Origin of the sequence: Rhizobium sp. G187 (assembly GCF_051549525.1) — a bacterium.
In the GTDB taxonomy this organism is placed as follows: Bacteria; Pseudomonadota; Alphaproteobacteria; order Rhizobiales; family Rhizobiaceae; genus Allorhizobium.
Window position 1 is genome coordinate 1 of record NZ_JBPUGM010000008.1, and the last position, 57,083, is coordinate 57,083.

A 57,083-nucleotide genomic window follows, 5' to 3' on the forward strand; every position below is an offset into this window, starting at 1 on the left:
GCCCGGTAGCTCGTCAGGCTCATAACCTGAAGGCCGCAGGTTCAAATCCTGCCCCCGCAACCAAATCCAAACATAAATACGCAAAACCGCCTCCATCCAATGGGGGCGGTTTTGCGTTTGCGACAGGTCAAAAACACAAAACAAGCAAAGTGAACTGCGAAACGGGGAATCTATACCGCCACTGGCTCGCGCTCCCCGCTATCAAGAAACACAAACAACCAGAGCCACAAATAACCTGCCATCATCCCCGTCAACACACATACTAGCTCCACTCACATATGCAGCTTTTAAGGCAGGGGGCAGAGCACCGAACGACCGCAGGAATAGAGCGTTCACAGGTGACCTGCGTGAGGGTCAGAGGGCCATTGAAGCTGCAGCACATCGCTGAGCTTTCGATGGTCAACAGGTCGCGTCCATGACCTGAAAGCAGCGTGGAATGCAAGCTTTATGCTTCCACAGATGTGCTTGCCGCGCTAGGCTCAGACCTATGAAAAAGGTCTTCAATCCCCCCTCCGTCCGCCGTCCCTTTGGGCACTACAATCACGCCCTGCTCGTGCCGCCGGGCGCGAACCTTCTGGTCACCTCCGGCCAGCTCGGCATTCGCCCGGATGACACGATCCCACCGGATGTCACCGGCCAGGCTGAGCTTTGCTTCGAGGCGATCAAGGCCATTCTCGAAGAGGCTGAGATGACCTTCGCAGATGTCATTCGGATCTCGGGATTCGTGACGCGGCGCGAAGATTTTCCCGCCTACATGGCGGTACGTGACCGCTACACGCTCGATCCGAAACCTGTCTCCACGCTGCTGGTGGTCGGGGGATTCACGCGACCGGAATTCCTCGTCGAGGTTGAGGTAACGGCGGCCAAGGTCATCTGACGGCCGGCCGTTCCCTTAGAAGTTTTCCATCTCGCGGCGCACCTTGGCCATGAAGGTGGCGCGGGTTTCTTCCGTGCAATTGTTCATGTCGTAATGCGCGAGATACTTGACCGGTGCACCGATCTTGATCTGGGCGCGGATGACACGCTTGACGATCTTCTTTGGCGGATTGCCGGCGAGGAAGGCGCGCATCGGGGTCGCGCCATAGGTCATGACCGCCGCGAGCTTTCTGATGTGGCGGAGCGTGGGCGTCAGCTTGCCATCCACCAGGTCAAAGGAAACGCCGGGCAGCCAGACGCGGTCGAAATAGCCCTTCAGCATGGCCGGGAAGCCGAAGTTCCAGACGGGGGTGACGATGACGAGTGCTTCGGCGTTCTTCAGGCGGTCGACATAGGGCTGCACGAGCGAGAGGTTTTCGGGGATGTCGTGATAGACGCGGCGGTCATGAGCCGAGAGGACCGGGTCGAAGCCCTCCTCGTAGAGATTGCAGCCATCCACCTGGTGGCCGGCCTTTTCCAGGCTCTCACAGGTGAGCTTGTAGAGCGCCCGGCCAAAACTTTCTTCGACGGGGTGGGAGTGAAGGACCAGTACGCGCATGTTCAAAAGCTCCAAGTCGTTGCCCGCCGCGCCTGCGATCGGGGTTCAAGTCAAAACTTCCGCGCCGTTTGTCCCAGCATCCTGATCTCTCGCCGCCTGAAGCCGAGGGATGGGGGATGCCATGTCGTGAAGAGCATGGGCCGGAGAGGTCCGGCCGGGAGTACCTTCGGAATGAGTTCGTTCCGGCGGTTATCCATTGCGGCTCCGGAACGGGGAGCCGCAACGCATCTGATATGCCTCACGAGGCTTCGGAAAACACCTCCAGGCCTGGAAACAGGTAGTTCTTGCCGGCGGAGAAATCGAAATCCGGGTTCTCCCAGGCGATCATCTTGCCGGGGTTCAAGAGACCCTTCGGATCGGTTTCCTTCTTGAAGGCGAGCTGGACCTGGTCAGTTTGCTTCATGCCGCCTTCTTCGAGCGTGTAGCGGTGCGGGTTGAAGATCGGGCAGCCGTTTTCCTCGTGAATGCGGATGATCTCTTCCAGTCGTTCTTTCGTGGTGTAGCGCACCAGAGGCAGGCCGGCGCACTGGATCTGGCCATCGAACTTGATGAATTCGAGATGGCCGATCACCTCGTCAGGGAAGAGTTCGGTCATCACGCGGACCTTTTCGACATGGTCGGGGCCGGGATACTGGACCTGCAGATAGGTGATGTTGGTATCGAGCTTGAGCGCCCGCAGCGTCGTGTGGTTCCATGCCAGCTCATAGGCATGCGGGATGCCCTTCATGCTTTCGACTGTGTCGGAGCGGAAGCGCACATCGCCCTTCATCCGCTCGGCGAGCGCCAGGAAGGGCTCCATGGAATGCGGCGCCACCATCAGTACGACGACCGACTGGCCTTCCTTCAGCCAGGGCTTGTGGCGGGTGAAATAGTCGAAGGGAATGGGAGCTGCAATCGGGGCGACCTCCTTCAGGAGGATGCCGTTTTTGTGGGCGAGCGCATCGGCGAATTTCACTGCATCCATGAAGTTGTCATAGCCGACGATGACGTCGACCCAGTCGTAAGCAGGCGCCAGCGGCATTTCGACTTCGGTGATGATGCCGTTGGTGCCATAGGCGTGAGAGACCTTCTGCAGGTCCCAGGCGGAGAGTTCGAGCACGCGGGGCTCGGCTTCCATGGTGACGACGCGTAGGCGCAGGATATTGCCGAGATCGCGCAGGCCGCCCCAGGTGATCGAGCCGACACCGCCGGAGCCGCCGGCGATGAAGCCTGCAACGCTTGCCGTCTGCTTGGTCGAGGGATGGAAGCGCAGTTCCTGGCCGGAATGTTCCTTCGTCTGGCGGTCGAGCTCGGAGATGATGATGCCGGGCTCGCAGATGACGCGACCGGGCAGGATCTCTTTCACCTTGTTCATGTTGATGAGGTTCAGCACGATGCCACCCGAGAGCGGCATGGCCTGGCCGTAATTGCCGGTGCCGCCGCCGCGCGGGGTGACCGGAACGCCATGGGCATAGGCGACTTTCAAAACCCGGATCACCTCTTCTTCCGTGGTCGGCGAGACGATCAAGTCACCCACCACGTTGTCGAGTTCGGCCTTCAGGATCGGCGAATACCAGTAGAAGTCACGGCTCTTCTGTTTGACGAGCGCGGGATTGTCCTCGACGGCGATGCCTTCCAGCTCCTCAATGATTTTGGCGTAGTCAGCCATGTCTAAGCTCCAAGCAATGGGTCAAGTTCGCGGTAATCCGGCAGGCTGCGGTCGATGCCCATGCCATTCCGCATCACGATGCGGTCGGCCTGCGGACGGGAGAGGAATTCGCTCCAGCGGCGGGCACTGAAGAGGACGAGATCGGCGCGGCCGCCGACGGCGATGCGGCCATGGTCAGGGCGCTTCAGGATGTCGGCCGGCGTGCGGGTGACGACCCTCGCTGCGGTGTCGAGCGGATGGTCGAGATGGATGATGCGGACCGCCTCGCGGAAGACCTCGACCGGATCGAGATCCCCATAGGCATAGAAGGGGTCGCGGGTGTTGTCGGAGGACACGGCGGTCGCGACACCTGCTGCCGACAGTTCGTGGAAGAGGGTGACGCCGCGCTGGCGGGGCGTGCGGCCGGCAGTGCGATCCTGCAGATACATGTTGCACATCGGCAGCGACACGACCGAGAGACCTGCCTCCGCCACCAGATCGATGGTGCGCTTTGCCAGATCATCGTCCTGGCGGGCGAGCGAGCAGCAATGGCCGACGGTCACGGATCCTTCGAAGCCGTTGCGGATCTTGGCTTCCGCGATGGTCTTCAGCGTCAGCGTTTCCTTGTCCTGCGTCTCGTCGACATGCAGGTCGACGTCGAGGCCGTTCTCGGTCGCGGTGCGGAAGAGGATATCGAGCTTCTGGTCGAGCTCCGGCATCAGATAGGTGACGCCGCCGAGCAGGCCCTTATTGCGAACGATGACCTCGACCAGATCGCTGAAGAAGGCCTCGTCGGTGATTTGGTCGAAGGGGAAAAGGGCGGCGGCCTGAAGATCGACCTTGCCGGCCCAGGCCTCGCGGACCTCGGAAAAGACCTCGAAGGAGATGCGGTGCTGTGGCGCCAGACTGTCGAGATGGGTGCGGATCAGGCCGGTGCCATGGGCATAGGTCGTGCGCAGCGAGAATTCCATGCGGGCCTTGACGTCTTCCGCCGTCCAGCGGGCCTCGCGGTCGGCTTTCACCGCTTCCAGCGCGCCCATGAAATCGCCTGAGGGGTTCGGCCGGCGGTCCCAGATATGGCCCTTGTCGAGATGGGTGTGCATGTCGACGAAGGTCGGCCAGACCATGCCGTTCCTGAGGTCCGTGGAGGGCAGGCCCGCTGGTGCCTCGCCGGGCTTGAGGATCGCCTCGACCTTGCCGTCGGCAACGACGATGTCGGCGCTGATCAGCCCCTCGCAGGCCGGCGCCTCGACGCCATCAATGCAGATCTCCGGCAGCGTCGCATTGGCAAGCACGAAGCGTTTGGCGGCGGGAAGATTGGCAATCGGGCTCGACATCAGTTTTCTCGTTTCAGGCTGCTCTCGTGCCAGCGATGCAGCGCCAGCCAGGAAATGAAGGAGGTAATGGCAAAAATCACGACGCCCAGGCAGGAGAGCAGGAAGAGGGCGGCAAACAGGCGTGGGATGTTCAGACGGAACTGGGCCTCGAGCAGGCGGAAGGCAAGGCCCGATCCGGCGCCCGCGGAACCAGCCGCAAATTCGGCAACGACGGCGGCGATCAGCGCTAGCCCGCCACCGATGCGCAAGCCCGTCATGAAATAGGGAAGCGATGCCGGAAGTTTCAGATAGAGCAGGGTCTGCCAGCGGGAGGCGCCGTAGAGGTCGAAGAGGTTCAGGAGATTGTGGTCGACGCTCTTCAGACCCTGAACCATATTGGAGAGGATCGGGAAGAAGGCGACGAGGAAGGCGCAGATGAGAAGCGCAACTTGAGTCGAGGGTGAATAGATCAGGATCAGCGGCGCAATGGCGACGATCGGGGTCACCTGCAGGATGACGGTGATCGGGTAGAAGGCGATCTCGATCCATTTCGACTGGACCAGGGCAACGGCGATGCCGACCCCGCCGAGAAGGGCGAGGCCCAGTGACATCAGGGTGATCTTGGTGGTGACCCAGAGGGCAGGCGACAGTGTGCCCCAGTCCTTGAACAGGGCGCCGGCGACCGCAATCGGACCAGGCAGGATATATTGGGGAACGCCAGAAACCCAGACGCAAACCTGCCAGAGCACGATCAGCAGACAGACGACGAGGATGGGGATGAAGATCTTGAGCAGGGTTTCGGCCGGTCCGGTCATCAGTGATGCTCCCCGCCCATGGCTTCGATCAGTGTCTTGGACACGGTTTCACAGGCCTGCCGATACTCTTCGGACGTCCGGTAGAAGGCGTCGCGGTCGAGGCTGGTCTGCAGCGGGAAATCGGCATGCACCCGGCCGGGGCGCGCCTTCATCACCACGATGCGGCTTGAGAGATAGGCGCTTTCGAAGACCGAGTGCGTGACGAAGATAACCGTGATTCCGGTCTCCTTCCACAGGGCCAGCACGTCGTCGTTCAGCTTCTGCCGGGTGATTTCGTCGAGGGCAGCGAAGGGTTCGTCCATCAGGAGAAGCTTCGGCTTGGTAACGAGCGCCCGGGCGATCGAGACGCGCATCTTCATGCCGCCGGAGAGTTCGCGCGGATAGGCGTCGATGAAATCCTTGAGGCCGACGCGGTCGAGAGCGGCGAGGATATCCGTCTTTGCCGCCGACTTCGAGATGCCACGCAGCTTCAAGGGCAGGTAGACATTGCCGAACACGGTTGCCCAGGGCATCAGCGTTGGCTCCTGGAAGACGAAGGAGATGTCACCGTCTGGCAGGCCCTTGGAGTTAATGCGGGAGCTTGGCCAATCGATGGTGCCAGATGTCGTGTCGCCGAGGCCGGCGATGATCCGGAGTGCCGTCGACTTGCCGCAGCCGGAAGGTCCCAGAAGTGACACGAATTCACCGCCATTGACGGTGAGCGACATGCCGGTCAGCGCCACCGTGCCGCTGGAAAAGACCTTGGACACGTCCTTCATCACCACGAGCGCCCGGCGCTGTTCGGGAGGGGGAGCGAGCGTCTGGACTTCGGAAAGTGACATGGATGGCCTTGGACTATGAACGAAGAGGAGCGCTGCCCCTCACCCTAACCCTCTCCCCGCAGGCGGGGAGAGGGGATGTCATCACCGACACCGGCCCGGAAACTTCTTCTCCCCGCAAGCGTGGAGAAGGTGGCGGCAGCCGGATGAGGGGCGAAGCCCTTACTTCTTCAGTGCCATCCCGACGCCCTTGCAGACGAACTGGGTGGTGTAGGCCTTCTTGTAGTCGAGGTCAGCAGGTTGGACGCCGATCTGAACCATGGCGTCGAAGAAGGCCTTGTACTTCTCGTCGGTCATGCAGCCGATGCCCTTTTCCAGCGCTTCGCCTGACTCAACGATGCCGTATTCCTTCATCTTCTTGATCGAGTATTCGATCTGGCCATCCGTCATTTCCGGATTGTCTTTCTTGATGAGGTCGTTGGCTGCCTTGTTGTCGCCGTAGAGGTAGTTGTACCAGCCCTCGGCCGAGGCATCGACGAAGCGCTGGACGACATCCGGCTTGCTCTCGACCATGGTCGCCGTCGTGGTGATCATCGTGGAATAGGGGTTGTAGCCGTTGTCGGCGAGCAGGAAGACCTTTGGTGCCCAGCCGGCCTGCTTCTCGATTTCATAGGGTTCTGAGGTCAGGTAGCCCTGCTGGGCGGACTTGGGATCGGCGATGAAGGGGGCAGGGTTGAAGGTGTAAGGCTTGTACTTCTCGTCGGTGAAGCCCTCGAAATTCTTCTTCATCCACTCGTAATAGGTGACGTAGCCGTCCTTGCCCATGAAGATGCTGTCAAGCTTGGCGAGGTCGGCAAACTTCTCGATACCCTGGTCTGGATGGGCGAGCAGGACCTGCGGATCCTTCTGGAAGATCGCGGCCACATCGATCAGCGGGATGCCTTCCTTGACGGCGTCCATTTCGCCAAGCGGGCTGCCCATGTAGAAGTCGACCTTGCCGGCGATCAGGAGCGCGCGGTTGGCGGCCTGCGGGCCACCCTGCACGACGGTGACCTTGAGGCCATACTTTTCATAAGTGCCGTCGGCCACAGCTTGGTAGAAACCACCATGTTCAGCCTGGGCGAGCCAGTTGGTGCCGTAAGTGACCTCATCCAGTGCGAAGGCCGTCGTGGTCGAGGCCAGCGCAGCGCTGAGGCCGAAAAGGGCGAGAAGGCTTGTCCTGGTGAGCGTGTCGCGCATTGATCGTTCCCCTGTTCCGTTCCAGGGCCCGTTTTCGGGCTCCCTTTTCCGGCATTTGATCGGCTGACATGCGTCTTGAAAAGCATCAAAATTCGTCCGCATCGATGCTTTTTTTGCACTGGTCGCGGAAATGCTGCACAGTGATGCGCCATGATTAAAATTTGCGCAGCGGAGGTCTCGTGCTTCACTCTCGAAAGCTCGTCTATATCAATGAAATCGTTCGATGCGGCTCGATCCGTAAGGCCGCCGCGCGGCTGAATGTCGCCTCATCTGCGGTCAATCGCCAGATCCTGGCGCTGGAGGAGGAACTCGGGGCGCCAATCTTCGAGCGGCTGCCGAAGGGATTGCGTTTGACCGCTGCCGGCGAGCTCTGTGTTGAACATATCCGTGACGTTTTGAAGAATTACGAGCGGCTGGAAGGGCGGTTGCGTGGACTGAAGACACCGCAGATCGGCAAGGTGTCGCTGGTAACGACGGTCGGACTCGCCTCGGGACCGCTGCCGGCAATCCTGTCAGGCTTCATTGCCAAACATCCGCGGGTGCAGATCAAGCTACGCAGCGATGGCGGGGTGACAACGATCAATCCGGTGCTGACCGGGGAGGTGGATGTCGGTCTCGGCTTCAACATCCCTGCAACGCCCGGTATCCGGACACTCGCTAACTTCGACGTGCCCGTCGGCGTCGTGCTGCCGCCCGGTCATCGACTGGCGCTGGAGGATGGGCCAGTCGATTTGGTGGAGGTGGTGCAAGAGCCATTGATCCTGGCGCAATCCGGGACTAGTCTGCGCAACATCATCGATCTCGCGCTTGCGCCCTTGCCGCTGCTGGTCGATCCGGTGGTCGAGACGAATTCTTCCGAGCTGATGAAGCAGTTGGTGAAGGCGGGCACGGGACTGACGCTCCTCAACCCGCTCGATGCACTTGCCGAATGCCGGCGTGGGGAGCTCATATTCCGACCGCTCACCGATGCGCATGTCCGGCATCAGCCGATGAAGTTGTTTGCCCGGGCCCGGGCGCCGCTCGATTCGGCGACCAGCCTGTTCATCGAATACCTTATGCAGGAACTGCTCGTCCTGGTTCAGGATCTCAAAGACCGGGGCCACATTCCTGAGAGCATTCGTGGAACGATGTAAGGGGCCGCGGCCTCAGTCGGGTACGTAGAGGTTGGATAAAGGATAGGCGGCGACGTCGCGCAAAAGTTCGATGAAGCCCGCCACCTGATGCTTGCAGATCGCCTCGCCCTTTTCCGCCGTACCCTTCGAGGCATCGCCGACCACGCCATGCGGATTGAGGTCATGGGCAATCCAGGCCAGTGAATGGGGCGGCAGCGGAGTCAGGAACCGCGAATTGGCGCGGATTTCTTCTGCCTTGGAGACAAAGTTCTGCGCCTTCTCCATCCGGACAAGCTCGGGGCGGAAATGCAGCATCAGCGAGGTCTCGACCTCGCCGCCATGAATGCCATAGCGGCTTTCGTGCTCGGAGATCATGCCATCTGGATTGCCGAAGCGACCCCATTGGGTAGAAACGACCGCCATCTGGTGGCGGACGCGCAGTTCGCGGGCAACGATGCTCATGACATCGACATTGCCGCCATGGGAGTTGACGATGACGAGTTTGCGAAGGCCGGCTTCAGCGACTTTTGTGCCAATTGCCGTCCAGGCGGGGATGAGGATTTCTGGGCCGAGGGACAGGCTGCCTGGGCCATAGACATGCTCGTTGGCCTTGCCGATTTCCTGGGTCGGCAGGACGAGGAAATCGAGATCGTCAGGGCGCTGGACCTTGAGTTCTGCCAGCATCCCGTTAGCGATAGCCACGTCGGTTGCAATCGGCAGATGAGGTCCGTGCTGCTCCGTCGAGGCGATCGGCAGGATGGCGACCGTTGTCTCGGGCGAAAGCGAGGCGAAATCGTAGGTCGTCAGTTCGTTCCAGAAGAATGGTCTGGCCATGGCTTTGCCCCGCTTTCGTTTTCTTTCTCGTTCGATAAGGCAAAAGTGCTGGCCGCGAAAAGCACCATATTTCGCTCGCGGCGATGCTAATTTGCGCTCGCCAAAGGCTTTGGCACTTGCGTTTCGGACATGCTGGGAAATGACCTCGATATTTGGCGGGAGCTTAAAGAGGTGAGGGGCAATCGAATGTTACGCGCATCCATACCGACTGTGCGCTCGAGATGAGAAGCAGGTCGCCAATGCCTTTGATACACGCCCAACCCGATGTTAGACGAAAATTAGTTCGTCATGGTGACGAATAAGAATTAGGCTGCTATGATGACGCCACGGACAAGAGACTCAAGGTGACGGCATGAAAACATCCTCTTCGGTTACAAATGAGGAGAAGCAGACCCGGATTCAGCCGCCTGCGACCACGCGCATGGACGACAAGGCCAAAGGCGCAATCCTGATGCTGATTGCGGTCTCGCTGTTTGCCTGTCTCGACAGTACCGCCAAACTTGGCAGCCAGGCGGTGCCAGCAATTCAAACCGTCTGGTTCCGCTTCACCGTGCACTTCATTCTCGTGGCGATCGTCATGAACCCTTGGCGGAGGCCTGATGCCTGGCGGACGTCTGCTCCTAGGCTTCAAGCAGCCCGGGCTGCGATCCAGATCGTCTGCACGGGACTGAACTTCCTCGCACTCAGTTACCTACAGATTGCCCAGACACTGTCCATCCAGTTCATGGGGCCGATCTTCGTAACAATCCTATCGGTCATTTTTCTCGGCGAGGTTGTCGGTCGCTACCGTTGGACGGCAATCTTCATCAGCTTCGTTGGCGTGCTTATCATAACCCGACCGGGTGTCGGTACGCTGGAACCTGCTTTTGGCCTGATCATCCTCTCGGTCCTCATTGGTGCAGGCTATAGCATTCTGACGCGGCGCCTCTCGGCAACAGAGTCATCCGGCAGCATGTTGCTGATTATGGCCGCCTTTCCAGCGGTCATTCTGACGCCGCTGATGCCCTTTGTCTGGGTTTGGCCAAAGAGCTTTGCAGAATGGTTGCCACTGATTGGCACGGGCGTATTCGGAGCCATCAGCCACTACTTTTACATTGAGGCGCATCGCCACGCGCAATCGTCTTTTCTTGCGCCACTGCAGTATTTCCAGTTCCTAGCCGTGCTCATCCTTGGCTTCGTCGTCTTCGGTGACATCCCGACGATCTGGACCCTCGTCGGAAGTCTGGTCCTGATCGGATCGGGGCTGTTCATCTGGTATCGCGAACGAACCATTGCGCGCGCCGAACGTGCCCGCGAAGCCGCAACGCATGCAGGCTCCGCTTGACACTCCGAAGACCAGTCAATAATAAATTCGTCAACACACCGAACAAATAAAAGGATTGCGCCGTGGCAGCTTCTGAAGCTCTCTTGGTCAACGCACCATCTTCAGTCCGTCGCGGCGATCAGGGCGACCGTTCAATGGCTGAGCTCGTGGTCGGCATTGACCTCGGTGGGACAAAAATCCTGGCTGGACTCGCCGACAAAGATGGAAACGCTCGATTCACGGTTGAAGAGCCGACAAGTCACGGCGCAGATGCGCCCGTGCTTAAGCAAATGGTTTCTCTGGTTACGCGACTCCTAGCGTTGGCAGATGCTCAACTACACGATCTGAACAATGTGGTGATCGGGATACCCAGTGCAGTCGATCCGTCGACCGGCCTTGCCTCGCTCTCGCCGAACTTGGCACTCCCGTCGGATATCCCTCTGGCCGAATTGATGAGAGAAATGCTCCATTGCCCCGTCACGGTCGAAAACGACGTGAATTTGGCGGCCTATGCCGAAGCCATGGCGGGAGCCGGCATGGGCGAACGGTCTCTGGCTTTCCTGTCCTATGGCACAGGCGTCGGTATGGGACTGGTCGTAAACGGTGAATTGTGGCGCGGTGCCTTTGGCAGAGCCGGCGAAATCGCCTACCTGCCGATCGGAGCTGAACCGCATGCGCGCGCACCAAGCTCGGAAAACGGCCTCTATGAGGACGAAGTGGGAACGCGCGGCATCCGCAAACGCTTTGCACCCGCACACGGATCGGTCAGCGATCTGTTCGCCGCTGCGCGCTCGGGAAATGTCGAGGCCACCATGGCCCTCGATGAGATTGCCAGATCCGCCTCGATCGGTGTTGCGGCCATTCATGCAGTATTCGACCCTGCACTTACGGTGATCGGTGGCGGGATAGGCAGTCAAGTCGAATTCATGAAGCTGTTGAAGGCGCATCTGGCACCTCTACTGCCTTTCGATTGCCGGCTCGAACCGAGCCTCTTCGACACAAATGCGGGCATGGTCGGGGCAGTCATGCTGGCCGCAAGGCACGCACGGGGCGCGTCGCCACGACAAGCGAACGTTGGCTGACCTGTCCCAATCATATTCCTTGACCCAACATCCGGACGAGCCGAAAGGCGATGACAGGAGCGTGAAATGGTACAAATGAAGTCCCTCGCCAAGGCGCGTCCTGACGGGCAGGTCGAAAGTGAAAGCCCTCTTCAACTCGCCTTCATGGCGCCCCGCCTCCAGGGAGATCTCTATCCCGAAGGCCGCCTAGAACTGGCGCTTTGGGGCTGTGGCAACATGGCGAATGTCTTCTTCGAACCTTGGTCTGGTCCCTTCGTCTATGGACCCAACCGTCTGACGACAGAAGCCCATGGGCTCTATGTCGCGCAGTCCGCTCCCGTTCTCGCACTGACCGGCACCGTATTGAAGTCGGTGCGTCCGGCAACACGCTGCGCCTGGTGGGGAACTTTGACCCAGCCGGAGCCGGTGAAGCGCAGTGGCACGCGTCGCATTGCAAGCACCGCTTGGGGTCTGACCATCATTGAAGACCGTGGGGACGGAGTGATCGTGATTTCAGCGGGCGCCAGCCAAGCTGAAGTCGAACGCGGGTTGGCCCTGTCGACTGAAGCGATCATTGCAGAAGCGCAGGCGCATGCGCTGCGTTGTGATCTCTTGCCAAAGGCGCCACCGCTACTGCGAAGCATGGCAATTCAGAGCGCCCATGCCTCGCTGTCGAGCATCAGGCGTGCTGAGGATGGATCCTTTCTGGGACTCGCTGCAGGCCAGGCCTATAGCGCTCCGACACGAACCTACTACCGTGATGGCTATTGGACCCTCCAAGCACTACTGCATCTGGACCTTGATGCAGTGCGCGACCAGATCGATCTTCTCGCCACCGGCATTCAGCCCGATGGTGAGGCGCCAAGCGGCGTCATTCTGACGGGTCCCCAGCAGGGGCTGGAATGGGAGAAGTTTCGCACCACCTCGCCGGACTACCGGACGGAGCATTTGCGACCGACAGACTGGTGGAGCGATCACTTCGATAGCCCGCTGTTCTTTATCCTCACGATCGGGGACTATGTGCGAGTGACGGGCGACGAAACTGTGCTCGTTCGGCACTGGAAGACGGTTGAAGCGATCTACCGGCGTTATCTCTCGTTCGACAAGGCCGGAAACGGACTGCCGCAGAAGCCGCGCCATGACCGTGATTGGGCGGACAATGTTTTTCGTCATGGCTATGTCGCCTATGATCTCGGTCTCTGGGTGGGGGCACTCGATGTCATAGCAAAGTTCGGCAAAGCGATCGACGCATACGTCGCCGATGAAGCGCAGACGACGTCGATCAAGGCGAGAGCATCGCTTGACGGTGTACTGCTGACGCCAGGTGGATGGTATGCAGATTACGGGACCCGTGAAGATTTCGTCGAAGATCACCTGACCCTGGACAGCCTCACTCTGCTCCGCTTCGAGGCCGTTTCGCCGGAACGGGCAAAAATCGTTCTCGGTCATGTCGCGAACCTGCTGGAAACACGGAACAACGATAAGCAGCCCTACGGCGACTGGGGCGTCATGTGCGCCTGGCCGCCATTCAAGCGACCTGCTGATACCCGTGCAAAATCCGCCTTTGCCTATCGATATCACAATGGTTCCGATTGGCCCTATTTGTCTGGCCTTTATGCGGAACAACGGCTGAAATATGGACTGGAGGGCTGGGACTATCCCATGCTGCGCTGGTGGCAGACGAGTCTCGACAATGGATGGATCGGCTCTGTCGAATATTTTGCACCGCCGTTTGGGCGCGGCTCCCTGCTCCAGGGCTGGACGGGCATGTCCGCTGCCGCAATCCTTCAGTACCGGCAGAAGATTGAGGCAGCGATAGCTGCCGGCAACGTGCGATGAAACAAAGAATGGCCGGCTTCAAGCCGGCCATTTTCATTTCAGAGGAGTGGTTTTCCGGTAGCAGCCTGTCAGGCCGCTCTTTGAAGGCCGGCTGCCGCGGTATCGAGAAACCAAGTGACCTGGCCGTGATCCTGGAGCGCCGAAGCCGGGCAATCGGCCTGAAAGCCGCCTTGGGTGGCGCGATGAATGGCGTCTGTTTTTGATGCTCCCGTCGCTACAAGGGCGATCTTGCGGGCAGACATAATGGTCCCGATACCCATGGTCATGGCGGATCGCGGCACTGGACGATCGGCAAAGAAGCGAGCGTTGGCCTCTAGAGTGTCGGTGTGGAGATTGACAAGCCGCGTACGGCTGTCTCTGGCCGAGCCCGGTTCGTTGAAGCCGATATGACCATTGCGACCAATGCCAAGCAACTGAAGGTCAATTCCGCCTGCCGCCGCTATCATGTCCTCATAGCGCGCGCCGGATTTGTCGGGCTCGCTGCCGTTCGCTTCTGGCAGGAAGGTCCGACTCTTGTCGATATCAACATGGTCGAACAGCAGCGCGTTCATGGTGCTGCGATAGGAGCCGGGATGTTCGGGCGGCAGTTCGGCATATTCGTCGAGGTTAAAGCTGGTGACGGCGGAAAAGCTGATTTCCCCGTGTTTGAACGCGGTGACTAACCGCGCATAAACCGGTTCCATCGTGCCGCCGGTTGCAAGTCCGAGCGTGGCGGACGGTTTTTCCTGCACCACCTTGATGATCAGATCTGCAACTGCATTCGCGACAGCCTCTGGTGTCGAAAAAATCAGTCTCTGAGAAGAGGAAACAAGCATGGCTCGAGACGTCATCACTTTTTACGCGGAGCGATGACGCTACCATCCGACCGCCGTCTGGCGAATGACTGCCCGCTTTCGCCGTGGAAAAGATGAAGACATGCCGGCTCGATACCGAATTCGATGACGTCGTTCTCGGCCACGGGCACATGGTCGGGCAGATGAACAACCGTCGCCGTGTCGTTCCCATCGATCGTGCCGTAAACATAGGTCTCGGTACCGACACTTTCCGCGTAATTTGCACGGAAACGTACGACGCTGTGGCCATCATATCCCTGCGGTCGCAGGTGGAAATGGTTCGGCCTGATTCCGAGTGTCACCTTGTCACCAAGGTTGCCGGTGCTGCCGTCGACGGGTACAGACACGAGCCCGAAACCCTCGACGTGAACACTGACCTTCTCGGCCTCAACGGCTCTGACGCTGCCCTCGTAGAAGTTCATCTGTGGAGAGCCGATAAAGCCGGCAACGAATTTGTTTGCTGGAAACTCGAAGAGTTCAAGCGGGGCGCCAAACTGTTCCAGGCGTCCACCATTGAGGACGGCGATGCGGTCCGCCATTGTCATCGCCTCGATCTGGTCATGGGTGACATAGATCATCGTTGCGCCGAGGCGCTTGTGCAGACGGCTGATTTCGCCGCGGGTCTGGACCCGGAGTGCCGCATCAAGATTGGACAGTGGCTCATCGAACAGGAAAATCTTCGGATCCCGGACAATCGCACGGCCGATAGCAACGCGTTGGCGTTGTCCGCCTGAGAGTTGCTTTGGGTGCCGGTCCAACAGCGGTTCGATCGCCAGCATCCGTGCGGCCTCGGCCACCTTGGCGTCAATCACCTGTTTGTCCAGCGAGAGATTTTCCAGGCCGAACGACAGGTTCTTGCGGACCGTCATATGAGGATAGAGTGCGTATGACTGGAAGACCATTGCAATCCCCCGATCGCCCGGCTGAAGACGCGTTACGTCTTCTTCGCCAATCAGGATCTGCCCTCCGCTCGTCGCTTCGAGACCGGCGATAATCCGCAGCAGTGTCGATTTCCCGCAACCAGATGGGCCAACCAAGACAACGAATTCGCCATCTTCAACGGCAAGGTCGATCCCATGGAGGATGGTCTGTGCCCCGAATTGCTTGACTACGCCCTGGAGTGCCAATCCTGCCATCTGTCGTTCCCTTTGTTTTATTCTATAAGGGACGCAAGCGCTGCGCCAACGCCCCAATCTCGCGTTACCTTGCGTAGTTTTTTATAGTTCGTCAAGGTGCCGAACATAATTTGCCGTTTGCTATTGCGCAGAAGACGCAGGTTGTGCTCCCGGGCAGCTGAGTGTGGCAAGAAGCGCTTGACACGATGAAACTCCCGTATTTAATTCGTCTTGGTCACGAACAAATTCGGACTAGCAACGAATCCACCGGGCTCGGTGCCCGTGATGTGTGAGTGGAACGTTATCAAGCCGGGCGAAAGCATCGGGAAAAAGGGGAACGCGATGAAACTCTTGAAATGGATAAGCGGTGTAGCACTGGCTACGACCATGTTGACGCAGCCTCTGTCTGCCGCCGAGCTGAAACTGCTTTGGTACGTGGAAGATGATGCACAGGAAGCGATCATTCGCAGCGTGTTGGATAAATACACGGCGGAGCATCCAGAGACGACGTTCGACCTGCAGATCACGCCCTACAGCGGCATGATTCAGAAATTCCAGCAATTCGCTGCGTCTGGGATTATGCCCGACGTTTCCCTGACCTCTTCGATGGAACCGGTCATCAGGCCGTTTCTCGCCGATCTCAATACCGAAATCGGCCCCGAATGGATCAATGACTTCGTCAAGGGCTGGGCCGATGGCGCTCGCTACGAAGGCAAGGTTATTGCAGCACCGCTCAATGTGACCTCTACAGGCATCTTCTACAATGTTGATGCCTTCAAGAAGGCCGGCATCGAGCTGCCCGCCCAGGACAAGAGCTGGACTTGGGAAGAGTTTGTTCCAAAACTCAAGGAAGTCGCTGAAAAATCCGGCACTCGCTATCCGCTGGTCTGGGACGTTTCGGCAAGCCGCTGGATCGTTCACCAGTTCCAATACGGCAATCATATCTTCTCCGAGCAGGCTCCGATCAAGGTCGTCATGGACGAGGCCAAGTGGCAGAAGTCGCTGGACGATTTCATCGCGATCACCAAGGACGCGATGCCGCCTGGCCTGTGGAGTGGGGCAAGTTCCGACAATCCGAAAGAATTGTTCATGGGCGGCCAGGCCGTCGCCTACATGTCTGGCAGCTGGCAGATCCCGACGCTCGCCAACAACGGTGCCTTCGCCTGGCAAGCTGGACCGACACCTTACGGAACGACCCGCTCGTCCATTTATGGCGGTGACTATCTCGTCGCCTTCAACACGAGCCCGAACCTCAAGGAATCGGTGGAATTCATCAAGTGGATGACGAGCCCGAAAGTCCAGGCAGAGTATGCGAAGCTTCTTGGGGTCATCCCGGCCAATATGAAGGCCGAAACGGTCGACTACGGCAATGCGATGGCCTCCGATGCCGTCAAAATTATGCAGGCGGAGCTGGATGGAAGCCCTGTCTATGCGGCAACTGACCAGGCCTGGCCTGAAATGCAGGCTGTCTGGGGCCCCATCAAAACCGCCGTTACTCAGGCCGTTGCCGGTCAGATCACCTCGGCAGAAGCTGTGGCCGAGATAAAGAAGGCGGCCGATGCGGCCGTTGAGGCGGCGCAGTGAGCACGACCAGCACCATCAGCACAGAGACGACGGCCGAAAGGCCGTCGTCTACCAAGCCGCTGGCCGAAGCGAAGCGACAGCTCTGGCCGTATTTCCTGATGCTGCCCACAATGGCGCTGATTGTTGCATTCACGCTCTATCCGCTCGTCCAGGGGCTCTACATGTCGCTCTTCAAGCGCGGCGTGGTCGTCCTGCCCCAAGTGCCGCAGACGCTTCCGCAATTTGTCGGGTTGGACAATTTCATCGGCCTGATCGACAACGCTGATTTTCGCACTTCACTGCTGAAAACAATCATATTTGTCGTGATTGCCGTACCGCTCAACGTCATCGTGTCATTGGCACTAGCTCTGCTGCTTCAGCCGCAGACGAAACTGTTCGCCTTTGTGCGCACCGTGGTGTTTTTTCCCTCGATGATCAGCCTGTTGATCATCGGCATCACCTGGCGCTGGCTCTTCGGGCTCAACAACGGCCTGGTAAACTACGCCCTGTCATTGGCGCATATAGCGCCGGTTCCATGGCTGGAACAGGACACGATGGCCCAGATAGCCGTTGTCGTTGCCTGGGTCTGGTGGCAGTCGGGCGTCAACATGATGATCTTTCTTTCGGGACTGACCGCTATCTCGACCGACTATTACGAAGCAGCGTCGATCGACGGCACGAGCAAGTGGCGGCAGTTTACCCATATAACGCTACCGCTTTTGCGCCCGACCATGGCTGTGGTCGTTGTGCTGTCGTCGATCGAAGCCTTCAAGGTTTACGAACTTGTGGTCTCGCTGACTGGCGGCGGCCCGGGCAAGGCCACTGTCTACCTGATCCAGACCATTTATGACACGGCGTTTCAGCTGCCAATGCAGGCAGGCATGGCGGCGGCCCAATCCGCCGTTCTCTTTGTCGTCCTGATGGTTCTCGCAATCGTGCAATTGCGGCTTTCAAGGAGCAGAGCATGACAACTGCCCATTCGCCCGCGCGTCTCGCACTCGTCGCTCTTGTGCTCGCAGTGTTCCTGTTGCCGCCGGTATGGCTGTTTCTTTCCGCCTTGAAACCGCAGGCGGAGATATTCCAGTGGCCGCCAACGCTCTGGCCGGCGAACCCGACGCTGGAAAACTTCGTTAACACCCTGTCGCGAGCCCGTTTCCTGTTGTTCTTCAAGAACTCGGCTATCGTCTCGATCCTGTCGGCTCTTCTGTCGGTGACGATCAGCGTGATGGCCGGTTATGCCTTGGCAAAGTTCCGCTTCAAGGGCGACACGGTCTTCTTCCTGCTGATCATGTCGTCGCTGATGGTGCCACTACAGATCATCATGATTCCCGTCTTCCTCGTTCTGCGCGATCTTGGCCTGCTTGAGACCCTGGCGGGTGTCATCATCGCGCCTGCGGCAACGCCAACAGGCGTTTTCCTAATGCGTCAGTACATTGTGAACATTCCCGACAGCCTGCTCGAGGCAGCGCGTCTCGACAAGACGCCGGAATGGCGGATCCTGTGGCGGATCATTGTGCCTCTTTCTGTCCCGGCCATCGGTACGCTTCTCGCGTTCAATCTCGTATGGCGGTGGAACGACTATCTCTGGCCCTTCCTGATCATCACCGACCAGGACCAGTGGACTGTGCAGCTCGCCATCGCGAATTCGATCGGTCGATTCGGCATCGACTGGCCGAAATTGCTCTCGATGTCCGTACTGTCCGTGCTGCCGGTGTTGGTCGTCTTCACCGCGCTTCAGCGGCTGATGATGGGTGGCATCATGGCCGGAGCAACGAAGGAATAAGGTCCTCCCAAGACCCAGAGGAAACACCCGCCGGTCATCTCGATCGGCGGGTGTTTCTGTTTGTGGGAAGACCAGGATTAAGCGGTCGCCGTCGGCAGGCGCATTTCGGTGGGCAAATCCTGAGGCGAAAACAGCGCGTTGTGCAGCTGATTGAGAGCAATCGCAACGGCGCCCATCAATGTGGCACGGGATCCGAGAGTGCTGGCTTCCACAGAGATCGTCCTCTTCGTGCAGGCTGGCAGAGCCTGCTGGATAAGCCGCTCCATCAGGGGATGACGGCCCACATTGCCCCCTAGGATGATCTTTTGCGGATCAAGCATGGCGTCGACCGAAACGACAAGGAGTGCAGCCAGTCGGGCTGTCTCCTTAATTGTGGCAAGCGCACCGGCTTCGCCACCTTCTGCTTTCTCGAGCACATCGCGCGCCGTCAGTCCACCGTCGCCCGATCCGTAGCGATTGACGATCCCCCGGGCGCCAATCGCGCATTCGAGCGCTCCCCGCTCCAGGCTTTCGGCGGCGTAAGGGTCAGAACCGAAAGGAAGATAGGAAATTTCACCTGCCGCGCCCTTTGCGCCCCGCATGAGCTTTCCGTTCACCAGGGTGCCGAGACCAATGCCCGTCCCAAGAGAAATAAATGCAACGCAGTCGAGGCCGATGCCGTTACCCTTCCAGCTTTCGCCGATAACGGCCGCATTGACGTCATTCTCAATGATCACGTCGCAGCCGAGCACATCCTGCAGCGTGCGCCGCATATCCATGCTGGCGACGTCGGACATATTGGGGGCGAGCGACAGCATCCCGGTTTCCGGATCCACCACGCCTGGCGTTGCGACGGCGGCCAGCAACACTTTGCTGCGCGGAATCTTTGCCTTCGTCAGGCTCTGTTCGATCAGGTTGTTGACGTGGTCGAGCAGTTTCTTCCCTGTGTGCCCTTCTACTGGCGCCTCGATCTCCTCTGATATGCCGCCCGCAATGTCGACGATGGCCGCGCGGATCGTCGTGGCCCCGAGGTCGATGCCGATCACGCATCCAGCGTCCGGCGCAACTTCATAGGAAACAGCACTGCGCCCGACTTTGCCCGACACAACACCTTTAACTCGGACCCAGCCGGATTCCTCCAGGGTACGGATCACCTCGGACATGGTTTGTTTCGAAAGACCGGTTTTCTTGGCAAGATCGGCGCGTGAGGTTGGACCTTCGTGCAGCAGGATTTCCATTGCGGCACGCACGGAGATTTGGCGTAGCATCGGTGGTGTACTGGTCCAGATGTTCATCCGCTTGCGCCTCCCTCAATTCTGCCCGTGTCAAGCTGCGGGCGAAAATCATCGCATGCACCATGATCGAATGCAAATAGTTCGTTCTAGTGACGAATTATTTCATGTTTGGTTGTCTGACTGAAGTTCGAAAATTCGAAGTTGTCTAGCGCCTCGTGGTCAGTGGCAGCAGCAATGCACAGCAGATCGCTTAATCAAGGTGGGATGGCTTGCAAAGGCCAGATTCCGTGAACAAGCTTCAGCCTATCATATCGCATGGTTCGGTCACGCCTACATAGAACCAAATGGCCTGGTTCTTGCTTTTGAAGTTTCATGAAAATCTCACAGCTTCTTCTTCCCATAGATACGGTATGGCCTCGTGTTTTCGACGCTGTCGATCGCGGCGGCGCGCCATTGAACATCCAGATCCGCCGCATGATCGTCAGGGCGACAGAGACGGGGATGCTGGCGGCCGAAACCCGTCTGCCCTCTTCACGCCAACTTGCATCCATGTTGGGCGTGGGGCGCAACACGGTGACGGCTGCCTATCAGCAGCTGATGGATGAGGGCTTCCTGATCTCACGTCATCGTAGCGGTATTTTCGTGTCTCCCGGCATCAGGCCGGCGCAGATCAGAACGAGCCCGAAGCGAACAGCAGACTGGTCGGCGAAATTCGTTGTTAGACCATCACGCCTGAACCATATCACCAAGCCAAGGGACTGGCGTTCCTATCCCTATCCCTTTCTGTCGGGCCAGTATGACCCGGGCCTATTTCCGACCAATAACTGGCGGGAAGCCGTCCGTGCGACCTCAAGTGTCCAGGAAATACAGGGCTGGGCAGCCGACATGATTGATGACGATGATCCCGATTTGATCGAGCAATTGCGGGTGCAGGTGCTGCCGCGACGCGGGATCTTTGTCCAGCCTGAAGAGATCATCATCACGTTGGGCTCGCAACAGGCGCTTGCGATGATCGTCCAGCTATTCATCGATCGCGAGACCCCAGTCGGTCTGGAAAACCCCGGTTATCCGGATCTGCGAAACATGGTAAGTCTTTCCACACAGAACACCCGCTTTTTGTCCAGTGACGAAGATGGCGTGGTTCCAGACCAGATTTTCTCCGGCTGCCATATTGTCTTCGTGACGGCTGGCCATCAATGCCCAACCACGACCGTGATGTCGGCAGAGCGGCGCAAGCTCTTAGTCAAGGCGGCAAGCCGTAGCGATCTTCTGCTGGTAGAGGACGATTACGATGCTGATCTGTCGGTGGAGACTGACCGGGACATACCTTCGTTGAAGAGCATGGATACGGCGGGACGTGTCCTCTATGTCGGCAGTTTCTCCAAGGTTCTGGCTCCCGGATTGCGCATTGGATATGTGGTCGCGCCGAAACCGGTGATCGACGAATTGCGGGTGTTGCGACGTCTGATGCTGCGTCATCCACCCACCAACAACCAGCGGTCACTGGCCACATTCATTGCACTCGGTCACTACCGACAGCATCTTGCTCAAGCAGGTTCCGTGATCGCCGAGCGGGCGCGTCTGATCGCCAAACAGCTGCCTGAGGTTATGCCTTCCTGTAAATTCGTGCGCGGCGAAGGTGCCACGAGTTTCTGGATAGAAGGACCTCCCCAGCTTGATGTGCGGTTTGTGGCGAGTGTTGCGAAGGCGCAAGGTATTCTGATCGAGGCCGGAGATATCTTCTATTCCGATGCCGCGGATGGCAAAAACCACTTTCGGATCGGGTTCAGTTCGATCGCCTCAAACCGCATCGCTGGTGGGCTCGCGAAGCTCGGCGCGATCGTGGAGGAGCAGTGTAGATGAGCGCTGGCTCATGGTTTGGGGCAGGATCCAGACAGGAGTTTTGGGGGTGCCAGGGAGCCGGACGAGGGCAAGGGCAGCGGTTCGCATGCTAGAGCTTGCAGACACCAAACGCTTCGCAAAGACCTATCGGTGTTTGCGAGCAAGCCCCGTTATCCCAGGAAGACGTTCCAGCCATGAACATGATCCAGCAGCCCAACGACATCCGCGACATCATCGAGGCAGACCGTGCTCATGTCTGGCACCACCTCCTGCAGCACAAGCCTCTGGAGACCAATGATCCGCGCATCTTCGTTGAAGGCCGCGGCATGCGGCTTTGGGACGCGAACGGACGCGAATTCCTGGATGGCCTATCAGGCGGCGTGTGGACAGTTAATGTCGGCTTCGGCCGGGTCAGCATCGCAAATGCCGTGCGGGACCAACTGGTCAAGCTTAACTACTTCGCAAATTCGGCCGGCTCAATTGCCGGGGCAGAGTTCGCCCAGAAGCTGATTTCCAAAATGCCCGGACTGACCCGCGTCTATTATTCGAACTCCGGCTCGGAAGCGAATGAAAAGGTGTTCAAGATGGTGCGCCAGATCGCCCATCGCCACCATGGTGGACGCAAGTACAAGATTCTCTACCGCGAACGCGATTACCACGGCACCACGATCGGAACGCTGGCCGCTGCCGGCCAGCCGCAGCGGCGCGAGCAGTATGGTCCGATGCCCCCGGGCTTCGTCGAAGTGCCGCATTGCCTGGAATATCGCAGCCAGTACGGCGCAATCGAAAACTACGGTGAGCGAGCTGCCGAAGCGATCGAGGAGGTCATTCTGCGCGAGGGACCGGATACGATCGGCCTTCTGTGCCTGGAACCGGTCACCGCCGGTGGCGGCGTGATCGTCCCTCCCGCAGGCTACTGGCAGAAGGTCGGTGAGATCTGCCGGAAATACGACATCCTGCTCCATATTGACGAAGTGGTCTGCGGCGTCGGGCGAACCGGCCTGTGGTTCGGCTACCAGAATTTCGGCATTGAGCCGGATTTCGTCACCATGGCCAAGGGCGTGGCATCGGGTTACGCGGCGATTTCCTGCACAGTCACCACCGAAAAGATATTCGACATGTTCAAGGACGACCCTGAAGATCCGATGTCGCATTTCCGCGATATCTCAACGTTCGGCGGCTGCGTGGCAGGGCCCGCTGCCGCGCTTGAAAACATGCGGATCATCGAGGACGAGGGTCTTCTCGACAACACGCTGAAGATGGGATCAAGGCTGATTGCCAATCTTCAAGCGCTGTCGGAGCGTCACGCTGTCATCGGCCATGTTCGCGGTGCTGGCCTCTTCTGCGGCGCAGAGCTGGTGGCGGATCGGCAGACCAAGGAGCCGGCACCGGAGAGGCAGGTTCAGGCGGTCATCGCAAACTGCGCCGCTCAGGGCGTGCTGATCGGCGCGACCAACCGCTCGCTGCCCGGCCTCAACAACACGCTGTGCCTTGCGCCCGCCCTCATCGCAACCGAACAGGATATCGATCAGATCACCGACGCCATCGATACCGCCCTGACGACCGTCTTCGGCTGACGGTCACTGCTGGTCAGCGGGGATTTTGGGAGAGACTGCACAAGTCTCTCCCTCTCATCCTCGATGGATCTGGAACGGCGCCCAGGACTGGCTGACCGGCATCACTTCCAGGCTGTTGATGTTGACGTGGGAGGGCAGTGACGCCACCCAAGCGACCGTCTCGGCAATGTCTTCGGGCTGCAGCGGATTGGCGCCGGCATAGAGGCGATCATAGGCCTCGCGGTCACCGCCAGTGCGCACCAGTGTGAATTCGCTCTCCGACAGACCGGGTTCGATAGAGGTCACGCGCACCCCCTTGGCGGACAGATCGCTGCGAAGCCCCAGCGAAAACTGTCTGACAAAGGCCTTGGTGCCTGCGTATACATTGCCCCCCGGATAAGGCCAGCTGGATGCGATGGAGGCCAGATTGACGATCAGCCCGCGCCGTTCGATCAGTTGGTCGAGCAGCAGGCGCGTGATGGTCACGAGCCCCGTCACATTTGTGTCGATCATTGTTTTCCACTGGTCGAGATCGCACTCCTGGGCGGGGCCGGTCCCTAGCGCCAATCCGGCATTGTTCACAAGAACGTCGATCTTAGAAAAGGGGTCTGCAAGAGTGGCCATGGCCGCCGCTGTCGCTTTCTCGTCCCGAATATCGAAGCAGAGGGAGGTGACGTACTGTTCACCGCCGAGTTCTTCAACCAAGGCGTCCAATCGATCCTGACGTCGACCTGTCACCACCACCCGGTTGCCCTCACGTGCAAACCGTTGGGCGATGGCTTTCCCGAAGCCGGATGTGGCCCCGGTCACAAGAACGGTTTTGGACATGGTTGGCGTCTCCTTACTGGATGTCATGGGTCAGGCGGTTGCGATGGCATAAATTGTTTGGAGCAGGCCGGCTACAGCGATGAGGACAAGGCCGATTCCAGCCACGCGGTCCCAAACATGCTGCGGCAGCCGGTGTGAGAGAACATAGCCTGCAGCGAAACCGGCCACGGTCAGCGGACAATAGATTGCCAGCAATCCAAGAAGTTCGGCATCGATATCACCCATGGAGGCGCGGGCCGCCAGCGTGAACATATCGACCACGCCGAAGAAGATCGCGAGCGTTCCGCGTACGCAATCCCGCTTGACGCCACCCGCCAGAAGCCAGGCGGCGATGAGCGGGCCACCGACCGCAAATGCCGAGAGAAGAAGGCCCGTAACAAATCCGATGCCGATGCCAAGCGCCTTGTGCGCCAGCCAGGAAGGCGGATGGGCAATCAATGCGACACACGCAGCAACGACAATCGTTGCGGACACCAGAATGCGTGCAATCTCTCCTTCCAGGTAGGGAACGAGAAGGCTTCCGCACAATGCCCCGATCAAGCCGCTCGTCATCAACATGCGCGTCACACGCCAGTCGATCGGACTGCGTCCCCGGTCGACCACGGTAAATGCAGTCAACATAAGATCGTTGATGAGGATAAACGGCACCATACCGGTCGGTGAAAACATCCCTGCCAGGCCAAGGGCTGCCACCAGTGCATAGCCGAAGCCGGTGACACCCCGGAAAACACCTGCGCCGATTGTAACTGCGCCGATGATCAGAGCGTCCATACGAATCTCCCAATGCCGCCGAACAGCCGAGTGTCGGGCTATGTTAAGCAGTCATACGGGCAGGTCCTGCGACCCGGCAGATCCAGCTGTGTGCAAGCATGGAGCCAGGCATTCCCCATGAAGTTTTGTAGATTATGATTTTCTTACAAGGAGCTTAAATTCAACTTTTCTGGCACTTCTGTATGATTTTAGTGGTGACGTGCGTCGATAGGCTGTAAATAATCCGCCTAAAAAATAGGCAATTTGCGGTAATTTTGTACGCATCTCAGGCTTATATTTGAACAAGTAAACACAAAAAATCGAAACATGTGATAATATACGTCGACATGTTTCGTGTTGCTGTTGATGCATTGTTGTCAGGCGATCTCTTCGTGCTAGCTTAGCCCCTCAATAACAGCAGGCAAAGCTGCATGAGGACTGCATGAATTCTGGCGATTTCCAACCTGTTTCCGGTTTCGACTTACCCCGTTTTGCGGGCATCGCCACCTTCATGCGTCTGCCATATGTCACGTTCGAAGACCCCCGCATTTCCGAAGTTGAGATCGGATTGATTGGCGTTCCCTGGGATGGAGGGACGACGAACAGGCCCGGACCGCGTCATGCACCCCGCCAGCTTCGTGACTACTCCACCATGATCCGCAGTCGGAACGGGGTAACGAGATCCAAGCCTTTCGAGCTGGCGCGCTGCGCCGATCTCGGCGATGTCGGTCCAAATCCCGCCGATGTCCAGGATTCGATGGATCGCATCACCGCTTTTTATTCCAAGGTGGTCGATGCCGGCATCCTCCCCTTGAGCGCTGGCGGCGACCATTTGTGCACGCTGCCGATCCTGCGGGCACTGGCGAAGGATCGCCCTCTCGGCATGGTACATTTCGACAGCCATACGGACCTCTTCCACTCCTATTTCGGTGGCTTCAAATATACCCATGGCACCCCCTTCCGCCGTGCGGTGGAGGAAGGCCTGCTCGATCCCAAGCGTGTCTGCATGATCGGCATCCGAGGCCCTGCCTATGATTTCGAGGACCGCGATTTCGCCGATGCCGTTGGCATCCGGGTCATCCCGATCGAAGAGTTTCACGCCCGCGGCGTCGAGGACGTCATGGCCGAGGCCCGCGAGATCGCAGGCTCTGGCGAAACCTATGTCAGCTACGACATCGACTTCATCGACCCCGCCTTTGCGCCTGGCACCGGTACGCCGGAGATCGGCGGCCCGAACAGTTTCCAGGCGCTGGAAGTCGTGCGGGGCCTGAAAGGTCTCAACATCATCGGCGCCGATCTGGTCGAGGTCTCGCCCCCGTTCGATACGAGCGGTGCGACGGCCTTTCTCGGCGTCACCATCATGTTTGAACTTTTGTGCGTGCTAGCCGAATGCAAGGCACGCAAGCACAGAGCCTGAGACATTCAAAAGAACAAGGACCGGATAACCGGCTGATCGATCGCCATGGGAACCTGACAAAACTGGGAGCATACCAATGACTTTGTTTTCTGCGCCACTGACACGCCGTACCCTCCTGAAAACCTCCGCAGCCGGCGCCGGTCTTTTGGCCGCGCCTGCGCTCATTTCCTCCAGTGCGCTCGCCTCCTCCGGCGAGCTGAACTTCACCGGCTGGGCCGGTTATCCCGGCATGGCGGAAAAAGTCTTCCCCGCCTTCGAGAAGGCGACCGGCATCAAGGTCAACTTCACCGAACAACCTGACCAGGACACGATGTTCGCCCAAGCCAAGATCTCGCTTGAGACGGGCACGTCTGACGTTGTCGAGCCGACGCTCGACCGTGTCTCCGCCTGGAACGCCAATGGCCTGCTGCAGGGCTGGGATACCAGCAAGCTCGCACTCGACAACTACGCTCCGGGTCTGGCCGACGGCTCTGCTGATGAGCTTGCAACAATCGATGGCCAGAAGCTGATCGTGCCCTCCGTCTGGGGTACGGAAGCACTCGTCTACAACACCACCGACTTCCCGACTGAATATGGCAAGGCAAGCCTCGCCGACCTGTTCAACCCGGACAACCAGATCACGGTCCGCGGCCATTCGGCGCTTGCCGCCATAGGCCGCTGGCTCGATGCCGAAGGCAAATTGCCCAAGCCGTGGATCGATGGCTACAAGGACGAAGCCACCATGGTTGAGCTCTGGGACATTGTCCTGGCTGAAGCGATCAAGGCCAAGGGCAACATCGTCCAGTTCTGGGGTGGTGAGAATGATGCCCAGGCTGCCTTCCGCACCAATGGTGCCGTACTCGGCCTCTGCTGGGATTCTACTGGCTTCAATCTGAAGAAGGAAGGCGGCTACAGCTACGTCGCTCCGAAGGAAGGCGCGTTTGCCTGGAACCAGGGCCTTGTGCTTCTGAAGAATGCAAAGAACGTCGAGCAGGCGCATGAATTCGCCAAATGGGCGTCGACCGCTGAAGGCTCCGCCCTTTGGGCCACCGCCTTCTCCGCCAATCCCGTCGGCAAGGGCGGTATCGACCTCATGGATCCGGCCGTTTCCGAATTCTACAAGGCCAGCTTCCCCGGCGATGCCGTGAGCAAGCTTTACTGGTGGCCGAGCCAGGCCGCCTGGTTCCTCGCCAAGCGCGGCGAGTATGCCGACAAGTACAAGGCTGCTTGAGCGTTTTGAAAGATCATGCCGGCCGCCTTGGCGGCCGGCATAGGAGCCAGATGAGGCCCGCGCCGGGCCAAGGGGAATGAACCAGACGCAATGAGTGCCAGTGTCGAACTTCAAGATGTATGTGCCGATTTCGGCCCGTTCCGCGCCGTCGACAACGTGTCGCTGTCGATCAGGGCCGGTGAATTCTTCTCCTTTCTCGGTCCGTCCGGATGCGGCAAGACAACCATTCTGCGCATGGTCTCGGGTTTCATATCGCCGACTTCAGGCACGATCCGCATCGGCGGCAAGGACATGCAGGGGCAGCGCCCTAATCAGCGCCCGACGGCGCTGATCTTCCAGAACCTCGCTCTCTTTCCGCTGATGCCGATCTGGGAAAACATCGCCTTTGGCTTGGAAGCGAGAGGCGTCGACAAGAAGGCGCGGCGGCAGAAGGCCGAGGAACTTCTGGCACTGGTCGATCTGCCGAATGCAGCCGACAAATCTGTGAGCCAGCTTTCCGGCGGCCAGAAGCAGCGCGTGGCGATAGCCCGCGCGCTTGCCGTCGAACCATCCGTCATGCTGCTCGACGAGCCGCTGTCGGCGCTCGATCTGAAGCTGCGCCAGCATATGCGGGCTGAATTGCGTGCGATCCAGAAGCGCACCAATGTCACCTTCATCTACATCACCCATGACCAGGGTGAGGCGCTTGCCATGTCCGACCGGGTCGCGGTCATGTCTCATGGCAAGCTGCAGCAGGTCGCAGTTCCCCGCGAAATCTACAACAATCCCGCAAATGGCTTCGTCGCGACCTTCGTCGGCGAAACCAACTGTTTTACCGGTACGCTCTCTGCCCGCTCCGGTGCCGTCGGCGACTTCCAGACCGAGAACGGTGTTTTCCGCGGCAAGCTGGGGGTCGACATCGATAACGGCGCCAAGCTCTATGTCCGACCGGAGCATGTGCGCCTGGATGCACGCGCCACGGATGGCAACACGATTGCGGTAGAGGTCACGGATATTGCCTTTGAAGGCAATTTCATCTCGATCAAGACCGCGGATGCCTCTGGCCGGACAATCGTCTCCGAAATCCGCAATGACGGCTCAGTCGCCATACCGGACCCCGGCGCCCGGCTGTTTGCCAATTTCGAGATGGACCACGCCTTCATTCTCGCCGATGAAACCACCACGAGCGCGGCGGAACCGGCATGAAGGATCTTGTCGAACGCTACGGTGCTGGCCTGACGCTCATCATGTGCCTGCTGGTCGCCTTCTGGCTCCTGCTGCTCGTCATCGTGCCAAACCTCTATCTGTTCGAAAACTCCTTCAGACCCTATCTGCCGGTACAGGAAATGGGCGGCCCGAAGGATGTCTATACACTCAAGAACTACCTGACCTTCTTTCAGAGCCCGATCCACATCTCGGTCTTTATCTGGACGGTCCTCTATTCCTCGATCGTGACCGCGATCTGTTTCGCCATTGCCTATCCGCTCGCCTACTACCTGTCGAAAAAGGCATCGCTCAAGAGCCTGCCGACCATCTTCCTGCTGCTCACCATTCCGCTCTGGGTCAGCGAAATCATGCGCTCCTTCGCCTGGTTCATCATCCTGTCGCTGAAGGGACCGCTCAACTACATCCTGCTCGATATCGGTCTCATCGAACGCCCGATCCGCTGGATGACTGGTTTCCGCAGCGTGATGATCGGCCTCGTCTACACCTATGTCCTGTTCATGCTGTTCCCGGTCTACAATGCGATCCAGTCGCTCGATACGAGCCAGATCGAGGCGGCGGACGATCTGGGTGCATCCTGGTGGCGCATCCACTGGCGCGTGATCCTCCCCCATGCCAAACCGGGCATCGCTTCTGGATCCGTGATGGTCTTCATGCTCTCGGCCGGGTCTATCCTCGTGCCGACGCTGCTCGCGTCGACCAATTCGCGCTGGTTCACGGAAATCATCCAGCAATGGATGTTCGAATCGCTCGACTGGAATACGGGCGCGGCCTACGCATTCCTGCTTCTGATCCTGTGCACGCTCTTCGTCACCGCCGTGATGCGGATCTTCCGCGTCAAACTGTCCGACATTGCGAAGTGAGGCCGGCATGACCCAGAAATCCGACTGGCTGTTTCGCGTCTATCTCGTAATCTTCCTTGCCTATCTCTTGCTGCCACTGGTGGTCATGGGCGGCGCCGCCTTTAACGACACGCGGTTTCCCTCCGTGTTTCCCTGGCAGGGATTTACCCTGCAGTGGTTTGTCGAATTGTGGAACGATGCTCGCCTGCTGAACGCCTTCAAGAACACCTTGCTGGTTGCGCTCGCTGTCGTCGCGATCTCTGTCCCGATCGGCACCGCCGCTGCCATCCTCGTCAACAATCTCGGCGGCACGCTCCGATCCACACTCTATGGAATGATGGTCGCGCCCGTGCTCACGCCCGGCGCCGTCATCGGCATATCGACCCTGCTGTTCTGGAATTCGCTCGGCGTGGCCCCCGGCCTGCATCTCGCGGTCCTCGGCCAGGCCTCCTATATCTCGGCCTTCGTGATGTTGTTGGTCCTTGCGCGCCTTCAGAGTTTCGACCGCTCGCTGGAGGAAGCAGCCCTTGATCTCGGTGCAAGCCATATGATGGTTCTGCGCCGCATTCTTCTGCCGCATCTCTACCCGGCACTGGGTGCTGGCGCCGTTATCGCTTTCTTCCAGTCGATCGAGAACTTCAACGTAACGCTCTTCACACGCGGCCCCTACGATACCTTGACCGTCTACGTTTTCTCGAAGGTCCGAAGTGGGATTACGCCAACGATCAACGCGCTCTGTGTCATCCTGATCGCCGCGACCCTGCTCGGCGTCCTGATTATCGAGATCCGCCGTCGCAGCGTGGGCCGTCCTCAGGCTTGACCTCCAATCGACCTCCGGCACAGGTAGGAACGGCGCCTGATCTCCGGCTGGCTTGCTGAGCTGGCCCGGAGATGCCACTTCCGCAGGCGGCGGATTGGCGACTGTCTCTTACTGGGGGGATCGGACTGCACTACCCGCGTTTGCCCGGTGTTTCTCCAGGCTTTCATCGTCTGAGACGGCACGCGCCTAAGCACGGGAATTTCCTTGCACTCGCATTGTAATGATATTACAGAACGCAGGAATTGATTGATGCGCAGGTGAGGGGCTTGACCAGCAGAGCTTTGGCACCCTATTCAGAAGGGGACGGTTCCCTCATCGGATGACTTCGAGGGGATTAATAGGGAACACGGTGAGGACGACCCATACAGGGACCAAGACCGTGGCTGCCCCCGCAACTGTAAGCGGATTGCCGTTCATCCTGGTGGCGTGAGAGCGCCAAGCCACTGCGAAGTTTCGCGGGAAGGTTGATGATCTGCACATATCCGTGAGCCAGGAGACCTGCCGTCAAGAGAAATGTAACTGCAGCGGACGGGGTGTTCCGATGGATCTGAATGGAAAATTGCGCTGGTCGCCAGCGCATGAAAAATTTGCCATTTCGCCTCCCGGTCAGTCCTTGGGGGGAAAGTCGTGGCAAGTCTCACATATCACCAGCTAATCCATTGCCCGGGATGCTGTGGCATCGGCATGGCTGACATGGTTCGCGCGCGGATGCCTTGGACCCCGCTGCCCCCTGACACCAAGCAGGGGCGTCTCTAATGAGCTGTGACACGCAAGGAGTTGGTATCCAGGTCTCAGATCTCGGCTGGGGGCCGGATGCCGCACGCTTTCTCATCCGTGACGTCAGCTTCGCTCTGAAAGCCGGCGATCGATTGGCTATTATTGGTCCGAATGGAGCAGGCAAGACCACCCTGCTTCGCTGCCTCTACCGTGGCCTTATGCCCCGAGAAGGTCGGGTTCATATTGAAGGCGAAGACATCTGGCAGATGCAGGCCCGGCGCGTTGCCCAGAAAGTTGGCGTTGTTCTGCAGGAGATGCCGGCCGACTTTCCATTCAACGTCCGCGATGTCGTGATGATGGGCCGAATTCCGTGGCGTACCGGGCTATCCGGCTGGACGGCCGAGGATCGCGACCAGGTTGATCACGCGCTCGAACACTTGAGCCTGGCGGATATGGGCAAGCGGCAGTTCTCGACATTGTCGGGTGGTGAGAAGCAGCGGGTGCTCGTCGCCCGCGCGCTGGCGCAGCAGCCGCAGATCATGATCCTCGATGAGCCGACAAATCATCTCGACATCCGACACCAGCTCGAGATTCTCGACCTCCTGGGACGGCTGAAGCTGACCATTATCACCACCTTGCACGACATCAATCTGGCAACCGATTTTGCCACCCATGTGGGCTTGATGAATGCCGGGTCCCTGACGGCTTTCGGCGATCCTAAATCGGTTCTGACCGAAAAACTTCTGTCTCGTACCTTCGGTGTGACGGCCAATCACAGAGCCGATGATCACGGCCGATTGTCCGGCTTCTCATTTTCCCTTGCCGCTTCCTGATTTTGAAAGGGTCTCTCATGCCTGCCGCCTTGTTCTCCCGATTGGTCTTCGGTGTTGTCGCCACGTTCCTCGCAACCAGCGCACTGGCGGCTCCGGTGACGGTGAAGAGCTGCAATCGAGAAGTCACCTTCGACGCGCCGCCAAAGCGTGCCGTTTCAAACGACGTCAATCTGACCGAGATGATGCTCGCCTTGAAGCTACAGGATCACATGGTCGGCTATACGGGTGTCTCGGGATGGAAGACGCTGGATGAGACCTTGCGTGAAGGCGTGAAGGAACTCCCGGAGCTTTCGCCGAAGTACCCGACCAAGGAAGTGCTGCTCGACGTGGACGCTGACCTTTACTTTGCTGGATGGAACTACGGCATGAAGGTTGGCGGCGAGGTCACCCCCGAAACGCTCGAACCGTTCGGCATCAAGGTCTACGAATTGACCGAATCCTGCATCCACATCATGGCGAAGAACAAGCCGACGATGGAGGACATGTTCACCGATATCATCAATCTTGGCCGGATTTTCGCGGTCGAAGATAGAGCAGAGGCGCTGGTTGCCGGTTATCGTGCGGGCCTTGATCAGATTACCACCCGCATCGGTGCGATCGAAAAGCCGACGCGTGTCTTCGTCTATGATTCCGGCACGGAGAAGCCCTTCACGTCAGGTCGTTTCGGTATCCCGACAGCCATGATCGAAGCCGCCGGCGGGGTGAACATCATGGATGATGTCGAAAAAAGCTGGACGGAAGTCTCCTGGGAGCCGGTTATCGAGCGCAATCCGGAAGTCGTGGTGATCGTCAATTATGGCGATGTGACCGCCGAGCAGAAGATTGCTTTCATGAAGGAGAACCCCGCCTTCAAGGCCATGGACGCCGTGAAGCAAGACCGCTTTGTCATACTCGAATATGTTGAAGCCACGCCCGGTCCGCGCAACATTGACGCTATCGGCCGACTTGCCGATGCCTTCCATCCGCGCAACATGTAAACCGCTCTGCCGGGGCCGCTGTCGCGGCCCTCTCTGCGTGCGAACGGAATTTCCATGCCCCATACCAAGATCATCGGCTGGACAGGGATTGCCTGCCTGGTCATCATTCTCTGCATCACGGCAGGCGTTTCCTTTGGCTCGTCGCCCATCCCGGCGAAAACCGTGTGGCAGATCGTCGGCAATCAGTTCGTGCCTGACTGGTTTGAGCCGACCTGGTCGCCCGGGCGCGAGAGCATTGTGTGGGATGTTCGTTTTCCCCGAGTCGTTCTTGCCGCCCTGGTCGGCGCTGGACTTGCCGTTGTGGGAGCGGTTCTTCAAGCAGTCACCCGCAATCCGCTGGCCGATCCGCACCTGCTGGGCGTGTCTTCCGGCGGCGCGCTTGGCGCAATTATCGCATTGCTCCATTCCGGCCTGATCTTCGGGCTGGTCACAGTGCCGCTTTTCGCTTTCGCCGGTGCCTTGCTTGCAACGTTCGCCGTTATGGGTGTGTCTCGCTATGCCGGTGCCGCAGCAGACCGGCTGGTCCTGTCCGGCGTGGCGATCGCCTTTGTCGCGACGGCACTCGGCAATCTGGCGATCTTCCTTGCGGATCCGCGTGCCGCTCATACAGTCATATTCTGGATGCTCGGTGGGCTTGGCCTCGCCCAATGGTCACATTTGCTCTATCCGGCGATCGCTCTTTTCGGTTCGCTTGCCTTCCTGATCGTCCGGTCCCGTGAGATCAATGCGCTTGCGATGGGTGATGAGACGGCTGCGACCTTCGGCATTTCGGTGGTGCGCTTCCGCGCCACCCTCTTCGTGGTGACTGCCTTGTTGACCGGGGTCATGGTCGCTTTTTCCGGAGCGATCGGATTTGTCGGCCTGTTGGTGCCACACTTCGTGCGCCTCGTTTTTGGCAGCGACAATGTCCGGGTCATCCCGATCTCTGCCGTCTTCGGCGCGGTCATCCTGGTGTTGGCCGATATTGTCGCACGAACCATTATGGCGCCAGAGGACATGCCGATTGGCGTCGTGACGGGACTTGTCGGTGGGGTAACCTTCATCCTCCTTTTGCGCCGGCGATAGCGCCCCCAGCCCTATTGCCCAAGTTTCGTTTTCCCATAAACTGAAATCAAACGAAGTAGGGGAGGCGAAACATGTTGTTGTCTGCACGCCAGGCCGAGATCATTGCCTTGGCTAAGGAACATGGTCGAGTGCTTGTCGAGGAACTCGCGGCACGCTTTGCTGTGACGCCGCAAACCATCCGCAAGGACCTCAACGATCTCTGCGATGCCCGCGCCTTGAACCGTATTCATGGCGGTGCGGTCTTCCCCAGCAGCAACGAGAATGTGAAATACGAGGCCCGTCGCTCGATGGCGGCCCAGGAAAAGCAGGCGATCGGCCGTGCGGCCGCCGCAATGATCCCGGACAATGCCTCGCTCTTCATCAACATCGGCACTACAACGGAAGCTGTCGGCGAAGCTCTTGTTGACCACCGTGAATTGATGGTGATTACAAATAACATCAATGTTGCCAATCGCTTGAGAGTTTACCCCTCGATTGAGGTCGTCATCGCCGGTGGGGTTGTGCGCGGAGCTGATGGCGGTATCGTCGGCGAAGCGGCGGTCGATTTCATCCGGCAATTCAAGGTGGACTACGCCGTGATCGGGGTTTCGGCGATCGATGAGGACGGCGCACTTCTCGATTTCGACTTCCGTGAAGTGAAGGTGGCCCAGGCGATCATCGCCAATGCCCGACACGTAATTCTAGTCTCCGATGCGTCGAAATTCGAAAGAACCGCACCGGTGCGGATCGGCCATATCTCGCAGGTTCAGACCTTTATCACCGATCACTGCCCTTCCGCCGCTTTGCGGGCGATCTGCGCAGAACAGGAAGTGAGCCTCGTCGAAACGGACGCGCTGCCGGTGAATCGAACCGAAAATTAAGTTTCGTTTGACACTCGTTTGATTTTCAAATTAGATATACGGGCTTTCGCAATTGCAATATATGCTGCATTGCGAAATAATTGGAGGTCCCATGTCTGAGCATCCCATATACGATCTTTTCGTCATCGGCGGCGGGATCAATGGGTGTGGCATTGCTCGGGATGCTGCGGGACGGGGGTATAGCGTCGCGCTCGCGGAAATGAATGATTTCGCCTCCGGTACGTCATCGGGCGCCACCAAGCTTATTCACGGCGGTCTTCGCTACCTTGAGCATTACGAGTTTCGTCTCGTTCGCGAGGCGCTGATGGAGCGCGAGGTTCTCTGGCAGATGGCCCCACATGTGATCTGGCCGCTGCGTTTCGTCTTGCCGTTCCAGAAGGGTGGCATCCGGCCAGCCTGGCTGATCCGCCTCGGGCTTTTCCTTTACGACCATCTGGGTGGCCGCAAACTCTTGCCGGCGACGAAGACCCTGGATCTTCGGCGCGACGTTGCCGGGCGTCCGCTCAAGCCGATTTTCTCCAAGGCCTTCGAATACTCCGATGGTTGGGTCGATGATGCGCGTATGGTCGTCTTGAATGCCCGGGACGCCGAAATCCGGGGCGCCAGGATTTTGAGCCGAGCGCGGGTGACGTCGGCTCGCCGCGAAGATGGTCATTGGCTGATCACGACAAAATCCCAGCGCAATGGATCCGTAGAGACGCATCGGGCTCGGATGTTGGTCAACGCGGCTGGACCGTGGGTCGATCAGGTTCTTGCTGGCGCCTTCGGCCGCAACAACGTGCACAATGTTCGCCTCGTGCAGGGCAGCCATATCGTCGTCCGGAAGAAGTTTTCAGATCCGCGGGCCTATTTCTTCCAGAATCCGGACAACCGCATCATCTTTGCCATCCCCTATGAGGGCGATTTTACCCTGATCGGCACGACCGATCAGGATTATACTGGCGATCCCAAGGATGTTCGTATCAGCGCGCAGGAGGTCGATTACCTCTGCAATGCCGCGAGCGAATATTTTCAGGAGCCGGTTCGAAGCGAAGACATTGTCTGGAGCTATTCGGGCGTGCGCCCGCTTTATGATGATGGCGCATCCAAGGCCCAGGAAGCGACGCGTGACTACGTCTTGAAGGTCGAGGGGCAAGACGGCGAGCCGCCACTCCTGAACGTGTTCGGCGGCAAGCTCACGACCTACCGGCGTTTGGCCGAGCATGCTGTCGAGAAGATCGCTGACGCAATCGGAGAAAAGGGGAAATCCTGGACGGCTGGAAGCCGTTTGCCCGGTGGTGATTTCGATGCGACAGCTGCCGCATCTGTGGTTGTAGATCTCATCAAAGCCTACCCCTTCATTCAGCGTCACCATGCCGAGCGGCTTGTCCGCTGCTATGGGACAGACGCAAAGCAGATTCTTGGTGCGGCCCAAAGGATCGAGGATCTTGGCCGTTATTTTGGTGGTACGCTCTACGAGGCTGAGGTTCGCTGGCTGGTTGAGCGGGAGTGGGCGGTCAGCGCGGAAGACGTGCTGTGGCGCCGGACAAAGCAAGGATTATTCCTGACGCCGGAGGAGGCGAAGGGACTGGACATCTATCTGAGGATGGGTGCCGCCGCATAGTGCAGACGTGAATGACCGACGGTTTGGAGGAGGCCCGAGGAAAAATGCTTGAACTGCGAAATATCTCGAAAATGGTCGCGGGGGGATATCACATCCATCCGACCGATCTGACGTTGCAGCGGGGAACGCTCAACGTCCTGCTCGGCCCGACCCTGTCGGGAAAGACGTCATTGATGCGACTTATGGCGGGGCTCGATAAGCCGACGTCCGGCAGCATTGTCGTGGATGGCGCGGACGTTACGGCGGTTCCCGTCCAGAAGCGCAACGTCGCGATGGTCTATCAGCAGTTCATCAATTATCCGGCGCTGACGGTTTACGAAAACATCGCCTCGCCGATGCGCGTTGCCGGCAAGGACGCGGCCACTATTGACCGCGAGGTCCGCAAGGCAGCCGACCTGCTGCGCCTGACACCTTATCTCGACCGTACGCCGCTCAGCCTCTCTGGAGGACAGCAGCAACGCACGGCGCTCGCCCGCGCCATCGTCAAGAAGGCCAATCTCGTCCTGCTCGACGAGCCGCTCGCCAATCTCGACTACAAACTGCGCGAGGAATTGCGCGAAGAACTGCCGAAGATCTTCGCCGAATCCGGCGCGATCTTCGTCTACGCAACGACCGAACCGTCCGAAGCCCTGCTTCTTGGCGGCAATACCGCAACCTTGAGCGAAGGCCGCATCACGCAGTTCGGCAGCACCATCTCGGTCTACCGCAAGCCGGCGGATCTCGCTTCCGCCCGCATCTTCGCCGATCCGCCGCTCAATACGCTTGAGGTCGTGAAGAGCGGCACCCAGTTTCAGCGTGATGGACAGACCGTGCTTGCTGTCCCCGCCCATCTGACCGCCATCCCGGACGGCCCCGTCACCGTTGCCTTCCACCCGCACCATCTCTCCTTGTCGGCTCCGTCAGGATCGGTTGCTCTGAGAGCACGAACCCTCGTCTCGGAAATCGCCGGCTCGGAAAGTTTCATCCACGTCGAATATGGCAATGCCCGCTGGGTCAGCCTGGAGCATGGCATCCACGACATCGAGCCCGACCGGGAAATCGACGTGTATGTCGACACCCGACACCTGATGGCTTTCGGTGCCGAGGGCCGCGCCCTCGGCGTCTCGCCCGAACTGGCAGCGTGAGGGAGGACCGACATGGCGCGCATCAATCTCGACCATATCCGCCACGCCTACACCCCGGCCGCCCGTGCTGCCGGCGATTATGCCCTCAAGGAAGTTCATCACGAATGGGATGACGGCGGCGCCTATGCGCTTCTCGGCCCCTCCGGTTGCGGCAAGACGACCCTTTTGAATATCATCTCGGGCCTGCTGCATCCCTCGGACGGTCGTATCGAATTCGATGGCGTGGACGTTACCAACCTGCCGACCCAGGCTCGCAACATTGCACAGGTCTTTCAGTTCCCGGTCGTCTACGACACGATGAGCGTCTACGACAATCTGGCCTTCCCCTTGCGCAATCGCCATGTGCCAGAAGATCAGGTAAGTCGTCGAGTGAATGAGATCCTCGACATGATCGACCTCCAGCCCATGGCCCGCAAACAGGCGCAAGGGTTGACGGCCGACCAGAAGCAGAAGATCTCGCTTGGCCGCGGCCTCGTCCGCTCCGACGTCAACGCCATTCTCTTCGATGAGCCTCTGACGGTTATTGATCCGCACATGAAATGGGTGCTGCGCTCGCAGCTGAAGCGGCTGCACCGCCAGTCCGGCTTCACCATGGTTTATGTCACCCACGACCAGACCGAGGCGCTCACCTTCGCCGACAAGGTCGTCGTCATGTATGACGGCCAGATCGTCCAGATCGGCACGCCTGCCGAACTCTTCGAGCGCCCGAGCCACACCTTCGTCGGCTATTTCATCGGCTCACCGGGCATGAATGTGATGCCGGCCAAGATCAATGGCGCAACGGCAACCGTTGGCGACCAGGCGATCGCCCTGGCCGGTGCGCCAAAGCTCGGCAATCCGTCGAAGATCGAACTGGGCATCCGCCCCGAATTCGTGCGCCTCGGCCGCGAAGGCATGGCCGTCACGGTCTCCAAGGTCGAGGACATCGGTCGCCAGAAGATCGTGCGCGCCCGCTTCGGCGACCAGCCGCTGTCAATCGTTATCTCGGAAAATGCCGAGGTCCCGACCGATCCGAAAATCACGTTCGACCCCGCAGGTATCGGCATCTTCGCCGATTCCTGGCGCGTAGGTTTGGAGGGCTGACGATGGAAAAGACCTGGAACAATAGGGCCTGGTTCATGGTCATTCCGGTCCTGCTGCTGGTGGCCTTCTCGGCCGTCATCCCGCTGATGACTGTGGTGAACTATTCGGTTCAGGATACCTTCGGAAACAACGAGTTCTTCTGGGCCGGCACCGACTGGTTCACCGAGATCCTCTCCTCCGACCGCTTCTGGAACGCGCTCGCCCGTAACCTGATTTTCTCGATGATCATCCTCGCGATCGAAGTGCCGCTCGGCATCCTGATCGCGCTCAACATGCCGAAAAAAGGCTTGGGCGTGCCGGTCTGCCTCGTCCTGATGGCCTTGCCGCTGCTCATCCCGTGGAACGTCGTCGGCACCATCTGGCAGGTCTTCGGGCGCGTTGACATCGGCCTTCTCGGCTACACGCTGAATGCCATGGGCATCGATTACAATCTGACCCAGGATCCGGTCGACGCCTGGATCACGGTGATCGCCATGGATGTCTGGCACTGGACCAGCCTCGTTGTGCTGCTCTGCTATGCCGGCCTCGTCTCCATCCCGGATGCCTATTACCAGGCAGCCAAGATCGACGGCGCTTCGCGCTTCTCCGTCTTCCGCTACATCCAGCTGCCGAAGATGAAGCGCGTACTCCTGATCGCCGTGCTGCTCCGCTTCATGGACAGTTTCATGATCTACACCGAGCCTTTCGTTGTCACCGGGGGCGGCCCCGGCAATTCCACCACCTTCCTGTCGATTGACCTCGTCAAGATGGCCGTCGGCCAGTTCGACCTCGGTCCGGCAGCCGCCATGTCCATCATCTACTTCTTGATCATCCTGCTGATGTCATGGGTCTTCTACACCGTGATGACCGTCAGCGACGCAAAGAGCCAGTAAGGAGGCGCACTCGATGAGCAGTTCCGACGATCGTTCGCGCTTCGGCTTCCTGATCCCGACGATTTACATCGTCTTCCTGATCCTGCCGATCTATTGGCTGGTCAACATGAGCTTCAAGACCAATTCGGAAATCACGGGCGCCTTGTCGCTCTGGCCCGTCAATCCGACGCTCGCCAACTATGCCGTGATCTTCACCGATCCGTCCTGGTACAAGGGCTATATCAACTCGATCATCTATGTCTGCCTGAACACGGTGATCTCGGTGGCGGCAGCGCTGCCGGCGGCCTATGCCTTCTCCCGCTACCGCTTCCTCGGCGACAAGCACCTGTTCTTTTGGCTTTTGACCAACCGCATGGCGCCGCCCGCCGTCTTCGCGCTGCCCTTCTTCCAGCTCTATTCGGCCTTCGGCCTCATCGACACGCATATCGCGGTGGCGCTTGCACACTGCCTGTTCAATGTGCCGCTGGCGGTCTGGATCCTCGAAGGCTTCATGTCCGGCGTGCCGAAGGAAATCGACGAGACCGCCTATATCGATGGTTATTCCTTCCCGCGCTTCTTCGTGAAGATCTACATACCCTTGATCGCCTCGGGCATCGGTGTCGCCGCCTTCTTCTGCTTCATGTTCTCCTGGGTCGAGCTCCTCATCGCGCGGACCCTCACCACTACCGATGCCAAGCCGATTGCGGCCATCATGACTCGCACGGTCTCGGCCTCGGGCATGGACTGGGGCGTGCTGGCCGCTGCCGGTGTGCTCACCATCATCCCGGGGGCGCTCGTGATCTATTTCGTCCGCAACTACATCGCCAAGGGCTTTGCCCTGGGCCGCGTCTGAGGAGGCTTCAATGGACTTCACATGGATGGCCTGGACGCTGCCGACGGCGCTCTTCTTCATCGCGATCCTGACGCTCATCGTGTCGATGGCGATCTGGGAATATGTCTCGCCCGGCGGCAATCCGCGGGTCGGGGTGCTGCGCTTCGAAACCACGCGCGGCGACCGGCTCTTCGTCTCGCTACTCGGATCAGCCTTCATTCATCTCGCTTGGCTCGGCCTCGTTGGGCCGAACCTGTGGTGGGCTCTCGCTCTCTCCGTGGTCTACGCCATCGGCGTATTTCGCTACGTATAGAGCAAGACAACGGCGGATGGCGGCGGGAGGCTGCCATCCAGACGACTGGTGAATCTGCAATCGCAACCTTAGGGAGGATACTATGCGAAAGCACCTTTTAACGACGACGGCGACGATGCTTCTCGCCATGACCGGCGTTGCATTCGCCGACATGGAAGCGGCGAAGAAATTCCTGGACACGGAGATCGGCGACCTGTCGACGCTCGACCGTGCGGCCCAGGAAGCCGAACTGCAGTGGTTCATTGATGCGGCGAAGCCCTTCGCCGGCATGGAAATCAAGGTCGTCTCTGAAACCATCGCCACCCACGAATATGAATCCAAGGTCCTGGCGCCGGCGTTTGAAGCCATCACCGGCATCAAGATCACCCATGACCTGATCGGCGAAGGCGACGTCGTCGAAAAGCTGCAGACCCAGATGCAGTCGGGCGAGAACATCTATGACGCCTATGTCAACGACTCGGACCTCATCGGCACCCACTGGCGCTATCAGCAGGCCCGCTCGCTGACCAAGTGGATGGCCAATGAAGGCAAGGACGTCACCAATCCCGGTCTCGACCTCGACGACTTCATCGGCACCAAGTTCACCACCGCTCCGGATGGCGACCTCTACCAGCTGCCCGACCAGCAGTTCGCCAACCTCTACTGGTTCCGCTACGATTGGTTCAATGACGACAAGAACAAGGCCGACTTCAAGGCGAAATACGGCTACGACCTCGGCGTTCCCGTCAACTGGTCTGCTTACGAAGACATCGCGGAATTCTTCACCGGTCGCGAAATCGACGGCAAGAAGGTCTTCGGCCACATGGACTACGGCAAGAAGGACCCGTCGCTTGGCTGGCGCTTCACCGATGCCTGGCTCTCCATGGCCGGCAACGGCGACAAGGGCCTGCCGAACGGTCTGCCCGTCGACGAATGGGGCATCAAGGTCAACGAAAAGTCCCAGCCGGTCGGCTCTTGCGTTGCCCGTGGCGGTGATACCAATGGTCCTGCCTCGGTGTATGCCATTCAGAAGTATCTCGATTGGTTGAAGGCTTATGCTCCGCCGGAAGCCCAGGGCATGACCTTCGGTGAAGCTGGTCCGGTGCCTGCCCAGGGCAACGTCGCCCAGCAGATGTTCACCTACACCGCCTTCACGGCCGATTTCGTCAAGGAAGGCCTCGCCGTGGTCAACGCCGACGGCACGCCGAAGTGGCGCTTCGCGCCGAGCCCGCACGGCGTCTACTGGAAGGACGGCATGAAGCTCGGTTATCAGGACGTCGGCTCCTGGACACTGATGAAGTCGACCCCCGATGACCGCGCCAAGGCCGCATGGCTCTATGCGCAGTTCGTCACCTCAAAGACCGTGGACGTGAAGAAGAGCCAGGTTGGCCTGACGCTCATCCGCGAATCGACGATCCAGCACAAGTCGTTCACCGACCGTGCGCCGAAGCTCGGTGGTCTGATCGAGTTCTACCGTTCGCCGGCCCGCGTCCAGTGGTCGCCGACCGGCACGAACATCCCGGACTATCCGAAGCTGGCACAGCTGTGGTGGCAGGCGATCGGCGATGCATCCTCGGGTGCAAAGACCGCGCAGGAAGCCATGGACTCGCTTTGCGCCGAGCAGGAAAAGGTCCTGCAGCGTCTTGAGCGTGCAGGCGTTCAGGGTGACATCGGTCCGGCACTTGCCGAGGAAAAGACCCTCGAAGAGTGGAATGCCGATGCCGTTGCCAAGGGCAACCTGGCACCGCAGCTGAAGATCGCCGAGGAAAAAGAAAAGCCGATCACCGTCAACTACGACGAACTGGTCAAGAGCTGGCAGAAGTAAGCGAGCCCGCTCTGTTGAATTGACAACTGCCGGGGCGGGATCTACGCCCCGGCTTCTTCTATAAGGGAGTTTCAAACGAATGAGCGGCTACATTCTGGCCATCGACCAGGGCACCACCTCCACCCGGACGATGATCTTCGATCACGAGATGCATATCGTGGGCGTCGCACAGCAGGAGTTCACCCAGCATTTCCCCGATTCCGGCTGGGTCGAGCATGATGCTGATGAGATCTGGCAAAGTGTTCTCTCGACCATCGAAAAAGCGCTCGCCGCTGCCAGGATTGCCATCACAGACATCACTGCCATTGGCATCACCAATCAACGTGAAACTGTCGCGGTTTGGGATAGAGCCACAGGAACTCCGGTTCATCGCGCCATTGTCTGGCAGGATCGCCGCACCGCACGCTTCTGCGATGAGCTTAAGCACAAAGGGCTGGAGCCGCTCTTCACGCAGAAGACAGGGCTGCTGCTCGATCCGTATTTTTCCGGGACCAAGCTGTCCTGGCTGCTTAAGAATATTGATGGCCTGAAGTCGCGAGCCGAGCAGGGTGAGATCTGCTTCGGAACAATAGATAGCTGGCTAATTTTCAAATTGACCGGCGGTAAGGTCCATGCCACCGACGCGACCAATGCCTCGCGCACTCTGATCTATGACATCGGCGAAAACCGCTTCGACGACGAGCTTCTATCCATCCTCGACATTCCGCGCGCCATGTTGCCGGAGGTCAAGGACTGCGCCGACGACTTCGGCATCACCGATGTCGCAGTTCTCGGAGCTGCAATCCCGATCCTCGGCGTTGCCGGTGACCAGCAGGCCGCCGTTATCGGCAATGCCTGCTTCGAACCGGGCATGATGAAATCCACCTATGGCACCGGCTGCTTCGCCTTGCTCAATACCGGCACAGACCGTGTTGCCTCATCGAACCGGTTGCTCACCACCATCGCCTATCGCCTGAATGGCGAGACGACCTATGCCCTCGAAGGCTCGATCTTCATTGCCGGCGCCGCCGTCCAATGGCTGCGCGACCAAATGGGCTTCGTCAAGGTCGCCTCCGAAACGGACGCGCTGGCCAGTAAGGCTGATCCGCTTCAGCGCGTCTATCTGGTCCCGGCCTTCACCGGGCTTGGCGCGCCCCATTGGGATGCCGATGCTCGGGGCGCGATCTTCGGACTGACGCGAGGCACGGGTCCGGCCGAATTCGCTCGTGCTGTGCTCGAAAGCGTCGCTTACCAAACCCATGATCTCCTGGAGGCAATGAAGAAGGATTGGAATGGCAGTGCGTCAAAGACGGTGCTGCGCGTCGATGGCGGCATGGTCGCCTCCGACTGGACGATGCAGCGTCTCGCCGACATCCTGGCTGCCCCCGTCGATCGTCCTGTCGTGCTGGAAACCACAGTCCTCGGTGCCGCCTGGCTCGCGGGCTCCCGCGCCGGCCTTTGGCCCGACCAGAAGGGCTTTGCCGCGACCTGGAAGCGCGATCGCCGCTTCGAGCCGGGCATGGATGTCAGCGAACGGGAGGCCGCGATCGCTGGCTGGCAGGACAGCGTCTCACGCTGCCTGACCAACCGCTGACGTTACTTGTCGATCAGCGAGACCAGCGTCTCAAGCCGGTCGGCCTCTTTCGGCAATTTGTCCTGACGAAGTCGTGCGATGCGAGGAAAGCGCATCGCCACCCCTGACTTATGCCGGGTCGAACGTGCCAATCCTTCAAAGGCCACTTCTACAACAAAGCCATACTCCGGCTCCGCCCGGAGCGCTCGAACTGGACCAAAGCGGTCAGTGGTGTTGTTGCGAACGAAGCGGTCGAGCACTTCCAGTTCCTCGTCGGTGAAGCCGAAGTAGGCCTTGCCAACGGGGACCAGAACATCCCCTTCGCCGGGAATTGCCGTCCAGACCCCGAAGGTGAAATCCGAATAGTAGCTGGAGCGCTTGCCGTGACCGCGCTGCGCATACATCAGCACGGCATCGGCATTCATCGGATCCCGCTTCCACTTGAACCACGGACCCTTCGCACGTCCCGCCTGATAATTGCTGTCCAGCCGCTTCAGCATCACACCTTCGATAACGGGATCTGGTGGCGCTGCGCGCAACTGTTCCAGTTCCTCCCAGGTCGAGAAGGAAACGAGCGGCGACAGGTCGAAGCGACGCGGCTCCTGCCGCTCGACCAGTGCGCTAAGCCGATCGCGGCGCGTGAGGAAGATCTCCGGTCGAACGTCTGCGTCACCGTCGAACAGGATGTCATAAGCGCGGATGAAGACCGGATAGTCCTCCAGCATCTTAGTCGTCACCGTCTTGCGATTGAGCCGCTGCTGCAGGTCCGAAAAGGTTCGCGTCGGTGCATTGGTGCGTGACGTGCCGCCGACGAGAAGTTCCCCATCGATCACGCCTTCAAACCGTGCTGCCTCGACAATATCCGGAAAGGCAGCGGAGATATCGTCGCCCGAGCGCGAATAGAGCCGGTTGCGACCGCCAGAACAGGACAGCTGCACCCGGATGCCATCCCATTTCCATTCGGCAGCGAAATCCTTCGGATCGAGATTGGGAAGATCTTTGTCTTCGATCGGTGTCGAGAGCATCACCGAATGGAAGATCGCGGGCGTCGACAAGACAGGTTTCTCGACCCGGTTTTCCAGCCAGGCGAAGAGCTCGGTATAAGGCGGCTTCAGCCCATGCCACAGGCTCTCGATGTCAACGACATCCTTGTCGCCATAGAGCGCCAGCGCCTGTTTGGTGAGGCGCGCCGAGACGCCAATCCGAAGGCCTCCAGTCACGAGCTTGATCAGCGCGAACCGTTCTGACGTATCGAGCCTGTCAAAGAGGTCGCGCATGACGGAGCGCGTCTCGTTGCGCCCCAGACGCTGCAGGCGCTCGACGATCTTTGATAGGCTTTCGAGATCTTCCTCGCCTGCGGCCTCCAGCGCCTGCGGCTCCCAGACGAGCGAGATGGTCTCGGCAAGGTCGCCGACATAATCATAGGAATACTGGAACAGGATTGGGTCCATCCTCTCCAGCACCAATTCCTTCAGCAGCGCCGGCTTCACGCCCTTAATGTCGAGACCGTCGGTGAGCGCGGCCAGCGCATAGCCACGATCAGGATCACGCGTCTCACGGAAATAGTCCACCAGCAGCGTCAGCTTACCGTTGCGGCTTGGTGTCAGCACGAGGCGGTCGAGCAGGCGGGCGAAGGCCTTCATCTCAGTCTCCCTCGTCTTCGTAACCGACGAGATGTAGCGGCCGTGCCTTGATGCCCTCAAGTTCGCACCAGCGCACCAGCGCTTCCTCCCGCCCATGGGTGACCCAAACCTCCTGCGGACCGACCTCGCGGATCGTGTCCAACAGTTCCGGCCAGTCGCAGTGATCGGAAATCACCAGTGGCAGCTCGACACCGCGCTGCTTGGCTCTCTGCCGCACCATCATCCAGCCGGAGGCGAAGATGGCGAGCGGATCGTCGAAACGCCGCGCCCAGCGGTCGTTGAAGGCCGAAGGCGGACCGATCACCACGGCACCCTTGAAGGCGCCAGACTTTTTGTCCTCGGTCGTAGCGGGGCGAAGCTCGCCAAGCTCCACGCCTTGTTCGGTGTAATAGTCGCAGAGCCGCGTCATCGAGCCGTGAATGTAGATCGGCTTTTCATAGCCGCCGCGCCGAATGAGAGAGATTACCCGCTGAGCCTTTCCCAGCGCATAGGCCCCGATCAAGTGGCTACGTTCGGGAAACTGCTGCAGCGAGGTCAGCAGCTTCTGGATCTCCAGTTTTGGCTCCGGATGGTGAAAAACGGGAAGACCGAAGGTCGCCTCGGTGATGAAGACATCGCAGGGCACCGGCTCAAAGCTCGCACAGGTCGGATCAGCCCCGCGTTTGTAGTCGCCGGAATTCACAATCCGGGTTCCCTGCGCCTCGATCTCGATTTGTGCCGAACCCAGAACATGGCCCGCTGGATGAAAGCGCACCGCCACGCCGTTGACGGAGATGGTCTCGCCGAAAGCGGCACGCTGTGAGGTGCCACAGAAATCCGATCCATAGCGGATCGCCATAATGTCGAGCGTTTGTTGGGTGGCGAGCACATGGGCGTGGCCGGCGCGGGCGTGGTCGGAGTGCCCATGGGTGATGAGCGCCCGTTCAACGGGACGGACCGGATCGACATAAAAATCACCCAGCGGGCAATAAAGCCCGCTGGGTGTCGGATGGAGAAGGTGGTCCGGCTTTATCATATGAAAGAGATAGGGCAGCCAAGGCCTGCCTGCCAGCGCTTAAGAGGCAAAGCGCGAGACAACCCAATACCCGGCCGCAGATGCCGTGGCGGAGAGAAAAGCACCCCAGGCCATGTCAACAATGCTGACCGAGAGCGACCAACCCTTGAGGGTCGCCAGATTTGTCATGTCATATGTGCCATAGGCGAGGAGGCCAAGCAGCGCACCATTGACCACAGCAGTGACAATGCTCTGAGCTGTTACGGCGGGCAGGACGGCAAAGTAGACAAGCCCTACAACGTAGAACAGGTAGAAAATGCCGGCAGCTGCGAAGTTGGGCGTCGCCAATAGCAAATCGCCGATGTTCTGTCGGTAGAATCCGATGGCGAGGCGCGTGAGCCAGATATAGTCGAGTGCAAAGAAAACGGCAGCCGTAGAGGCATAGGCGATCACATAGGTCATGCCGTTTCTCCGTTATGTTTACCGCTGCGATGCGGCATTATATGCCAAGCACTGGTTGCACCAGGCGCACCAGTAGGCTTTTGAACTTCAGCGGGGCATCCGTCACGGCGAGACAGATGCAGTCTTCGTCCGGTGTCGCCACCGGCTGATGTGTCAGCGTTTCGTCGGCTTCCTCGATGTCTCCACGACGGAATACCGTTGCACCATCGCTGAAGGCACCCTTGAGGACTACAGTCAACTCACGTCCACCATGTGAGTGCTCAGGCACGGGTTTCCCGGCGGGAATCTTCAGCAGCCTGACCTGGCTATCCTTATCAGCCGTTTCGACCGGAATATGATATGCGCCCCGTCCCAGTGCGCGCCATTTCAGCTTGTCGACGTCACCGCCGAGATAAGAGCGAAGAGGTTCAGGCAACACGGGTGAGGCCGCCGCAGGGGACGCCACAACCGTCTGAGAAGGCACCGATGCCGGGTTTGACAGACGAGCCTTCATCTGGGCCCAACTCTCGTCGGTTGAAGTTTCTGTCGACGCAGGCTCCGCCTCGCATGCCTCCAGAAAGCCGCCGCCCATATGCTCCATTAGCTTGAGCCTGCCGCGCGATGCTGGGCTCAGGGCGAGATGCGTGGCAACAGCAATGCTCCATCCTTCAGACAGGTTGCCCGACGCATAGTCGAGCAACAATTCGTCGCTGATATGGTGGCTTACTTGGATCATCATGCCCGCTCCTCCAGGGCTGCGCGGAGTTTGGCGAAGGCCAGGCGAATGCGGGATTTCACAGTTCCCATGGGCAGGCCAAGTTCATCCGCGATCGCACTGTGCGAGACTTCCTTGTAGAATGACATCTTCAACAGTTCATATTGCTCCGGTGGGAGGGTTTCCATCGCACGCCGCAGCCGGTCAGCCTCTTGGCGTTCTTCATATTCGACATCGGCGGGCATCACGTCGTCTGGCACGAAAGCCGGGTCAGTTGGATCAAAAGTCGGCCTCTTTTCCCGCCGGAACGCGTCAATCCTGAGATTTCTGGCAATTGTAAAGATCCAGCTTGAGACGTTTCCTCGCGCTGGATCGAACTGCTCAGCCTTGTTCCACACCGCCAACATCGTTTCCTGCATCAACTCTTCGGCAGCCTGCCCATCCCGAGCAAGCTTCGCCATGTAGGCGCGGACCTTCGGGCTGTAGTGCTTGAAAATGGTCTCGAACGCCTGAACGTCCCGTTCCTGACCGACAGATGCGAGGAGCTTGGAAAAATTCACCTGCTCGGATTCGTCGATCCTTATTGTCTTCAAGACGCTTTTCTTCCTTCTTTGGCGACTCGCGGTCACATCTGTCGGAGCCCTGGGCCGGACATCATTGTGGCACGCCTCTGCCGAGATGGAAATTGCATCAAACATGCAAAGCTCTACGTCGGCTCACTTAAGCCAGATCACCGTCAGCGAAAAATTCCTGGGATTCCGATCCACTCGCGATGGGACTTCGTAGAGAGCTATGAGATTGTCTGAAACATTGCTTTATGAAGGACTTGAGATGGACGCCGGCGTATCAAAGACAGCATCTGGTTCAAGTCCGAGAATTGCGGTTGTAGGATCAGGCATTTCTGGTTTGTCCTCGGCCTGGCTGCTCTCCAAGAATGCGCAGGTCGTGCTTTACGAAACCGAAGGCCGTCCAGGGGGGCATTCGAACACGGTTCGTGTCGATGCTGGCCCGAAGGGTCTGCCGGTCGATACCGGCTTCATTGTCTACAATGACCGGAATTATCCAAACCTGGTCAAGCTTTTCGAACACCTCAATGTCCCAACGCTTCCGTCCAGCATGTCATTTGCTGCTTCTTTGGAACGTGGACGCTTCGAGTACTCGGGATCAGGCTTGTCTGGTTTGCTCGGGCAAAGATCCAATCTTTTGCGTCCGCGCTTCTGGAAAATGATCCGCGACATTCTTCGCTTTTATAAGGAGGCTCCGGCGCTTCTTGATCGCGTCGATCTGGAAGCTGTTTCCCTCGGTGATTATTTGGATAGAGCTAAGTATGCGCCATCCTTCATCGAGGATCATCTTCTCCCAATGGGAGCCGCGATCTGGTCCACAACGGCCAGGGAAATGCGCCTTTATCCTTTGCACGCCTTTATCCGTTTCTTCGCCAATCATGGGCTCTTGTCCCTGAAGGACAGGCCGCAATGGCGAACGGTCAAGGGTGGCAGCCGGGAATATGTGGCGCGCATACTGGCCGATTTTTCGGGCGAGGTCCGACTCTCGACGGCAGTTTCACGGATTCGTCGGAGTGGTGCGGGTGTCGAAATTCTCGACGTCCATGGTGGGGTCGATCGCTTCGATCATGTGGTTCTGGCCACTCATGCGACCCAAAGCCTTGATATGCTTGAAGATGCCGATGAGCGCGAACGGACGCTGCTGGGTGCATTTCAGTACACACCAAATGTCGCAGTTCTGCATAGCGATGAAAACCTGATGCCAAAGCGGAAGGCGGTCTGGTCGAGTTGGAATTATGTGGCCGACGAAACGGACCAGGGAACAGAAACACTCTGCGTGACCTACTGGATGAACCTGCTGCAATCGCTTGAGACGGACCGCCCCGTTTTCGTCACGCTCAATCCTTGCAGGCCAGTCGATCCAGCGAAGGTGTTCGGAACCTTCCAGTATGAACATCCCCTGTTCGATACAGGGGCAATCATGGCCCAGAAGAAACTCTGGAGCCTTCAGGGCCAGCGCAATACCTGGTTCTGCGGTGCCTACTTCGGAAGTGGCTTCCATGAGGATGGCCTTCAATCGGGACTGGCCGTCGCGGAGGCCCTCGGAGGTGTGCGACGTCCCTGGAATGTTGAAAATGAATCCGGTCGCATTGTCGTTGAGCGCCAGCTCGAGGCGGCCGAATGAGCATATCGTCAGCAATCTATGCTGGTCAGGTTCTGCATGTCAGAAAACGACCCAAGCAGCATAAGCTCAGCTACAGCGTCTTCTCGCTGTTGATCGACTTGGATGAACTGGATCAACTCGATCGCTCGCTTCGCCTGTTCGGACATAATCGCCGGGCTATCTATTCGGTGCATGATGCTGATCATGGCGATGGCGTTCCCGGTGGGCTGCGCGCCTGGATTGGCGCGCGCCTGCAGGAGGCGGGCATAAATCCCGCGGGCATGACCATTCGCATGCTCTGCTATCCAAGGATTTTCGGATATGTTTTCAATCCTCTGACGGTCTACTTCTGCCAGACTTCCGAGGGGGAAATGAAAGCGATGCTCTACGAAGTCAGCAATACTTTCCACGAGCGCCACACCTACGTCATTCCGGTCGATAGCGGCGAGCCTGTGCTGCGCCATCAATGCGCGAAGGAAATGTATGTGTCGCCCTTCATGCCGATGAACTGCCGCTATGATTTCCGGATCAAGCCGCCGGCTGAAGCAATCGATATCCATATCGGGGAATCCGATGAGGCGGGCCCGCTTCTCTTTGCCCGCTTTTCCGGCAACCGTATCGTATTGTCCGACCGGAGCCTGTTCTGGATGCTTGTGACCTACCCACTGATGACCCTCAAGGTAACCGCTGGAATTCACTGGGAAGCCTTCAAGCTCTGGGGCAAAGGCGTGCCGCTGCATCGTCACAAGCCTGCCAGTGAGCCAATTGCGTCCACGATTGTCATGCAGAACGGAATGAGCAAGCCATGAGTCATGCAGAACGTGAAATTGCCGCTGCCCAGCTCGGGCGCCCCCTCTGGCAGCGCGTGCTGTGCGCCTGGGCGGATCGGATCGCCATAGGGCGCCTGACGCTGCGGTTCGAAGGGCATGCTGATCACGACGCCACGGGCAAACAGCCGGGGCCTCATGCCATCCTGCAGGTGCGCAGTGCAAAGGCCATGTTCCGCATTCTGACCGGCGGGACACTTGGATTTGCGCAGGCTTACATTGATGAAGAGCTGGAGACGCCCAACCTTGGCGATCTCCTCGAACTGGCGGTGATGAATGAAGCGCATCTGGGCAGTGTCCTGAAGTCTTCGGCGATCTTCGGACGCCTGGCACGGCTCCGGCATCTGTTACGCCGAAACTCGAAGAAAGGCAGCCGCCGGAATATTGCCTTCCACTATGACCTGGGCAATGAATTCTACCGTCTCTGGCTCGACAGGACGATGACTTATTCATCGGCTCTGTATACCGCACCGGGAATGTCGCTTGCCGAAGCACAGGAGGCCAAATACGCGCGCATCCTGCGCGAACTGGCGATCGGTCCCGGCGACCATGTGCTGGAAGTGGGCTGCGGCTGGGGTGGCTTTGCGGAATATGCAATTAGGACGACCGGTTGCCGGGTAACAGGTCTGACGCTCTCGACCGAACAGGCGCAATTCGCCCGGGAACGCCTGGCGCGCGCTGGTCTCGGCGATCGTGCAGACATTCGGCTCGAGGACTACCGTGATTGTTATGGCCAGTTTGACAAGATCGTGTCGATCGAAATGTTTGAGGCGGTCGGCGAAGAGAATTGGCCGACCTATTTCGACACCCTGCGGTCACGTTTGGTCAAGGGTGGTGCGGCGCTTGTTCAAACGATTACCATCGATGAACAAAGGTTTGAGCACTACCGCCGGAGTGCCGACTTCATCCAGACCTACATTTTCCCTGGCGGCATGCTGCCGTCTGTCGAAGTTTTCGGCAAGCAAGCGGTCAGCTCAGGTCTTGCCGTGACGGACGCTTTCCGTTTTGGCGCGGACTATGATCGGACGCTGGTTGAATGGGACGGCGCCTTCATGGCGAACTGGCAGAAGATCGAGCCACAGGGCTTTGATCGCCGCTTCTACCGCATGTGGCGCCTGTATCTGCAATATTGTGCCGTCGGCTTCCGCCACGGCCGCATCGACGTGGTCCAGTTCAAGCTCGAAACTCCGGCTTGAACTGGTACGCCTTCACCTGAGCATCCGACGCGTGAGCGCGAATCGTAACGCGTGCGGCAACGCGTGAAGAAAGCGGACAGCCAAAGCCATCTTCCACGGAAAGATGATCTCGAACCGACCGCTGCCGAGACCTGCAACGATGATTTCTGCCGCTTCCTCAGCCGAAATCAGGAAAGGCATCGGGAAATCGTTCTTCTTCGTCAGCGGGGTATCGATAAAGCCAGGGTTGATGATCGTGATCTTCACGCCGTGCTGGTCAAGTTCCGGATAGAGCGATTCGCACAATGCGTTGAGTGCAGCCTTCGTGGCACCGTAACTCGCAGCACCTGGCAGCCCAACATAGCCGGAGACCGACGCGATGACGGCGATGTGGCCGGCTTTGCGGGCGATCATTGATGGCATGATGGTCTCAAGGCAGGATGCCGTGCCAATCACGTTCAGGTCGAACATCTGCTTTGTCCGCGCGGCACTGAAGTCGGATGCGTAATCTCGCGTGTACGAGCCTGCCGCGAAAACCGCGAGATCAATCTGTCCGAGCTGGGCCTCAATCTCCAAGCGAACACGATCGACAGACGGCGGATCGGTGACATCGAGCGGAAAAGCATGGATCTTACCGGGAAAAGACCCGGCGATCTCATCAAGGGCTTCCGCACTTCTTGCACTAACGGCGACCTTGTAGCCGCCGCGGGCAAGTCGTTCGGCAAGGGCCTTGCCAATCCCGGAACTTGCGCCGGTTATCCAGGCGATCTTCGTCATGAAATCCTCATCCGTTGTTTCATGACAGATACGTGTTTTTCGCTCGGGTGGTTCAACCCTTCCACGATGCGATCAGGGCGAGGCCGCGTTCTAAAAGGTCTCTCGCGGAATTCTGGTCCGCAGCTTCTACATAGCAGCGCATCTCCGGGGCATTGCCCGAAGGCCGCAAGTGGATCACGCGATCGTCCGTCAGTGTAAGTCGCAGACCATCAACTTCGTTGATGGAGCGCACATTCCCCAAAGGCGATAGAAAGTCATCAAGCGCCGCCCGCGACGTCGTGAGGGTCTGCATCAGCGCCTGACTACGTTCGGTTGGGTAATTCTCCAGCCGGTCACTAAGGGCGACCGGCAGCTTGAAGTCATCAACGAGTCGCGAGAGCGGCAAGCCTCGGCTCGCAGCCGTTCCGAGTGCTGCCAGCGCCGGCAGGAAACTGTCGCGTGTCGGCAGCGCCTTCAAATTTTTTGTGCCAAGGGAAAAGTCTGTTCCCAGCATAAGGCCCCCATTGGCCTCGAAACCGAGCACCCGATCCCGTCCGGCGGCAATCGCTTCATTCATCGCGGCAATGACATAGGGCGAACCTACCCGTGTCCTGCTGATCTCGAAACGCTTGTCACGTTCCAGTCCGGAGTTTGAGGTCACAGGTGTCGCCACCACTCGCGCATCGAGGAAGCCCGCAGAAAGCAAGCCAAGGAAATCTCCGCGCAGGGGAAGGCCATGCTCGTCAGTCACCAATGGACGATCGCCATCTCCGTCTGTTGAGAGGATCGAGTCGAGGCCGAGTTCATCCGCCCATCCTGCTAGAAGCAGGATCGTATCATCCGAGACCGCTTCGGTATCGACCGGAATGAATCGGTCGGAACGACCGAGAGGAAAGACGGTCGCGCCATAAGCCTCTAGCATGCTGACCAGCATGTCTCGTGCAACAGAGCTGTGTTGGTAAACGCCAATGCGCTTGCCGGCTAAAGCCTCCGGAGCAAGGACGCCTAAATTCCGCTTCAGGAAAAGTCCGGTTGCTTCTGTCTCTGCCTGCTCACCGCTGCCGGTTTCGACGAGATTGGCGCTAGCATCAGTGGCGAGCTCGCGTGCTAGCCTGGTAATGGCGTCTTCGTCTTGCTTGTCGATTTCGCCGTCAGGGCGATAGAATTTGATTCCGTTTCGATCAGCTGGAATATGCGAGCCCGTGATCATCAGGCCTGCCGCGCCGATAGACGTGCCATAAAGCGCGAGCGCGGGTGTCGGGATGGTGCCGCAATCCACCGGCTTGAATCCCATCCGTGCCACGGCTGCCATTACGGTGGAGGCAATCTCTGGGCTTGAAGGGCGGAAATCCTGACCGATGACGATCGGGGATCCGGAAGAAAGACCAAGATCAACAAGATGGCGGCAGAAGGCGGTTGCGTGAAGAGCCGATACCGAGCCAACCAGATCGACAGACAGGCCTCTGAGCCCACTTGTTCCGAATTTGACAGCCATCCGAACCCCTCCCATTTGCTGATTTCAACCGCGTGTACATTGGCAGTCTTGCTTTCTCAAGCAAGGAGCGCAACGGCATAACACCAGAATAGTTTCGTGGAGGCTGAAACGAAAAGAGCCTGGCGCGGGAGGAGGATGCGCCAGGCTCTTAAACTCGATCGGCAATTGGGAGGAGGAGGAGTATTGCCGATCCTCTCGAGCGACGCTGGGAGGAGGAGTGCGTCGCTTCGATGCTTAATTCTTAAGGCGAGTCGTATGGTATGCCAACTATCTTTGTTGCAACGCACCAGTGCGCGTAGTGCATAGCTGTGTTTAGGGCAAACATCGCTTATGTTCAGTTATGCGATGAAACGAGCATCATCGCCTTTGGTTCCCTCATTTTCGCGCGAAATCGAAAGCTACATCTGATCATTCCGACACTGCCGACGGTTTGGAGTTCCCGTCATCATGCATTTTGAGCAATGCTCAACCAATGGTCGTCTTCTCCTTGGGGCCGATTGGCTTGTGTCTTGTATCGATGGCGGCGACGGGCTCTTTGGGCTATAGGCTTCCAGCAATGCCGAAGGACTGGAGACGGACATGCCTGCGACGATCCGCTATCACGAATGTGACATTTCTGCCGAGGATGCGGCGCGATACACGGATGCGATTGCAATCGACACAGAGACCCTCGGCCTGGTCCCGCGTCGAGATCGTCTGTGCGTTGTCCAGCTGTCTCCAGGCGACGGGAGCGCCGATGTCATCCGGATTGCAGCCGGTCAGACGGAAGCGCCAAACCTCGTCGCCATGTTGGCTGATCCCATGCGTCAGAAGATCTTTCACTATGGTCGGTTTGACATTGCGGTGCTCTTTCACACCTTCGGTGTGACATCGGCTCCAGTCTTTTGCACCAAGATCGCATCCCGTCTGTCGCGGACCTATACAGACCGCCATGGGTTGAAAGATAATCTCAAGGAAATGCTCGAGGTAGACATATCCAAGGCCCAGCAATCTTCGGATTGGGCAGCCGAAGTGCTTTCGCAGGCACAGATGGAATACGCAGCATCTGATGTGCTCTATCTCCATGCGCTGCGGGACAAACTTCATGCGCGGCTGATCCGAGATGGTCGCCTTGAACATGCTGAGGCCTGCTTTCAATTCCTGCCGACAAGAGCGAAACTTGATCTGCTCGGCTGGAACGAGACAGATATTTTTGCCCATAGTTGACGGGTTTAAGTTTTTCTTCAGGTTGCATCGGAAAGATGGAAAAACCCTTTCCGTGTAATCTGAGGTGTGCCTCATGCTTTTTCCGACTGACAAAGCCCAAGGCCTTGTGGCGACGGACATACTCCGGTCGATCGCAGAGCAGTGGAATGCGCGTCACAAGGAAGAGAACGAAAAAGCGGGCATCGCGCAAAAGGCCGATCCGCTGGTCGAAGCGCGTATGACGGTAAGCGAGGAAGCCCGCCGTTCCCGGGCAAAAATCGTCTCCTCCATGTTCAATCATGAGAATGTCAGTGTCAACGAATTGAAGATGAAGGTCGCCGACAAGCTGGCCGAGAAACTTGGTCTCGATGTTGATCGATCCCGCTCCTACTTCAGTTTGGGAAAACTCATCGAAGACATTGTCTCCAAAATGGATGCCATGGCTCGCAGTGAACTGGAGCGGGCTGTCGGTCTCGACAAACTGGGAATCTCGCTCACGACTTTCGTTTCCGCACTCAGTGACCCCACTGGCGATGGCACGGAGCGCTTGAATGCCGCTCTGGAAAAATCGGCAGGGCGCGGTGGTGTCACAGATGCCGCCGACCGTGTGTTCACGCGATTGAAGGATGCGGCTGACCCGAAGTCGGCAAGTGAAGTCGCCGTTCAGGAAGAGATAGCCGACCCGGCGCGCGTGGATGACGAGAAAGGCCGTCAGGAGCGACTTGCATCCCGGCAAGCGGCCTTGGCTTCCGAACGCCTCGAGCAGGTCGACGAGATTCAAAAGGTGTTGTCGGATAGCGAGGCGGCCGGAGGCGCGATGCGTGCTCCGGCCTCGGCAGAGAAACTACTCTCCATGCTTGCTTACATGGCGGATCAGCAGTCTGGCACCCAATCCAGCGAGACAAGTGGTGTTGCGGCGCGTCCGCCTGCGGACCAGACACAGTCCATTCTGGCCATCGGCGATGAGGCTGAAGTGCTTTCTGCGACGTCCACCGACACTCTTGATAAGGTTGTCTCGATTTATATCGAAGATGGTCTCTATGGGCGACTTAGAACACTGGTCGCATGAAATGCAGGCGCTAACCCGCCACTCTGTCAGAATTCTCCGATGATTAATAAGGTGGACTGTTTGATCTGGGCAAAGACTTCGTTAACTTTGGCTGACGATCATGCAGGCCGGACTAGAGCAGTGAGTGGTGCGTCATAGGCGCACTGGAAACAGGTATTGTTGAGACAGGCCACCATGACGGTAGCGACCAATGCGCTTCTGACGGCAATGATCGGGGCAACAAGCCTTCTCGATCTTGGAATAGACGATTTTGATCCGCCGGTTGGTGAAATCACCGCGAACGAAGTTCTCCGGGACCACGCACCGGCCACATGGCTGGATGCCGTGAGTGTCGATGATCGGTGCAGGGCAGGGCAGACCCTGCCACCACGAGCTCCGGCACCCTGTGACGAAGCAGGTCTCTATCCGGGTTTCCTACGCATAGCTGATTGATCTCAGGCGGCACGGCTGGCCTCGGTAGCCCGAGCGCGGATTTCATCCATCGTCCAATCGACCAGCAACTGGCCATTCTCCCAGACCGGCTGAAGCAGGTTCTGGCGGCCTCCGAGTTCCGTCAGTGGGATCGAAACAATGTCGATGCCATCGGCGATGGCCGCGACACGCCCTTGGATCGTGAGCTTTTCCTGAGCATGCGGCGCACGACGTC

General features: G+C 58.8%; 53 protein-coding genes and 1 riboswitch (1 of these 54 running past the window's edge). Of the genes, 33 read left to right on the forward strand and 20 right to left on the reverse strand.

Annotation, left to right across the window (positions count from 1 at the left end; genetic code table 11):
• Positions 1–487: 487 nt before the first annotated feature.
• A complete protein-coding gene (locus tag ACSV9I_RS19285) occupies positions 488–877 on the forward strand; it encodes a RidA family protein (RefSeq protein ID WP_438330421.1) in 390 nt (129 codons plus the stop codon).
• Between the two features lie 15 nt (positions 878–892).
• On the opposite strand, the gene ACSV9I_RS19290 is transcribed toward ACSV9I_RS19285, so the two are convergent.
• From ACSV9I_RS19290 to ACSV9I_RS19315, 6 genes are all read right to left on the reverse strand, one after another.
• Positions 893–1,474, reverse strand: a complete 582-nt coding sequence (locus ACSV9I_RS19290) for an NAD(P)H-dependent oxidoreductase (RefSeq protein WP_438330422.1) — start codon at positions 1,472–1,474, stop codon at positions 893–895.
• A gap of 238 nt (positions 1,475–1,712) precedes the next feature.
• The gene (locus tag ACSV9I_RS19295; protein WP_438330423.1) at positions 1,713–3,122 is read right to left on the reverse strand and encodes an FAD-binding oxidoreductase; all 1,410 of its coding nucleotides are present in this window, start codon (positions 3,120–3,122) and stop codon (positions 1,713–1,715) included.
• A 2-nt stretch (positions 3,123–3,124) separates the two neighbouring features.
• Positions 3,125–4,438, reverse strand: a complete 1,314-nt coding sequence (locus ACSV9I_RS19300; protein WP_438330424.1) for a cytosine deaminase — start codon at positions 4,436–4,438, stop codon at positions 3,125–3,127.
• Positions 4,438–5,232 (reverse strand): ABC transporter permease, encoded by a 795-nt coding sequence (locus tag ACSV9I_RS19305; protein ID WP_438330425.1) that lies wholly within the window; start codon positions 5,230–5,232, stop codon positions 4,438–4,440. The genes ACSV9I_RS19300 and ACSV9I_RS19305 overlap by 1 nt, the downstream gene beginning before the upstream one ends.
• Positions 5,232–6,053 carry an ABC transporter ATP-binding protein gene (locus ACSV9I_RS19310; RefSeq protein WP_438330426.1) on the reverse strand — a complete coding sequence of 274 codons (822 nt, stop codon included), beginning with the start codon at positions 6,051–6,053 and terminating at the stop codon, positions 5,232–5,234. Before ACSV9I_RS19310 ends, ACSV9I_RS19305 begins: the two co-directional genes overlap by 1 nt.
• A 159-nt stretch (positions 6,054–6,212) precedes the next feature.
• The gene (locus ACSV9I_RS19315) at positions 6,213–7,229 is read right to left on the reverse strand and encodes an ABC transporter substrate-binding protein (RefSeq protein ID WP_054158313.1); all 1,017 of its coding nucleotides are present in this window, start codon (positions 7,227–7,229) and stop codon (positions 6,213–6,215) included.
• 179 nt (positions 7,230–7,408) lie between these two features.
• Between ACSV9I_RS19315 and ACSV9I_RS19320 the strand changes: the two genes are divergently transcribed.
• Positions 7,409–8,362 (forward strand): LysR family transcriptional regulator, encoded by a 954-nt coding sequence (locus tag ACSV9I_RS19320; protein WP_438330427.1) that lies wholly within the window; start codon positions 7,409–7,411, stop codon positions 8,360–8,362.
• A 12-nt stretch (positions 8,363–8,374) separates the two neighbouring features.
• On the opposite strand, the gene ACSV9I_RS19325 is transcribed toward ACSV9I_RS19320, so the two are convergent.
• Positions 8,375–9,175, reverse strand: a complete 801-nt coding sequence (locus ACSV9I_RS19325) for a creatininase family protein (protein ID WP_438330428.1) — start codon at positions 9,173–9,175, stop codon at positions 8,375–8,377.
• Between the two features lie 352 nt (positions 9,176–9,527).
• Between ACSV9I_RS19325 and ACSV9I_RS19330 the strand changes: the two genes are divergently transcribed.
• The 3 genes from ACSV9I_RS19330 (at position 9,528) to ACSV9I_RS19340 (ending at position 13,378) form a co-directional block, all read left to right on the forward strand.
• On the forward strand, positions 9,528–10,499 hold the full coding sequence (locus ACSV9I_RS19330; protein WP_438330429.1) for a DMT family transporter: 972 nt from the start codon (positions 9,528–9,530) through the stop codon (positions 10,497–10,499).
• A gap of 134 nt (positions 10,500–10,633) precedes the next feature.
• The gene (locus ACSV9I_RS19335; protein ID WP_438330547.1) at positions 10,634–11,560 is read left to right on the forward strand and encodes an ROK family protein; all 927 of its coding nucleotides are present in this window, start codon (positions 10,634–10,636) and stop codon (positions 11,558–11,560) included.
• 66 nt (positions 11,561–11,626) lie between these two features.
• Entirely contained in the window at positions 11,627–13,378 is a 1,752-nt protein-coding gene (locus ACSV9I_RS19340; RefSeq protein WP_438330430.1) for an amylo-alpha-1,6-glucosidase, read from the forward strand.
• Between the two features lie 68 nt (positions 13,379–13,446).
• Here ACSV9I_RS19340 and nagB read toward each other — a convergent pair whose 3' ends face one another.
• Complete coding sequence (gene nagB / locus ACSV9I_RS19345; protein ID WP_438330431.1) at positions 13,447–14,193, reverse strand: glucosamine-6-phosphate deaminase; 747 nt, start codon at positions 14,191–14,193, stop codon at positions 13,447–13,449.
• Between the two features lie 14 nt (positions 14,194–14,207).
• On the reverse strand, positions 14,208–15,347 hold the full coding sequence (locus ACSV9I_RS19350; RefSeq protein ID WP_054158307.1) for an ABC transporter ATP-binding protein: 1,140 nt from the start codon (positions 15,345–15,347) through the stop codon (positions 14,208–14,210).
• 321 nt (positions 15,348–15,668) lie between these two features.
• Here ACSV9I_RS19350 and ACSV9I_RS19355 point away from each other — a divergent pair, with 321 nt between their 5' ends.
• From ACSV9I_RS19355 to ACSV9I_RS19365, 3 genes are read left to right on the forward strand one after another with little or no spacing between them, the layout of a single operon-like run.
• Entirely contained in the window at positions 15,669–16,910 is a 1,242-nt protein-coding gene (locus tag ACSV9I_RS19355) for an ABC transporter substrate-binding protein (RefSeq protein ID WP_054158306.1), read from the forward strand.
• The gene (locus ACSV9I_RS19360) at positions 16,907–17,857 is read left to right on the forward strand and encodes a carbohydrate ABC transporter permease (RefSeq protein ID WP_245281441.1); all 951 of its coding nucleotides are present in this window, start codon (positions 16,907–16,909) and stop codon (positions 17,855–17,857) included. The genes ACSV9I_RS19355 and ACSV9I_RS19360 overlap by 4 nt, the downstream gene beginning before the upstream one ends.
• Positions 17,854–18,672: a carbohydrate ABC transporter permease gene (locus tag ACSV9I_RS19365; protein WP_054158305.1), complete on the forward strand. Its 819-nt coding sequence runs from the start codon at positions 17,854–17,856 to the stop codon at positions 18,670–18,672. The genes ACSV9I_RS19360 and ACSV9I_RS19365 overlap by 4 nt, the downstream gene beginning before the upstream one ends.
• Positions 18,673–18,749: 77 nt before the next feature.
• Here ACSV9I_RS19365 and ACSV9I_RS19370 read toward each other — a convergent pair whose 3' ends face one another.
• A complete protein-coding gene (locus ACSV9I_RS19370; RefSeq protein WP_438330432.1) occupies positions 18,750–19,946 on the reverse strand; it encodes an ROK family transcriptional regulator in 1,197 nt (398 codons plus the stop codon).
• A 312-nt stretch (positions 19,947–20,258) separates the two neighbouring features.
• On the opposite strand from ACSV9I_RS19370, the gene ACSV9I_RS19375 reads away from it, so the two are divergent.
• Together ACSV9I_RS19375 and ACSV9I_RS19380 are read left to right on the forward strand one after the other, a co-directional pair.
• Entirely contained in the window at positions 20,259–21,749 is a 1,491-nt protein-coding gene (locus tag ACSV9I_RS19375) for a PLP-dependent aminotransferase family protein (protein WP_438330433.1), read from the forward strand.
• Positions 21,750–21,922: 173 nt separating this feature from the next.
• A complete protein-coding gene (locus ACSV9I_RS19380) occupies positions 21,923–23,305 on the forward strand; it encodes an aminotransferase family protein (protein ID WP_438330434.1) in 1,383 nt (460 codons plus the stop codon).
• 54 nt (positions 23,306–23,359) lie between these two features.
• Here the strand turns inward: ACSV9I_RS19380 and ACSV9I_RS19385 are convergent, their stop codons facing one another.
• Together ACSV9I_RS19385 and ACSV9I_RS19390 are read right to left on the reverse strand one after the other, a co-directional pair.
• Positions 23,360–24,112, reverse strand: a complete 753-nt coding sequence (locus ACSV9I_RS19385; protein WP_438330435.1) for an SDR family NAD(P)-dependent oxidoreductase — start codon at positions 24,110–24,112, stop codon at positions 23,360–23,362.
• A 30-nt stretch (positions 24,113–24,142) separates the two neighbouring features.
• Positions 24,143–24,883 (reverse strand): sulfite exporter TauE/SafE family protein, encoded by a 741-nt coding sequence (locus ACSV9I_RS19390; protein ID WP_054158300.1) that lies wholly within the window; start codon positions 24,881–24,883, stop codon positions 24,143–24,145.
• Positions 24,884–25,304: 421 nt separating this feature from the next.
• Between ACSV9I_RS19390 and speB the strand changes: the two genes are divergently transcribed.
• From speB to glpK, 17 genes are all read left to right on the forward strand, one after another.
• Positions 25,305–26,279 (forward strand): agmatinase, encoded by a 975-nt coding sequence (speB, locus tag ACSV9I_RS19395; protein WP_438330436.1) that lies wholly within the window; start codon positions 25,305–25,307, stop codon positions 26,277–26,279.
• A 76-nt stretch (positions 26,280–26,355) separates the two neighbouring features.
• On the forward strand, positions 26,356–27,489 hold the full coding sequence (locus tag ACSV9I_RS19400) for an extracellular solute-binding protein (RefSeq protein WP_438330437.1): 1,134 nt from the start codon (positions 26,356–26,358) through the stop codon (positions 27,487–27,489).
• 90 nt (positions 27,490–27,579) lie between these two features.
• Positions 27,580–28,674, forward strand: a complete 1,095-nt coding sequence (locus ACSV9I_RS19405; RefSeq protein ID WP_438330438.1) for an ABC transporter ATP-binding protein — start codon at positions 27,580–27,582, stop codon at positions 28,672–28,674.
• Complete coding sequence (locus ACSV9I_RS19410; protein ID WP_438330439.1) at positions 28,671–29,555, forward strand: ABC transporter permease; 885 nt, start codon at positions 28,671–28,673, stop codon at positions 29,553–29,555. Before ACSV9I_RS19405 ends, ACSV9I_RS19410 begins: the two co-directional genes overlap by 4 nt.
• Before the next feature lie 7 nt (positions 29,556–29,562).
• The gene (locus tag ACSV9I_RS19415) at positions 29,563–30,354 is read left to right on the forward strand and encodes an ABC transporter permease (protein WP_438330440.1); all 792 of its coding nucleotides are present in this window, start codon (positions 29,563–29,565) and stop codon (positions 30,352–30,354) included.
• Between the two features lie 287 nt (positions 30,355–30,641).
• A riboswitch (cobalamin riboswitch) is annotated at positions 30,642–30,874 on the forward strand.
• A 235-nt stretch (positions 30,875–31,109) separates the two neighbouring features.
• Positions 31,110–31,904, forward strand: coding sequence for an ABC transporter ATP-binding protein (locus ACSV9I_RS19420; protein WP_438330441.1), 795 nt, complete (start codon positions 31,110–31,112; stop codon positions 31,902–31,904).
• A 17-nt stretch (positions 31,905–31,921) separates the two neighbouring features.
• Complete coding sequence (locus tag ACSV9I_RS19425) at positions 31,922–32,881, forward strand: ABC transporter substrate-binding protein (RefSeq protein ID WP_438330442.1); 960 nt, start codon at positions 31,922–31,924, stop codon at positions 32,879–32,881.
• Between the two features lie 54 nt (positions 32,882–32,935).
• Positions 32,936–33,946, forward strand: a complete 1,011-nt coding sequence (locus tag ACSV9I_RS19430) for a FecCD family ABC transporter permease (protein ID WP_054158292.1) — start codon at positions 32,936–32,938, stop codon at positions 33,944–33,946.
• Between the two features lie 71 nt (positions 33,947–34,017).
• Positions 34,018–34,806 (forward strand): DeoR/GlpR family DNA-binding transcription regulator, encoded by a 789-nt coding sequence (locus ACSV9I_RS19435; RefSeq protein WP_054158291.1) that lies wholly within the window; start codon positions 34,018–34,020, stop codon positions 34,804–34,806.
• A gap of 91 nt (positions 34,807–34,897) precedes the next feature.
• On the forward strand, positions 34,898–36,409 hold the full coding sequence (glpD, locus tag ACSV9I_RS19440; protein ID WP_438330443.1) for a glycerol-3-phosphate dehydrogenase: 1,512 nt from the start codon (positions 34,898–34,900) through the stop codon (positions 36,407–36,409).
• Positions 36,410–36,453: 44 nt separating this feature from the next.
• Positions 36,454–37,533, forward strand: coding sequence for an ABC transporter ATP-binding protein (locus ACSV9I_RS19445; protein ID WP_438330444.1), 1,080 nt, complete (start codon positions 36,454–36,456; stop codon positions 37,531–37,533).
• Positions 37,534–37,545: 12 nt separating this feature from the next.
• Positions 37,546–38,616: an ABC transporter ATP-binding protein gene (locus ACSV9I_RS19450; protein ID WP_438330445.1), complete on the forward strand. Its 1,071-nt coding sequence runs from the start codon at positions 37,546–37,548 to the stop codon at positions 38,614–38,616.
• A 2-nt stretch (positions 38,617–38,618) separates the two neighbouring features.
• A complete protein-coding gene (locus ACSV9I_RS19455) occupies positions 38,619–39,488 on the forward strand; it encodes a carbohydrate ABC transporter permease (RefSeq protein WP_054158287.1) in 870 nt (289 codons plus the stop codon).
• A 13-nt stretch (positions 39,489–39,501) separates the two neighbouring features.
• The gene (locus tag ACSV9I_RS19460) at positions 39,502–40,320 is read left to right on the forward strand and encodes a carbohydrate ABC transporter permease (protein WP_054158286.1); all 819 of its coding nucleotides are present in this window, start codon (positions 39,502–39,504) and stop codon (positions 40,318–40,320) included.
• 10 nt (positions 40,321–40,330) lie between these two features.
• Positions 40,331–40,612 (forward strand): DUF2160 domain-containing protein, encoded by a 282-nt coding sequence (locus tag ACSV9I_RS19465; RefSeq protein ID WP_438330446.1) that lies wholly within the window; start codon positions 40,331–40,333, stop codon positions 40,610–40,612.
• A gap of 82 nt (positions 40,613–40,694) precedes the next feature.
• Entirely contained in the window at positions 40,695–42,416 is a 1,722-nt protein-coding gene (locus ACSV9I_RS19470) for an ABC transporter substrate-binding protein (protein ID WP_438330447.1), read from the forward strand.
• A gap of 79 nt (positions 42,417–42,495) precedes the next feature.
• Complete coding sequence (gene glpK, locus ACSV9I_RS19475) at positions 42,496–43,989, forward strand: glycerol kinase GlpK (RefSeq protein WP_438330448.1); 1,494 nt, start codon at positions 42,496–42,498, stop codon at positions 43,987–43,989.
• Between the two features lie 2 nt (positions 43,990–43,991).
• Here glpK and ACSV9I_RS19480 read toward each other — a convergent pair whose 3' ends face one another.
• From ACSV9I_RS19480 to ACSV9I_RS19500, 5 genes are read right to left on the reverse strand one after another with little or no spacing between them, the layout of a single operon-like run.
• A complete protein-coding gene (locus ACSV9I_RS19480) occupies positions 43,992–45,611 on the reverse strand; it encodes a cisplatin damage response ATP-dependent DNA ligase (RefSeq protein ID WP_438330449.1) in 1,620 nt (539 codons plus the stop codon).
• 1 nt (position 45,612) lies between these two features.
• Entirely contained in the window at positions 45,613–46,626 is a 1,014-nt protein-coding gene (locus ACSV9I_RS19485; protein ID WP_438330450.1) for a ligase-associated DNA damage response exonuclease, read from the reverse strand.
• 39 nt (positions 46,627–46,665) lie between these two features.
• Positions 46,666–47,067 carry a DUF2177 family protein gene (locus ACSV9I_RS19490; protein ID WP_054158281.1) on the reverse strand — a complete coding sequence of 134 codons (402 nt, stop codon included), beginning with the start codon at positions 47,065–47,067 and terminating at the stop codon, positions 46,666–46,668.
• 37 nt (positions 47,068–47,104) lie between these two features.
• Positions 47,105–47,785, reverse strand: coding sequence for a ChrR family anti-sigma-E factor (locus ACSV9I_RS19495; protein ID WP_438330451.1), 681 nt, complete (start codon positions 47,783–47,785; stop codon positions 47,105–47,107).
• A complete protein-coding gene (locus ACSV9I_RS19500; RefSeq protein ID WP_054158329.1) occupies positions 47,782–48,345 on the reverse strand; it encodes a sigma-70 family RNA polymerase sigma factor in 564 nt (187 codons plus the stop codon). The genes ACSV9I_RS19495 and ACSV9I_RS19500 overlap by 4 nt, the downstream gene beginning before the upstream one ends.
• A gap of 247 nt (positions 48,346–48,592) precedes the next feature.
• Here ACSV9I_RS19500 and ACSV9I_RS19505 point away from each other — a divergent pair, with 247 nt between their 5' ends.
• The 3 genes from ACSV9I_RS19505 to ACSV9I_RS19515 are packed head-to-tail and all read left to right on the forward strand — an operon-like array spanning position 48,593 to position 51,953.
• Entirely contained in the window at positions 48,593–49,951 is a 1,359-nt protein-coding gene (locus ACSV9I_RS19505; RefSeq protein ID WP_438330548.1) for an NAD(P)/FAD-dependent oxidoreductase, read from the forward strand.
• The gene (locus ACSV9I_RS19510; protein ID WP_438330452.1) at positions 49,948–50,739 is read left to right on the forward strand and encodes a DUF1365 domain-containing protein; all 792 of its coding nucleotides are present in this window, start codon (positions 49,948–49,950) and stop codon (positions 50,737–50,739) included. The genes ACSV9I_RS19505 and ACSV9I_RS19510 overlap by 4 nt, the downstream gene beginning before the upstream one ends.
• The gene (locus tag ACSV9I_RS19515; RefSeq protein ID WP_438330453.1) at positions 50,736–51,953 is read left to right on the forward strand and encodes a class I SAM-dependent methyltransferase; all 1,218 of its coding nucleotides are present in this window, start codon (positions 50,736–50,738) and stop codon (positions 51,951–51,953) included. Before ACSV9I_RS19510 ends, ACSV9I_RS19515 begins: the two co-directional genes overlap by 4 nt.
• A gap of 12 nt (positions 51,954–51,965) precedes the next feature.
• On the opposite strand, the gene ACSV9I_RS19520 is transcribed toward ACSV9I_RS19515, so the two are convergent.
• Complete coding sequence (locus ACSV9I_RS19520) at positions 51,966–52,709, reverse strand: SDR family NAD(P)-dependent oxidoreductase (RefSeq protein WP_438330454.1); 744 nt, start codon at positions 52,707–52,709, stop codon at positions 51,966–51,968.
• A gap of 52 nt (positions 52,710–52,761) precedes the next feature.
• On the reverse strand, positions 52,762–54,183 hold the full coding sequence (locus ACSV9I_RS19525) for a phosphomannomutase (RefSeq protein WP_438330455.1): 1,422 nt from the start codon (positions 54,181–54,183) through the stop codon (positions 52,762–52,764).
• A 579-nt stretch (positions 54,184–54,762) separates the two neighbouring features.
• Here ACSV9I_RS19525 and ACSV9I_RS19530 point away from each other — a divergent pair.
• The 3 genes from ACSV9I_RS19530 (at position 54,763) to ACSV9I_RS19540 (ending at position 56,869) form a co-directional block, all read left to right on the forward strand.
• Positions 54,763–55,389 carry a ribonuclease D gene (locus ACSV9I_RS19530; RefSeq protein WP_438330456.1) on the forward strand — a complete coding sequence of 209 codons (627 nt, stop codon included), beginning with the start codon at positions 54,763–54,765 and terminating at the stop codon, positions 55,387–55,389.
• A gap of 73 nt (positions 55,390–55,462) precedes the next feature.
• Positions 55,463–56,437, forward strand: a complete 975-nt coding sequence (locus ACSV9I_RS19535) for a hypothetical protein (RefSeq protein ID WP_438330457.1) — start codon at positions 55,463–55,465, stop codon at positions 56,435–56,437.
• Positions 56,438–56,611: 174 nt separating this feature from the next.
• Positions 56,612–56,869, forward strand: coding sequence for a hypothetical protein (locus ACSV9I_RS19540; RefSeq protein WP_054158273.1), 258 nt, complete (start codon positions 56,612–56,614; stop codon positions 56,867–56,869).
• A 2-nt stretch (positions 56,870–56,871) separates the two neighbouring features.
• On the opposite strand, the gene ACSV9I_RS19545 is transcribed toward ACSV9I_RS19540, so the two are convergent.
• Positions 56,872–57,083: the 3' portion of a nicotinate phosphoribosyltransferase gene (locus ACSV9I_RS19545; protein ID WP_438330458.1), read on the reverse strand. It continues 1,186 nt past the right edge of the window; 212 of the gene's 1,398 nt are visible here — the last part of the coding sequence; the start codon falls outside the window, past its right edge — the gene reads right to left on this strand; its stop codon occupies positions 56,872–56,874.

Coding starts and splice junctions, on each gene's coding strand:
- ACSV9I_RS19285 (WP_438330421.1), top strand. CDS start 488: ATGAAAAAGGTCTTCAATCCCCCCTCCGTCCGCCGTCCCTTTGGGCAC.
- ACSV9I_RS19290 (WP_438330422.1), bottom strand. CDS start 1,474: ATGCGCGTACTGGTCCTTCACTCCCACCCCGTCGAAGAAAGTTTTGGC.
- ACSV9I_RS19295 (WP_438330423.1), bottom strand. CDS start 3,122: ATGGCTGACTACGCCAAAATCATTGAGGAGCTGGAAGGCATCGCCGTC.
- ACSV9I_RS19300 (WP_438330424.1), bottom strand. CDS start 4,438: ATGTCGAGCCCGATTGCCAATCTTCCCGCCGCCAAACGCTTCGTGCTT.
- ACSV9I_RS19305 (WP_438330425.1), bottom strand. CDS start 5,232: ATGACCGGACCGGCCGAAACCCTGCTCAAGATCTTCATCCCCATCCTC.
- ACSV9I_RS19310 (WP_438330426.1), bottom strand. CDS start 6,053: ATGTCACTTTCCGAAGTCCAGACGCTCGCTCCCCCTCCCGAACAGCGC.
- ACSV9I_RS19315 (WP_054158313.1), bottom strand. CDS start 7,229: ATGCGCGACACGCTCACCAGGACAAGCCTTCTCGCCCTTTTCGGCCTC.
- ACSV9I_RS19325 (WP_438330428.1), bottom strand. CDS start 9,175: ATGGCCAGACCATTCTTCTGGAACGAACTGACGACCTACGATTTCGCC.
- ACSV9I_RS19330 (WP_438330429.1), top strand. CDS start 9,528: ATGAAAACATCCTCTTCGGTTACAAATGAGGAGAAGCAGACCCGGATT.
- ACSV9I_RS19335 (WP_438330547.1), top strand. CDS start 10,634: ATGGCTGAGCTCGTGGTCGGCATTGACCTCGGTGGGACAAAAATCCTG.
- ACSV9I_RS19340 (WP_438330430.1), top strand. CDS start 11,627: ATGGTACAAATGAAGTCCCTCGCCAAGGCGCGTCCTGACGGGCAGGTC.
- nagB (WP_438330431.1), bottom strand. CDS start 14,193: ATGCTTGTTTCCTCTTCTCAGAGACTGATTTTTTCGACACCAGAGGCT.
- ACSV9I_RS19350 (WP_054158307.1), bottom strand. CDS start 15,347: ATGGCAGGATTGGCACTCCAGGGCGTAGTCAAGCAATTCGGGGCACAG.
- ACSV9I_RS19355 (WP_054158306.1), top strand. CDS start 15,669: ATGAAACTCTTGAAATGGATAAGCGGTGTAGCACTGGCTACGACCATG.
- ACSV9I_RS19365 (WP_054158305.1), top strand. CDS start 17,854: ATGACAACTGCCCATTCGCCCGCGCGTCTCGCACTCGTCGCTCTTGTG.
- ACSV9I_RS19370 (WP_438330432.1), bottom strand. CDS start 19,946: ATGAACATCTGGACCAGTACACCACCGATGCTACGCCAAATCTCCGTG.
- ACSV9I_RS19375 (WP_438330433.1), top strand. CDS start 20,259: ATGAAAATCTCACAGCTTCTTCTTCCCATAGATACGGTATGGCCTCGT.
- ACSV9I_RS19380 (WP_438330434.1), top strand. CDS start 21,923: ATGAACATGATCCAGCAGCCCAACGACATCCGCGACATCATCGAGGCA.
- ACSV9I_RS19385 (WP_438330435.1), bottom strand. CDS start 24,112: ATGTCCAAAACCGTTCTTGTGACCGGGGCCACATCCGGCTTCGGGAAA.
- ACSV9I_RS19390 (WP_054158300.1), bottom strand. CDS start 24,883: ATGGACGCTCTGATCATCGGCGCAGTTACAATCGGCGCAGGTGTTTTC.
- speB (WP_438330436.1), top strand. CDS start 25,305: ATGAATTCTGGCGATTTCCAACCTGTTTCCGGTTTCGACTTACCCCGT.
- ACSV9I_RS19400 (WP_438330437.1), top strand. CDS start 26,356: ATGACTTTGTTTTCTGCGCCACTGACACGCCGTACCCTCCTGAAAACC.
- ACSV9I_RS19405 (WP_438330438.1), top strand. CDS start 27,580: ATGAGTGCCAGTGTCGAACTTCAAGATGTATGTGCCGATTTCGGCCCG.
- ACSV9I_RS19410 (WP_438330439.1), top strand. CDS start 28,671: ATGAAGGATCTTGTCGAACGCTACGGTGCTGGCCTGACGCTCATCATG.
- ACSV9I_RS19415 (WP_438330440.1), top strand. CDS start 29,563: ATGACCCAGAAATCCGACTGGCTGTTTCGCGTCTATCTCGTAATCTTC.
- ACSV9I_RS19420 (WP_438330441.1), top strand. CDS start 31,110: ATGAGCTGTGACACGCAAGGAGTTGGTATCCAGGTCTCAGATCTCGGC.
- ACSV9I_RS19425 (WP_438330442.1), top strand. CDS start 31,922: ATGCCTGCCGCCTTGTTCTCCCGATTGGTCTTCGGTGTTGTCGCCACG.
- ACSV9I_RS19430 (WP_054158292.1), top strand. CDS start 32,936: ATGCCCCATACCAAGATCATCGGCTGGACAGGGATTGCCTGCCTGGTC.
- ACSV9I_RS19435 (WP_054158291.1), top strand. CDS start 34,018: ATGTTGTTGTCTGCACGCCAGGCCGAGATCATTGCCTTGGCTAAGGAA.
- glpD (WP_438330443.1), top strand. CDS start 34,898: ATGTCTGAGCATCCCATATACGATCTTTTCGTCATCGGCGGCGGGATC.
- ACSV9I_RS19445 (WP_438330444.1), top strand. CDS start 36,454: ATGCTTGAACTGCGAAATATCTCGAAAATGGTCGCGGGGGGATATCAC.
- ACSV9I_RS19450 (WP_438330445.1), top strand. CDS start 37,546: ATGGCGCGCATCAATCTCGACCATATCCGCCACGCCTACACCCCGGCC.
- ACSV9I_RS19455 (WP_054158287.1), top strand. CDS start 38,619: ATGGAAAAGACCTGGAACAATAGGGCCTGGTTCATGGTCATTCCGGTC.
- ACSV9I_RS19460 (WP_054158286.1), top strand. CDS start 39,502: ATGAGCAGTTCCGACGATCGTTCGCGCTTCGGCTTCCTGATCCCGACG.
- ACSV9I_RS19465 (WP_438330446.1), top strand. CDS start 40,331: ATGGACTTCACATGGATGGCCTGGACGCTGCCGACGGCGCTCTTCTTC.
- ACSV9I_RS19470 (WP_438330447.1), top strand. CDS start 40,695: ATGCGAAAGCACCTTTTAACGACGACGGCGACGATGCTTCTCGCCATG.
- glpK (WP_438330448.1), top strand. CDS start 42,496: ATGAGCGGCTACATTCTGGCCATCGACCAGGGCACCACCTCCACCCGG.
- ACSV9I_RS19480 (WP_438330449.1), bottom strand. CDS start 45,611: ATGAAGGCCTTCGCCCGCCTGCTCGACCGCCTCGTGCTGACACCAAGC.
- ACSV9I_RS19485 (WP_438330450.1), bottom strand. CDS start 46,626: ATGATAAAGCCGGACCACCTTCTCCATCCGACACCCAGCGGGCTTTAT.
- ACSV9I_RS19490 (WP_054158281.1), bottom strand. CDS start 47,067: ATGACCTATGTGATCGCCTATGCCTCTACGGCTGCCGTTTTCTTTGCA.
- ACSV9I_RS19495 (WP_438330451.1), bottom strand. CDS start 47,785: ATGATGATCCAAGTAAGCCACCATATCAGCGACGAATTGTTGCTCGAC.
- ACSV9I_RS19505 (WP_438330548.1), top strand. CDS start 48,593: ATGGACGCCGGCGTATCAAAGACAGCATCTGGTTCAAGTCCGAGAATT.
- ACSV9I_RS19510 (WP_438330452.1), top strand. CDS start 49,948: ATGAGCATATCGTCAGCAATCTATGCTGGTCAGGTTCTGCATGTCAGA.
- ACSV9I_RS19515 (WP_438330453.1), top strand. CDS start 50,736: ATGAGTCATGCAGAACGTGAAATTGCCGCTGCCCAGCTCGGGCGCCCC.
- ACSV9I_RS19520 (WP_438330454.1), bottom strand. CDS start 52,709: ATGACGAAGATCGCCTGGATAACCGGCGCAAGTTCCGGGATTGGCAAG.
- ACSV9I_RS19525 (WP_438330455.1), bottom strand. CDS start 54,183: ATGGCTGTCAAATTCGGAACAAGTGGGCTCAGAGGCCTGTCTGTCGAT.
- ACSV9I_RS19530 (WP_438330456.1), top strand. CDS start 54,763: ATGCCTGCGACGATCCGCTATCACGAATGTGACATTTCTGCCGAGGAT.
- ACSV9I_RS19535 (WP_438330457.1), top strand. CDS start 55,463: ATGCTTTTTCCGACTGACAAAGCCCAAGGCCTTGTGGCGACGGACATA.
- ACSV9I_RS19540 (WP_054158273.1), top strand. CDS start 56,612: ATGACGGTAGCGACCAATGCGCTTCTGACGGCAATGATCGGGGCAACA.